The sequence below is a fragment of the Rubripirellula reticaptiva genome (assembly GCF_007860175.1).
GTDB classification, from domain to species: domain Bacteria; phylum Planctomycetota; class Planctomycetia; order Pirellulales; family Pirellulaceae; genus Rubripirellula; species Rubripirellula reticaptiva.
In genome coordinates this window covers 403,699-461,369 of sequence record NZ_SJPX01000004.1, presented here as the reverse complement: position 1 = coordinate 461,369, position 57,671 = coordinate 403,699, and the positions used below count along the sequence as shown (strand labels likewise).

The following is a 57,671-nucleotide window of genomic DNA, read 5'->3' as shown; positions in this document are numbered from 1 at the left end:
AATGTACTGTGCATCGGACTGTTGATAAGTCACCTGAGTAACCGGGTCCACAGGCAATCGCTTCTCGACAACCGGTGTAACCTGCGGCGATCCAAGCACTGACCAAAATGTCCAGACCAAAACGGCAGCCGACAAAGCAATCGAAAGCCCTTTACAGAACCGTAGTGACTTTGATTCAGTCTTTCGCTTCGTCTTTGTGTCTGTCTTTGTTCGTCGATTCGTTGTCATTAAAACGCCTTGAGTCTTTTTCAAACTCGATGTTGTCAATATTTATTCAGTAATGATCGTCGGCAGGTTGTTCGCGATCTCTTCAAAGATCGCAACCAACTCAGCACCCGACGCTGCGTGGTAGTGTTTGCCACCACCGATCTGGGCGACGTCTTCCATTTTGTCCTGATCTGCACCGTCGCCAAACGTGACCGTATGGATAGTCAAGTTGTACGATCCCATTAATTCTGATGCGACAGTTTCGGGGTCAATTCCCGAGTTGTGAATCCCATCGGTCATCACAACCATCGTCTTCGATGCATATGGCCGAGCATCGCTGGCAAGCAATGCTTGGATCCCCGACTGCATTCCCTTGCCAATCGCAGTACTGCCGCCGGTGTTCAAACCATTAACAACATTACGAACCGTTTGAAAATCCTTTTCCAACCAACAGTCAAGCGAAGCCGAGCTTGAATAACTGGCAACGGACACTTGCTCTTCTTGACTGGTCGTATCGAGAACGTCTAGGAACGCGTCAACTGCGATCACCAATTCTTGCCAAGGTGACATCGGTGCAGGGCCTAATCCGTAGTAATCTTCCCATGCCCATTGTTGGTAGGTCGTCGAGTCGACCCCGTTAGCGTAGTAATAGTTTCCGTAGTACTTCGTCAGCTTACCTGCACTGACACCTGCGTCTTTTGCTGCCGTCGACCAAGGTGATTTGTTGTAAGGCCAATCGAACTCGACGGTTTCCATCGACCCCGATCGATCCAATACAACCGAAATGTCACGGTCAACCTGCATGGCAACAGCGTCTTGCACTGTTTCAAAAACGCTCGCATTCAAAACGCCGGGAATGACCAACGGCACACTGCCTGACAGCCCGCCTCCGTCACGCCGCCCCATGACTCGAAGCGCGCTGGCGATCTTTTGGCCGCTTGCAACCTGCGATGTTGGAATTTTCACAAACACGTAGCGACCATTTACACCGTTAGGCTGAGTCGTTTCGCCAAACTCAATTTCATTCGCAGAGTCATTGGTACGAAGCTGGAGTGGCTCGCCATTTACCAAGTTCATTGCGGCAGTTGTTGCAGCTGCCGTTTTCGCTGCAGACACCGTTTGAGTCTCGCTAAACGCGCGACCGCCGGCGCGTGCCGCTGCATCCGTTGCCACCATCAACTCAGTACGAGTCAATTGCATCTGCGCCGTGTTAATGCAAAACGCCGCCAAGATCGCTAGCACCGGCAATAGTACGGCAAGCAGTCCCATTACCGCGCCCCGGCGAGCACGACCGCAAGACAGATTCGGGCGACAAAGATTGATTGGAGTGCGGCTGCCATTCATGATCAGGATTCCAGGCAAAAGAGAGCAAGACAAGGTGTTTGGATTCATTCAGTATTCGAAGCAGATCGAGAGTCCGAAGACAGTGATGGCTACTGTTCGTAAAAACCGTCATAGCGTTCGGTTCGCATTCGCACAGTCGACGAAAGGTCTGACGTTGGCAAAAAGAACGGTGCGAACAATGCAACTTCACCCATATCCACCGTTACCGTCACCGTCACCGATGTTGAATCAGTACCGATTGACGAAACGTTAACTTCATAGCCATTGTTCAAGAGCGATCCCATGATGCGACTCGCTTCGTTGACGGCTTCTTCCGATGTTGCGCCGGGAACAATCGCAACACGAGCCGCATAGTACGCCGCATCTTGGCTGAGGTTGCGAACCATGTTCATGCGTGCAAATTCCATACACGTCAAAATGATAAGCAACAAAATGTTGGCGATGATCGCAAACTCAACCGACGACACCCCTAGCCGAGATAGACCTCGCCGGCGATGGCTTCGCGCACGTCGTTTGGGGTGAAGGGGATGAGGCATGTTTCAATTAGTTGTTAAGGTTTTCGTACTCTTTGCGCATCGTGCAACTCGCTGACACAATCAGATCCGCGAATCGATCGGTGGGAATCAACAGGTTCCCCGCCGTTGGCACATTCACGGTGACGGTGACGTTTTCAAGCGTTGCGGCCGACTCGAAACCAGGCGAACTGAACGTGCAAACGCCGGCGTCGTACTGAACATTTCGTTCGTCCAAAAACTCTTGGACACGTGTGGTCACATCGGCATTTGTTCGCCCACGGCCAACGCCTTGACGAGCGCCCTCGTAAGCAGCAAGCACTGCCGACTCTTTCAAGAACATCACCGAACAAACGTCGATGGTACCGATCGTCAATGTGAGCAACACCGGCAACACGATTGCGAATTCGATCGTCGCAATGCCACTTCGGCGAGCGTCACAACGACGGCGACGACGTGTAGGAGTGAGTGAAAACAACATTGATCGAAAGGCTGTATGAGGAGGAAAGTTCCTGATGTAATGGAACCCTAGGTCATAAACCTTCCCCAAGCGAAAAATCTTTCCAAGATTCGCTTGCCCTACACTCATTGCCGTGCCTACACGGCTACGATTGCCTTGCTAATCGATACAACCGTCGCGATCCGACGACACCAGGCAGATGCGTGCTGCCCGGTTTTGTGATTGAGTAATGTTCCGTCAGCAATTTCCCAATGGTCAGTCACTAATGGCAAATGCTATCGATCAGACTTCGATTTCGAAAATCGCTTCGATTTCTACTGCCATGCCGGCCGGCAACGCGTTGGTGCCCATGGCGCTGCGGGCGGCAACACCGTTTTCTTCACCGAACACGTCGCGAAACAATTCGCTACATCCGTTGATGACTGCAGGTTGCTGGTCAAAACTATCGCTGCATCGGACAAGACCGAGCAACTTGACCAGTCGCTTGACTCGGTCGAGGCTGCCGAGATGTGTTTGCAAGGTCGCCAAGATCGCCATCCCGGTCATCCGTGCCGCGTCGTAACCAGCTTCGACGTCCATGTCCAATCCCAGCCGACCGGTGATCAACTTTTTGTCAGGTTTCAGCGGTCCGTGTCCGGACAGATAGGCCAAATTGCCAGCAATCACGAGTGGTTTGTACAGACCAATGGGCTTTGGTGACGGTGGCAATACGATGTTCAGTTCGCTCAGTCGGGCTTCGTTGCTCATAGCATCATTCTCGGGGCGAAATACTCGGGCGAGGAAAATAGTCAATTTGCAAAACGTAAAGCACCCGGCGGGGTTTGAAAACGATACGATCAAATGTGGCACCGATATTCGGTCGCACCCCCACCACCCTCTTTCGCGAGCCAGACATGTTGCGTTACCTCTTTTCCGCCATCGTCGCGTTTTCTGTCACGACGACTTGGACACCCGCCAACGCCGAATCCTTAAAACCGGGAACCGTTGACCTGCAGTCACTCGGCCCAATGACATTCACCGATGATGGTGTGCTGTTGGTTGGCGACCCAAAAGCAGCGACGGTTTATGCCATCGCGATCGAAGCTAAGGAAAGCGAAACCGGCAACCAAAAACCGGCCGATTCGACCCTTAGGATTCCTAACCTGCGGAAAGCGATCGGCGACCTTGTTCGATCAGCCGCTGACGACATCACGATTGGCGACTTGGCCGTCGACCCATCCTCGCAAACGATCATCGTGTCCGCAGAAGGCAAGGGACGTTTTCATCTGCTCAAAGTACTGGCCGACGGTTCGCTGCAGGTCATCAATCTTGACAAAATCAACCACGCCGCGAAGCAGCTTCCCAATCCACCCGCCGATAAGATGACCGGCCAAGGTCGTCGTCAAAAGAACTTGCGTCTTGAATCGATCACGGACATCGCATTTTTTGATGGCAAAGTCATCGTGTCAGGCGTTTCAGCCGATGCGTCACCGTCCAACGTGATGGAGTTTTCGTTCCCGTTCTCGGACAACAGTATCGTCACCAACGTCCAGATCTACCATGCCGCGCACGGCCGAGTGGAAGAGCCGACGATTCGTACGTTTGTGCCCATGACGATTGATGGCGAAGCAACATTGCTAGCCGGATTCACCTGCACGCCGCTGGTTCGATTTTCAGTCGATAGCCTCAGCGGCAAAGAGACGGTTCGCGGCACCACCGTCGCCGAACTTGGCAACTGGAACAGCCCCATCGACTTGATCACTTACGAAAAAGATGGCAAGTCCAGCTTGTTGATGACCAATACGGCTCGAGGCGTGATGAAGATCAGCACCGACGACATCCAAAATGCGCCCGGGCTGACCGAAAAAGTTTCTGGCGGCGGAACGGCTGGCCAATCGTTTGAAACGATCGTTGCCTACGAGGGCACAACCCAGCTCGACAAGCTGTCCGACCAACAAGCCGTCGTCATCATCGGCAAGGCAGACGAAGTGCTGCAATTGGTCGTGATGGATCTGCCTTAGTTCTTGACGAGGGCGATCATGGTTTTGTGCTGAGTTCTGGCATGCTGAGTTCTGGCATGCTGGGCGGATCCGCAGGCGAGGGTATCCAGAGGTCTTCGACTTCTTGACCGCCTGCGTCCGTCCGGACCAGCAAATAGATCCCACCGACCAACGCCCAAAACAACGTCATCGACACGACCACCGGCAACTGACGGCACAGCATCGTGGCCATGCCAATCGATTGAGGCGGGCTGCCCGCCATGTTCATCGACACGCTTACGATCGCTTCGGTCGCTGATCCAACGCCTTTGGCGATCAAGGCGCCCACAACCAATAACACGATCGACACGGCCACGTACATCAACCACCGCAGCGGCCTGCGATAGAAGTATTCATACCCGCGACTGAGCGAATCCAACGGATCAGGTTGCGGTTCGTTCGATACGGCGGCCCAGGCCATTGGGATCGCGGGGAATGCGCCCAACGCCAAAATGCCGGCCGGAATGGCAATGATCGCGGCCAGTCCACCCATGCCCAATTCAGCAACGCTGACCCCCGCAAAGAATCTTGCAACCAGTCCGATTCCCCACACGATCGCGCCGATCATCAACACGCAAATGCCGGGTACGATGGCGACGATCCACGCCGACGGTGTACGCGAAATGGCGTGCCTCACCACGACGGACAATCCCATCATGGGACGATCGGCAGCCAACAATGCTCCTTGGCGAACCAAGACCAAGGCAACGGGAATCCAAACCAACAGCGACCAGGCCAGCCTGAGCACAGCCACCCAAGTACTCGTGTACGATGGCCGCATGAGCAAAGCTGACGGCGAAATCGTCCACAGATGCTGAGCTACTAAAACGACGGGAGCAAATAAATAGCCGCTAATCGAACTGAGACTGCCAAGATGTCGGGGTTCGCTACCGAATAGGAACCACGCTCCCAACGCATCAATTGCCATCGCAACCGCAGTAACGCACAACAACGATGGTGCACCGGCGACTCGCAAAACCCGCCCCAACCTGATCCATGGAAAGATGTCGACCCAGTCACGAACTCGGGCCAGGACGCCAGTTTCCAGATCGTATCCTCGGTGAACTGATTCAGAGTGTCTTGATTCAGAGTGTTGTGATTCGGGGTCGGTCACGGCTTGCACTTGAGAGCAGGAGAGTGTCGGGGCAAAAAAAGTCAAACGCTGTTAGAATCAATCGACAAACGCCGCCAAATCCTAGCGGAACCCGACGTCTAGTGTGAATCGTAGAAACTCAACATGGCTGAATCCCAAAAGAGCGGCCCAAGTGAAGCCGACATTTTCCTGATCGATCAGATCCGCCAGGGCGATGCGGCCGCCTGGCAAACGCTAATCGAGCGGTTTGAGGGACGATTGTTGGCATTCACCGAAAGCCGCATTCGAAATCGAGCCAGCAGCGAGGACATTGTCCAAGAAGCCTTTGTCGGATTTTTGATCAGCCTGCCGAATTACGACGGCAACCGGCCGCTAGAAAGTTACCTGTTTTCGATCTGTGCCTATAAGCTGACGGACCACTTGCGTCGCGAGGGACGTCGTCCGTCGATCCAGATGCACCATCGTGCTAGCAACGGTGACGAACGAATGATGGAAACGCCGGGTTCCGAACGAGTCGCCAGCTCGATCGCTCGCAGTGTCGAACGGAAGTCGATCGAAGAGGCCGCCGTCCGAGACGCGATCGCCGAACAGATATCTCGCTGGAAGGACGGCGATGGCTGGACGAAACTGAAAGCGATCGAAATGCTGTTCGTCATCGGAACATCAAATAAAGAAGTCGCCGAGGCGACGGGTCTGACCGAGCAACAGGTCGCCAACTACAAGAGCGATTTCCAGATCCGCCTGCGCGCGATCGTCAAGCGAATGGAACTTGACGAAGGTGTGTTCCCTGAACTTGCCCAATGACAACTTTGAACGTCACTCAGCCCCCACTTCTACTTCTGCTGCCGGAATTGGTGGAGACGAGATCAGGTAGCCACTCCAAAACAGTGGCTGGTCCCCGGTAATGCCTTCGCGATCGTGCTCCGATTTCATCAACAACGGTTCGGCGGCCGGATCCAGCTCTCGGCTTCGCAACAACACCCTTGCTCGCGCCCACGATTCATTCATTCCCATGAATGGCAACTCTTGCAAAAACTCACGCAGCAAAATCGCCGACGATTCGCCGCCAACCGCCCAACGTGACAACAACACGCTGCGAACGCCGGATACATGCAATCCACAGAGCGTCGAAAAGATCTCATCACCGGTTCCCATCTGTCCGACATCAACGGACGTCCTTAGCCCGAACAAAACCACGCTGCGTGGAACTGACGTTGGAAAACGCAGCCATCCATGAATGGTTCCGTAGATCGAATCTTGATCATAAGACGCCAAGTTCATCGCAAGCGGAACTTTCAAGTTTGCCGGCCTCGCCGCAGCAACAACCAAATGCCCGACTCGGTCCGACAACAATCCAGTCGCCACATTCAAATCTTCGGGTAGCCGAATCGATTCGTTGGCCGACTCAACCACCGAGTCAAAAATCGACGCGTTCAATTCCAGATCACGCGGCGCAAAGAACTGATCGGCGGTGATTCCAATCACGCGACTGGTTGCTGGCTTTGCCGACGCCGTCAACGCCATGCCAGGCGTCGGTACGTAACGAATCGACAGATTGTCCGACAACAGCGACAAATCCTCGGGCGCATCGGGATCGGCAGCGGCCAAACTTGCCGGTAACAATTCGAACGGCAAGTACCACAACGGACCGTCGGGAACGATGATCAATTCATCAAACCGATCGGGGGAAAAGTAGGACTCGTCGGTGAAGATTCTGGCGGCGATCGCCGCCGCAATGGTTCGCCACTGGTCGCCTTCGGGCAATCGATTCCCTCTCGCCTTACCAACACCGATGCCATTGAGAAGCCGGCCGATATCGCCGGACAACCGATTCGCGCCCGCCACGTCCCAGGCTACGACTTTCCCATCGGTTGACAACGTCGCGTACAAGCGATTGCCGACAAAGGCGAACGTCAACAGTGCCGAACGCGCGGGCAGTTTCGCAACGGGCATCTTTTCTTCGAGCCGAGGAATTGCCATCTGTGGCAGCGACACCCGGTCCAACGCCAGCAACGTTGCTTTTGCTTCCAAAACTTCGATCTCGGCCAAGTTCGGCTCACCTTGGTTCGCTGCCCCGGCTCGAAGTTCAGCCATCAACGGACCGGCTGCCTTGCGGACCTCAGCGATCTCCGGTGCAAGCAACTGATCGTCGCCTCCCGCAATGGTACGGACCTGGGTGATCCGTCCACCAATCGGCAAACGATCGATAAACCGCGCCGCCAACATCGCGTCACATGCTTGCAGCACGGCTTCGGGATAGCCAGCCGAAACAGCCAAGTTGATTCTTGCAGCGTGCGCAGCCGAACGATCCACGATGACACCCGCAATTGCATCCACCGGATCGCGTCGCCAAACATCGAGAGTCGGTTCGTCACAGTATGTTTCCAGCCACTTGGATCCCGTACTTGCGCCCACGGAGGTACCGACGGCTTGGCCCAACAATCCCAATTGATAAATTCGCGGCATCGAAACGAGCGATTGCTTTCGATCGCGGCGATTCAAGACGAAGCTTTCGATACTGGCCAACGCTTGATCAAGGTCGGGCGAATTCCCCGATCCGAATGAGCCTCCACGGGCTGCAGAAATCCGTGCCAACACGTAGGCACCGTAGGCCTCCAAGCGAGGTTGAACGACATCTCGACGCGAGGAAAGTGCCTGAGCCTGCCCCAGCAACCCGGACGCTCCGTCAATATTGCCCGAAGTGACGGCCGCATCTGCGGCGGCAATCAAACAGTGCAGCGTACCCAATCGAGATTGGCGGCTCAGCGCGCCCGCTGCGACCGTTGCCATCTTGGCCACGCCGTCCGCCGTATTCGAATCGGCGCATCCGGCTGCTAACTGCATCGCTTCGCCAACCCATTCGGGCTGATCCAATGCGGCGGCCGAGTTGGCGATATTGGCGGCAATGCGGATCACGTCGGCCGGATTGGCCGACGCAGCCATCGTAGATGCCTGACACTGCAGCGAGATCGGAGTCAGCGGATGCACACCACCACCAACAGTCGCCGAACGATTCGCTTCTTCAACGACTTTCGTTTCGCTGTACCGCGCGTAGTAGCCAGCCGTTCGCATCGCCCCGATCAACGATCGGGCGACCGGGACATTCAATCCGGCCGGGAACTTCGTGGCGTCCACCAACCCGCTTGCCATCGGATCGTCCTCGGAAAGCGGGCCGAGAATGACGCGGCGACGGTAAGACGCGACCGCGATGCCACGCATGATTTCGATCACGTCCATCGGCCGCAGGTTTAGTTCCTCGACCACACCGCCCCGGACCAAGTCGGCTTCGGTTAGTTGCTTGCCCGATCGAAACAGGATCCGGTCACTCGTCGGAATCACATTGACTGATGCTGCTTCGGGCCACAACCAAGTTGGCCTCGATCGCTGGGCGCCAACGCGAACGGTCGATTCCCATTCGACCCGACTTATCCATCCTTCATAACGAATCGCGATTTGAAAAGCTTGATCGGCGTACTGTCGCGCAAGCGGCACGTTTCCCATATGCCAATAACACTCACCCAACATCGCCAGAGCGGGGATCGCGTCGATCATCCGTCCATTGACGTTGCGACGAGTATCTCGCAGAGCCGCGTCAAAGGCATCGACCGCGTTGGGCAAGTCGCCGCTGCGATAGACCTCCAGCGCCAGGTAATACGTTGGGGCCGGATATTGCCCGTAAGGCTGGGATCCTCCCAAAATGCCGATCCCGCTACCCGGGCCTTGGCCCGCCGCCGGTGTCAAAGAGGCCATTCCACAAATCGCAGTCAAAAATGCAGCGAACAGCCAATCAACCCATCGTTTCGGCGAATCAAAAGGTACCTGAGGGCCAAACGAAGACGCGACGAGCGAAGTTTTCCGACTCCGCCCCACCATCAGATTGTCGGTCGGTGGCACAATCACTCGAAAACCGCGATGATGCGGTAGGCAAAACGGGAATTGCATAGCGAAGCTGGCCGAGATTACGAGAAAACAGGTTTCCTTTCCATCGTAGAGACTCCCATGGAAAGCGGCGAACCGAATTCGAAGTTGCCTGCAAAGAAACACCATACCGCTTCAAAAACTCGCGTCAGAGGGCAGCCCGGGCGGCGATTCTAAGTCGCCAGGGACGCCAAAAACAATCACAGTTGACCCATTTCCCCTAAACCCGTAACTTTAGCTTACAGAACGATTTACGAGAGATCATGCGAGCCAACGCTCGCGGGGGCTGCAATCAATGCCCCCATCAGGGACGAACTTCTATTAAGCATCTGCGGTGTGGCAAATGCAGCCGCCGACAGCTTTCGGTTAAATACAATTTCATAAAACCATGTCATTTTTTGAACAGATTTGGGACGTCCTGGGTGTCGTCTTTGGTGGCCTCTTCAGCTCCGTTGAACGCGGAATCACGGCCGTTTTCGGATCCGCGAACGCGCGGACGGTTGCTCGCTTTCGCGAGAAAGCCGATCGAATTACGGCGATGGAGCCGAAATACGCTGCACTGAGCGACGAAGAATTGCGTCGCCAGACTGACGTGCTGCGCGGGCGGCTGCGCGAAGGCGAATCACTCGATGACATTCTCGAAGACGCATTCGCCGTTTGTCGCGAAGGCGGCAAGCGATTCATGGGCATGCGTCACTACGATGTTCAGCTAATCGGTGGCATGGTGTTGCACTCTGGCGGCATCGCCGAAATGGTCACCGGTGAAGGTAAGACGTTGGTGGCAACCCTGCCAACGTACCTGAACGCGCTCGAAGGCAAAGGCGTTCACGTCATCACGGTCAACGATTACTTGGCTCGCCGCGACATGGAATGGATGGCGCCGCTGTTCATGAACCTGGGTTTGACCATCAATGCCATTCAATCGGGCATGTCGACATCGCAAAAGCAAGCCGCATACCAATGCGACATCACCTACGGAACCAACAACGAGTTCGGCTTCGACTATCTGCGTGACAACATGCGTCCGGCCGCCAAGGGTGACCAGCGTTTCCCGAGCGATGTGCAGCAGTGCCAAGGCCCGCTGAACTACGCAATCATTGACGAAGTCGACAACATTCTGATCGACGAAGCTCGGACGCCACTGATCATCAGCGGACCTGCCGACTTGGACCTCGGTCGTTACCAAGAAGCCGACAAAGTCGCTAGAAAACTGGTCAAAGAAACTCACTTCACGGTCGACGAAAAGCAACATAACGTCACGCTGACCGACGAAGGCGTACGCGAAGCCGAACGTTTGGCTGGTGTTGAAAGTTTCTACACCGCCGGCAACATGGAATGGCCGCACCTGATCGACAACTCGCTGAAGGCTCATTACCTGTATCGATTGGACGTGAACTACGTCGTCAAAGATCGTCAGATTGTGATCGTTGACGAGTTCACCGGGCGCTTGATGGAAGGCCGCCAGTGGTCCGACGGGCTGCACCAAGCCGTCGAAGCCAAGGAAGGCGTGCCGATCAAGCAAGAAACGCAGACGTTCGCGACCGCTTCATTGCAAAACATCTTCAAGATGTACAAGAAGTTGTCGGGAATGACGGGCACGGCGATGACTGAGTCGACCGAGTTCATGAAGATCTACAACTTAGACGTCGTCGCGATTCCGACGCACCGTCACATGAAACGGATCGAACACCCCGACCTGATCTATCTGACCGAAAAAGACAAGTTCAAGGCGCTTGCTGATGAAGTCGAACGCGCTCATAAGTGGGACGTCATCAATACCAAAGATGACGAACACTGGGGAATCATCCAGAGCGAAACGGACGACGAAATCAATATCATCCTGAAGGGTGAAAAGCTTGCCGAGAAAATTCCAAAGTCGAAAGTCACATCAGTCGAACGAAAAGGCCGTCCGGTTCTGATCGGTACGGTCAGTATCGAAAAAAGCGAGCGGTTGTCCGAACTGTTAGAACGCCGTGGGATTGTTCACGACGTCCTGAATGCAAAACAGCACGGCCGAGAAGCTGACATCGTTGCCCAAGCGGGTCGATTGAACGCGGTCACGATCGCGACCAACATGGCCGGTCGCGGTACTGACATCATCCTTGGCGGTAACCCCGAAAACATGGCCTGGGCGCAACTGCAACACGAGTACCCGACTCGTTTGGAAGTACCCGACGAGGTCTGGAACACCTTGGTCGAAGAAATCGACCAACGCGAAAAAATGAGCGAAGAAGGCGAAGTCGTTCGCGAAATCGGCGGCCTGTACGTGCTGGGCACTGAACGTCACGAATCACGCCGAATTGACTTGCAGCTTCGCGGTCGTTGTGGTCGCCAAGGCGACCCCGGTTCCAGCCGATTCTTCTTGTCGCTTGAAGACGACTTGATGCGGATTTTTGCCGGTGATTTCGTCAAGAGCATGATGGAACGTCTGGGCATGAAGGAAGGCGAAGCGATCGAGTCGCAAATGGTGACGCGCCGAATAGCGGCCGCGCAGAAGAAGGTCGAAGAACGCAACTACGAAATTCGCAAGAGCTTGCTGGACTATGACGAAGTCATGGACGAGCAACGCAAACGTGTTTACCGCTATCGCCAAAACTTGTTGGACGGACACAGTTCACGCAAGATGATCCTGGACCTTGTTCGGGGCCAAATCACCAAGTACGTCGACTCGTTCTTGGAACCCAACTACGGCGTCGACTCATTCGCATCGTTTGCAGGTTCGAAACTGGATTGCCAGCTGGAACCGCGTGACTTTGTGAATATGGATTTCGAAATGGCCGACTCGTACGCCAAGGACATGGCCGAGCGAGCCTCCGAAGTGACAGTCGCCGAGATCGTGGAAGAAAACCTTCCCGAATCGATGGAAGACGAATGGAACTGGAAGGCGATGGCGACCTGGGCGAACACTCGTCTGGGCACCAACTACCAAGAGCACTCGCTGCAGAACATGGATCGCGACGAGATGATCGACGAATTGACCAAAATCGCTCACGAGCGAGTCAGCACGATCGATTTGTCGGAAGCCCAAATGATGCTGGATACGGACTTTGGTCTGCGAACACTTAGCGCGTGGATGCATCATAAGTTCGGCATTGAAACGACTCCGGACGAATTCCGCGACGTCGAAGACCGACGCAAAATTGCTGCATCGCTGTACGAACGCGCCGAAGCTGCCTATCTGCACAAAGAAGCCGAGTATCCGGTTTTAACAGGACTATCAAAGTTCACGGAAAAACAAGACGGCCAAGTCTCGCTCGATCGCGAAGGATTGGTGCAATGGGTTTCGCGGCGGTTTGGTGCTTCGCTGGACGTCGACAATGTGCGACTGATTCGCGACGAACTGAAAGAACAATTGATCGAGTTCAGTCGCAACACGCACGGCGCAGCAGACGAGCAACACGCACTCGCAAAAACCAAACTCGACGCGGTCTTCGGCAAAGCAGATCCGAAAACGACCGCAGCGGTGGCCGGTGGCGGCAACGATTCACTGGACCAACTGACCCAGTGGTTAAATGATGAACTAAACCACCACTCGGCCAAAGAAGACTTGTCGAGAATGAACCGCGAAGAGTTGGCTCTAACGCTCGACGGCGCGGTCGATGATCGTTTCCATCCAGAAATGCGTCGCATGGAACGTCAGGTCTTGCTCAACATTGTCGACGACACGTGGAAAAACCACTTGTTGACGATGGACCATCTGCGCAGCAGTGTCGGATTGAAGGGCTATGCCCAAATGGACCCCAAGGTCGAGTACAAGCGCGAAGGCATGCGGTTGTTTGAAACGATGTGGGAATCGATTGGCGAGCGAGTCACCGATTTGATCTTTCGGATGGAATCCTTGAACGAAGAGTTCATTCGCAGCACCTATGTCGAAGGCCAGGCTCACCACGATGATGCCGATTCGGCCATGGCTGTCGCATCGCAATCGACGCCGGCACAAGCCGCTGCGGAATCCAGCAACCAAAGCAACGAGGAAGTTCGTCCCGACCCGATCCGAAACGATGGACCACGCGTCGGCCGAAATGATCCGTGCCCTTGCGGTAGCGGGAAGAAGTACAAAGCCTGCCACATGCGAAAGTAGGCGACAAGTGAATCCTGGTATAGCGAAACTCGTCACGAGTTTCGACCAGTAATTGAATCGCCAAATGTCTTGACGACTTTCGCGACGGCATCCCCAAGGCTTGGCCCAGCGGGACACATCATTTACAGCGAAACGGAAAAAGGATTTTCCATGTGGCCCAATGCCCTTTATGCCATCGCCCTGATGTTGCTTTCACCGGTCGTTGCCTATCGCATGTTCCGGCACGGACGGTACCGACGCGGAGCCCCACAAAAACTTTTTGGGCTATCCGTTTCTGAAGCTCGGGTGCTAACGCAGGGTCGCCCTTGCATGTGGATTCACGCGGTCAGTGTTGGCGAAGTCAATCTGCTGCCCAGTATTGTCGCCGAACTCGAGCGATTCGATCCCGAAACGCGTGTCATCATCAGCACGTCGACAGACACAGGCTACGATTTGGCGGTCCAGCGATTTGGCACTGATCGAGTTTTCTTTTGCCCACTCGACTTTACATGGGCGGCCCGGCGAACGCTAAAACACCTGTCGCCCAAGCAACTGATTCTGGCCGAGTTAGAACTGTGGCCCAATCTAATTCGAATCGCCACCGAAAACGGCGTCACTGTGTCGGTGATCAATGCCCGGCTAAGTGAGCGCAGTGCATCGCGGTATCAACAGTTCGCAAAATTCTTGGCACCGACCTTCGCGCGCCTGTCCTGGGTCGGATGCCAGGACGAAACCACTCGGGACCGATTTGCGGCTTGCGGGACAGCCACCAAGCGATTGTCAGTCACTGGATCGCTAAAGTACGACAATGCACCGACAACACGCGATACCGACAGTGTCGCCAAGCTGGCAAACTGGGCCGGCGTCGATCCATGGCATCAAATTTGGATCGTCGGAAGCACTCAAAGTGGCGAAGAAGCGATGGCGATCAACATCTATCAATCGCTTCGCGTTAACCATCCTGAACTACGGCTTGTCATCGTTCCCCGACACAAAGAACGTTTCGACGAAGTCGCCACGTTGATTCAAGACGTCGGACTCGCCGCACATCGCCGCAGCTGTGGCCCATCGTCAGGTCTCGCGTCGTGGAACAACGATACGGTCATTCTTGTCGATACGATCGGCGAACTACGAGACTGGTGGGGCGTCGGTCAAATTGCCACCGTCGGAGGCAGCTTTGGTGACCGCGGCGGACAGAACATGCTTGAACCAGCCGGCTATGGATCGGCGGTCTCATTTGGCCCCAACACACGGAATTTTCGCCAGATTGCTGGTGATCTGATTGATGCAGAAGCCGCTGTCCGAGTACACGACCAAACCGAACTCGAAGCATTTGTCCGGCGATGCCTCGACGACATTCCCGCGGCTGATGCGTTGGGGCGAGCCGCCAAAGCGGTCGTGAAGAAACACCGCGGCGCGATTAAGCGAACTGTGAATTCGATCCTGGCTCGACAGGACGATGCAGCCAATCGTCGCGCCGCTTAGCAACGCCGCGAAAGCGACTGCCCCATCGGCAATGAATCATTGGCATTGTCGAATCATGCCCAGCCGATGAAGCGTCCGCGAAATGGTTCAGTCAGTCCCAAAAAAACGGGACAAACCCCAGCGAGGTTTGTCCCTATCGGTGCGACGGAGCGCTTCGTCGCGAACCGAGTGCTGACGAAGCTAAGCTACAAGAATTGCTAATGCCTTGAGCCAATCTTGCCTGACGACTACTCGGCAGTTGCGGGTCGCTGAGGACGACCGCCACCGCGGTTTCCAGTTCGGCCACCTGGCCCGCCGGGTCCGCCTGCACCGCCTCGGTTTCCACCGGGACCGCCGCGTCCGCCGCCCATCGCGCCCTCGGGCATATCAAACTTTTTGCCCTTCATCTTTTCAAACTCGGCCTTTTGGTCGGCTGTAAGAACGGCGAAGACTTTCTCGTCCATCTCTTCTTGAATCTTGGTGAACATTTCACGCATACCTGTTCCGCCACCAGCGTCACGGTTGCTCATCGCTTCCCGCATCTTGGTCTGCATTTCAGAGCGAAGGGTCTCACGAACTTCTTCAAGCTTGGACTTTTGTTCGGCTGAAATCCCCAATTCCTTGGCAACTTCTGTGTTACCAAGAGCTTGCGAGCCCTGAACTTGCAAGGAAATTTCCTTCAATCGATCAAGCTGTTCGGGGAACAAAACCTCTTCCAGCTTTTCTTTGGCTTCGGCTGATTTTGATTCCATTTCCTTCCGCATTTTTTCGAAGAACGCTGTTCTATCTTCTTCGCTCATCTCGCCAAAATTGACGCCTTCCGGGCGAGTCGGACGCATCTGCTCGGCCAACTTCGTGATCGCTTCTTCTTGTTCAGGCGAAACTTCAAGCTCGGTGCGAACGGCCTCAACGCGAAGCAGGCTAAGCGTCGGATCTCCGCCCATCGTGCCGCCACCGGGACCACCACGTCCGCCGCCAAAACCACCACCGCCGGGACCACCACGTCCGCCGCGCCCCCGGCCGCCATCATCTTGGGCGAAAGCGGATGCAACGGTCATACTCGCCGAAACGAGAATGACTGCAACGAGTCGAAAAGTGCTGGAAGACAATTTCATGGTGGCGGTTCCCGTGGCAACGCATGCCCAAGCCAGGGCATGCCGACGAAGTAGGAAGTGGAAAAGGGACTTGCAAAAGATGTACGTTCAGAAGAACTCTTCATCTTGCACGCATTGTTTTTAACCATCGACAGTGGTCAGGGTTTCGGCAACGTACGAAACGATTCCAGATTTCTCGATTTTTTTCTGTCGTGCACCTCGTTTCATCACGTTGTTGCCCATTTTACATGACTGGCAGGGCATGCCTGGATGCTGGTGCCGTCGGCAATTTCGTCTCGCGAGCCCTATCCTTCGCTCGGAACCTAATGTCGATTTGGTCACAGAAAAACCATGAAACGCCCCTCAACCGCGTTGATACCGCTCGCGGTCCTGGCCTTCCTATCCGCATTTGCAAGAGCTAATGGTGGCCATCAATTTGCTGATAAACAATTGCCGAAGTGGCGATTTTCGTGGAAATCCACATTCTAGCGGCCATCGCAAAAGCAGCCGGTTTGGCCGAATTGTTCAGTGGCGCAGGGCCCCCTTACTGTGTTCGCTCCAACCGACAAAGCGTTTGCCAAACTGTCCGATGGGACAAGTACCAGGCTGATGAAACTGAAAAAACAAGGCGAAGCCGTTTACTGTACTGACGTACCACGCGAACAAAGGAAAACTGCCTACGGTGGAATTTGGAGCGTTTCACTCGGTCGACACGATCCAGGGCGACCGAACCATCGGATCAGTTTAGGCGACGACGATTGCACCGAGCGTTTTTGTATCGATTGCGTTTAAAGGCTTGGTTTTGTTATGCATGATGTACGAATGACCTCTCCCAGGGTGCTAGCCAATGACCAAGACCAACCGATTCGCTCCGAGGTTTGCCGTGGTGACGTTCGCCCTAGCCGGATCGCTGATCGGATCCTCTGCGGCGATGGCTCAATTGACCATCACAAATCCAGACTCGGCCTCGATCGATGCACCGTCTGCGTCGACATCCACTCGCCAGACGCCCGTCTTTCCGGCCAGCTATCGAGCGCCATCTCGAATCCGCACCTTCACGGACGAGGCAGCCGCCCATCAAGACGAACAGTCGCTTGCCCAGATCCGGGTCAAAGTCCAATACCTGATGGTTGACTCGGCAACACGCGTCGCAATGTATCGCAAAATCGATCGCGACAAGATTCGCCACATCGGATCGGGAACTCGTATCTTGGTTCCTGAATCCCCCGTCAATCCGATCGGCACGGCAGACTCGGCCGACGCAAACTCCAGCAGTATTCAAATGCAGTGCCCATCGGCCGCGACCACATGCGTTTTGTCTGGCAAAGAAGTCGATGCGATGATCGACCGAGTGACCCAGGCCGAAGCGTCCGCCGTCAAACCCGTTCCGTCGATCATGTTACTAGACGGCAAAGACGCCGAGATGAACGACCTGTCCCAACGTCCATTTATCATCGACATGCACGGCCCGGACGATAACCGCAAACCCACCGTCGAAGTCTTTGACGAAGGCACCCGAGTTCATATTCAAGCCGCGATTGTGCACGGAGCAGCCGAACCAGAAATCACGGTATCCGCCCATGTCGTTTGCAGCCGAATCGTTGACCTGGTCGACGAATCCGTTTTCGGTTTAGGCGAGGATGCTGCCACGATCGCGATGCCGCAGCACATGAGCAAGACAACCCACTCCTCAGAAACACTTGCAACAGGCTCTGTGCTGATGATCGATCCGCACTTCCAAACTCCTGCTAAAATCCTCAGCGAAGTGCCGGTCCCGATGGTCAGCAAGATTCCGTACCTTGGGCAGAACTTCAAGAGCGTTCAAGAAGTAGAGGTGCAGCAATATTTGATCGTGCTTCTGCAACCGTCCGTAGTGACACCGTAACGTTCCTTCGCCAATCCAACGCAAATTTGCCGCGCGACGATGTCGGCATCTGCGTCAAGGAAGTTTCACTTGTCCGACTCCACACGCATCTACACCGCTCGTTGGATTCTGCCGATCGCCAGCGCACCAATCGAAGGTGGCTGGATTCGAATCAATGCAGAACGGATCGTCGACGTTTCATCCGACCGTCCGCCCATCGACGCCATTGACCTTGGCAACGTCGCCGTCCTGCCCGGGCTGGTCAACTCGCACACCCATCTCGAATTTTCGGATCTGTCACATCCCATTGGCCAACCCAATGTTCCATTGCCAACATGGATTGGAAAAGTGGTCACCCAACGCGGCACCACAACGAACGAAACAAAAAACGCCGCGATCGAGGCAGGACTTCGTGAATCCGCCGAAGCGGGTGTCTGTTTGATCGGCGAAATCACTTCGCCCCCCTGCAACTATCCCGTCACGCCCCAAACACCCGCGATCGTTTCGCTAGCCGAAGTCTTGGGCCTTTCCGATGCTCGCAGCAGCGAACGTTTTGCCGCCGGACTTCTCCACAACGAACAGAAAGAAAACGGTGGATGGAGTCCGCATGCACCGTACTCGACCACATGGGCAACCATCGAGCGTTGTGTCGCCGAATCGGCGCGTTCGCTTCGGCCGCTCGCGATGCACGTGGCCGAGTCGCCCTCCGAACGAGAACTTTTGTCCCAGGGGACCGGACCGTTTGCCGATGCCCTGCATGCGATGGGCGTTTGGCGAGACGATCTTTTTCCGTGGGGCGAGCCACCCTTCGACTCGTTGATCGATCAACTTGCACTCGCCCATCACGCGTTGCTGGTTCATGGCAACGACTTGCGATCCGCCGAACTGCAAAGGATCGCTACGTATAAAAACCTAACTCTGGTCTATTGCCCACGCACGCATGCGTACTTTGGCTACGCCCCGCATCCGGTCGCCGAGTGTTTGACAGCCGGAATTCGCGTGGCGCTGGGCACTGATTCACGGGCCAGCAATCCGGACCTGAATCTATGGAGCGAGGTTCAATTCCTCTTGAACCATCGCCCTGATATCGATCCGGCCGAAGTCTTGAAGATGGCAACTCTTAACGGAGCCACTGCTTTAGGCCGGCTTGAGTTTGGCCGCATCCAGCCAGGATGCAGTTCGGCGATGGGAACGATCACAACCAGCGCGACAACGATCGAAGGTGTCTTTGAAGACATGGCAGCCGAAACCTACCATCCCATCGCATGACTTCACCCAACGAGTAAAGTCGATCGTTAGCCAGTGTTCATACCGACCTGAACACCGTCCGAAGCAAAAATGCTGCGTCCGCCATCAACCGGTAAACACACGCCCGTGACGAAATCATTTTCGCACAGAAACTGCACCGCGTGTGCCACATGCTCGGGCGTCCCAATTCGGCCGACCAACGAGCAGGCGGCCAGTCGATCCTGTTGCGCCTTTGTCACCGATTCATCCAACAGCACCGGGCCGGGTTGAATACAGTTGACTCGGATGCGGCGATTCAATTCAGCAAACTCGACGGCTAATGATCGCGTCATTACCTCGACGCCTCCCTTGCTTGGGAAATACGCTGCGTGATCCAAGTACGGTCGTCCCGTTGCCCAGTCACCGATGTTGATGATCGAACCGCCACGGGTTTGCGGAGCCATCAACATGGCTGCCGCCCGCGCGCACAAGAATGACGCGATCGTGTTGATTTCGAAATAGCGTCGCATCTCGTCTGCGGTAACCTGGGCCAGCGGCGTCGGACGCCAAATCGCAGCGCTGTTGACCAGGATATCGATTCGCTTGAAGTGGTCGTGCGTTTGAGCCACCAATCGATCGGGAACTCGCTCGTCATCCAGCGCCCCCTCAGTCACGATAACATCCGCACCATGTTCGGATCGCATTTGCTCTGCGGCTTGGTGTGCTTGGTCAACTGATGTGTTGGCGTGCAATGCAATTCGACAACCGAGTGACGCCAAGTGCGTGGCAATCCCTCGACCGACTCTCGGCGCACCGCTTCCCGTGACCAACGCAACGGGCGAATCACAATCAAAAACGTCTTGTAAGTTCGGCATAAGTCAAAGGTACTTGGCAAGGGCATCGCCGCGAGTCGCACGGGCGTCGACTCGGGCTGTGACTTCGGGATCTTCGATCAACGGTGGTGCATGGTGAGGCTTGATTCTTGCATCAATCACAAGCGAACCGCGACACCCCCAGTGTTTTTGGTGGATCGACGCCTCGATACCGTCAACGTCGACGGCCGGATTGCTGCGCGTGAACGTGACCCATAACCAATTCGAAAAACTACGGGCCACAAAATCACTGTCATCGACCAGCGTCACCAGTGGAAACTGGTCCAGTGGCGAACCCGAGGTAAAGGCACAAACGAATCGAACGAGTGCTTGGCGATCATTGTCAGTTTTGCAAGCTGGCCCTTCAATCGCCAGCACACCGGGAATCACCACCCGCGGGTTGCGGAAACCATCGGGCAACGTCAATTCCAACGGCAACTCTGCGGGCAAACTGCGAATGGGTGCTCCCGTGGCCGCGACAACCACCTTGGATCCTTGATTTAGTCCGGTCCCGCTGTAATCAAGCGTATCGATCGTCGTGCGAGTTTGAAAATGCAAGTCGCGTCGCCAATCGACACGCGACAGCACGTGACTAAAAAACGCTGACTCGTCGTGAATGTCCATTGCGCATTCGGGATCATCGGTGATCCAGAGATACTTTGCCAGCGACAACTGACCGTTGCCAAGAATCGCATTGGCCTGGGTCAGCAACTCTTGCGGTTGCACACGTTCCAAGTACGGCATGTAACGTTCGCTGCCGATCGCTAACAGCAAAGGATGGACGCCTGCCGCATCGACCGCGTGAACAGCCTTCACGCCAGGGATCACCGATGGAATGATCGGGTCCGTCAACTCGTGGATCAACTGACCAAACGTCGTGTCTTCTTGAGGCGGTCGGCCGACCACCGTGAAAGGCCAAATCGCGTCATTACGGTGGTACACCTTTTCAACTTTCATCAATGGAAACGGATGCTGCAAACTGTAGTATCCCAAGTGATCACCAAATGGCCCCTCGGGTTTCGCAGCCGCGGGATCGATCGTTCCAACGATCGCAAAGTCTGCGTCCGCGTAAATCGGCGCATGTGATCCTTTCACCATCGCCGTTCGGCGTCCCGCCAGGGCACCGCCAAAGGTCAGCTCAGTTAACCCTTCGGGTAGTGGCATCACCGCCGCTAACGACATCGCAGGTGAACCGCCGACCGTAATGCAGACTCGAAGCGGTTCGCCACGGTCCAGCGCCGCCCGATGGTGGACACCGATACCGCGGTGAATCTGATAGTGCAATCCAATCTCTTGGTTGGGCACATAGTCATTACCCGTCAACTGAATGCGATACATACCAAGATTGACCCGCATCAATCGACTTTGGTTCGAAGCACCGGCCGCAGTTGGATCATCACTGAGAACTTGCGGCAGCGTCACAAACGCCCCTCCGTCATCGGGCCAACATTTGATCGGCGGTAAGTCCGAGACCTGACACTGGTTCGCCTGGACCGCGCCGCTGCGCACACCGCGAGGCAGCATTCGCAGCGCCGTCAGGGGAACGCCCGCATACCGCAGCGGATGCTTGGGAAGGGCAGAAGGATCCAGCTTGACTTCAATCAAACGCCGGACCGACTCCAACGTGTCGCGAAACAGATAACGTGCCTGTTCAAGCGACGCAAAAAGGTTTGATGCCGCCGGAAACTTGGAACCGCGAACGCGAGTGAACAGTAATCCCGGGCCGCCATTGAGATAAACGCGCCGTTGAATCTCGGCCATTTCAAGATATGGATCGACTTCGTCGTCGATCTGAATCAAACGACCGCCCCGGCGAAGGTCTTCGATGACATCTCGAGTGCTACGGTGTTTCACAGATTCGGTTACCAGAATTTAAAAGACATCAACGACATCAGCGATCCCGCGAATCCCAAGTCAAAATCGCGGAGGGTAGGATAACCGCGATCGCGGCGCTAAACTAACGCACGGGAATGTCCCGTCAACACACCGAATCCGTCAACCTATCAAAGCGTAATCGAATGCTCGAAAGCTTGCCCCTGCCGTCACCCAAACTGACTCTCGCTGCCAATCCGGTTACCGACGCTGCCGACGTGATCGTTGTCGGATTGGCCGAAGACGGCTCGCTGTCGCCGACATCCGAGAAGACTTCGCTTTCCGAATTCGACAAGGCCACCAACGGCTGGATCACTGGATTGATCAAAAATGGTCAAATTCGCGGCAAGCAAGGCGAGATGACACTGATTGCCTCGCCGCTGACGTCCGGCCCAACAATGTTCCTGGTCGTTGGACTGGGCAAAAAAGCTCCCTCGCGGGCTACCGCTTTTGACTTGGCATCGGCTGCGATTCGCAAATTGTCGGACCGCAATCGCAAACGTGTCGTCGTTGCCCTTGGTCAATCGCTCCCCGACGAAATGCACGATTCGATCGTTGCCGGATCGATCTACGGCTGCGAGGGGCAAGCGATCTATCAAGCGGAACCATCGGCGAATGTGCCGACCGAAATTGCGTTTGCGGGAATCCAACAGACCGCAATCACACGCGGCGAAATCATTGGTAAGTCCATCAACCACACTCGCCGTTTGGTGAACGAGCCACCGGCGATGATCTATCCGGAAAGCTTTGCCACGCGAGTCACTGAGATTGCCAAAGAATCCGGGCTGCAGATTGAAGTTTGGGACGAAGCCAAGTTGGAAGCCGAAGGCTGCCGTGGGATCTTGGCGGTAGGCGCCGGATCTTCTGCAAAACCGCGATTGGTGATTTTGAAACACAATGGCGGTGGCAACGAAGCACCGATCGCGATCGTGGGCAAGGGAGTCACGTTTGACAGTGGTGGCCTATCGATCAAACCAAGCGACGGCATGATCGACATGAAGTGCGATATGGCGGGCGCGGCTACCGTCGTCGGAACCATGCGGGCGATTGCCGAATTGGGCGTCAAGCAAAACGTCATCGGGTTATGTGGCTTGGCTGAAAACATGATCAGCGGATCATGCTACAAGTTGGGCGATGTGATCGAAACTCGCAGCGGCAAGACGATTGAAATCCTGAACACCGACGCGGAAGGCCGCGTTGTTTTGGCAGATACACTCGATGTTGCCATTCAGCATTCACCAAGATCGATGATCGACTTAGCAACGCTGACCGGTGCCTGCATGGTCGCACTTGGCAATGAAGTTGCCGGGCTGATGCCGAACGATGCCCCCCTGTGCGAAACCGTCGAAGTTGCTGCCGAACAGGAAGGCGAACTTGTTTGGCAATTACCGATGTTCGATTTGTATGACGAAAAAATCAAAAGCAAGATTGCCGACATCAAGAACGTGGGCGAAGGACGCTGGGGCGGTGCGATTACAGCGGCAAAGTTCCTAGAAAACTTCGTTGGCGATGTGCCTTGGGTCCACATCGATATCGCTGGCCCCGCATTCGCTGACAGCCCAAAACCGCATCGCGATGCGGGTGCCACGGGCGTGATGGTGCGAACGCTGATCCGCTGGATCGAGAACGCGAGCATCGAAAGCACCAGATAACGACGATGGTGTCGTTGTTTAACCGGTCGGGTCAGCCAGGATATCTCCTGGCTGACGACTGCGTTAAGCCATCACGCGATGTCCTAACGCTATGCCTTAACACCGGGCCAAAATTTCTTCCACTTGCTTTCGCTCGCCTTTCCAACGTCGCCCTCATCTTGGGGCTGCTTCGTCGTAGCACCTTGAAGCTTGCCTGCCAGTTCACGGATGCCTTGGGTGATCGCCGCTTTGGGCGCTTGAACGATCAATGGCACACCGTTGTTGCGAACTTCTACCATGGTGCGGTAATCGTTCGGCAACAGCGCAAAGATATCACGGCCGAGCGTCTCTTTCGCTTTCTTCAAACTGATTTGACCAGCGTCCAAGCCAGCTCGGTTGACCACGATTTCGACCTTATCCTTCAAACCGTCGATTTCATCGAAACCCATCATCAGACGAACGACGTTTCGCAAACACGGCAAGTCCAACTGAGTCACCAAGACGACTTTGGTCGCGTTTTCGATCGCCGCCATATCGACGCCGCTGTAAGTCTTTGACAAGTCGATGATCAAGTGAGTGAACGATGCTTTTAGTAGTCCAATCACTTTCCGAATGCTGTCATCGGTAATGGCCATGGTGTCATGCAGTTCGACCGGACGCGGCAACAAATACAATCCGCTGCTATGTTTGGTCAGCGAACGCTTCAACAACTGAATGTCCAAGCGAGAAATGTTCTGCACCACATCGGCGAGCGTGTAGTCGGGAATCGAATCCAAGAACACGTCCGCATCACCAAGCGCAAGGTCCAAATCCAACAGCGCGACGCTGTTGCGAGGATCTTCAGCAAGCACACACCCCAAGTTGACTGCCGTGCTGGTCGATCCGACACCACCGGTTGCACCGGCAATCGCGTACACTTCGCAGCTTCGTCCGCCACCTTCGCTCGAACCGAATTTCTGTTGACTGACACGGCCTAAAGCGGCGTCCAGATCTTCCTGGTTGATCGGCAAGGTCAAGAATTCTCTTGCCCCAGCCCGCATCGTTCTTAAGATCGTTTGCCCTTCCGTCTGCTCACTGGCAGCCAAGATGGCTGTTTCAGGTGCGGCAGCGGACAAGCGTTTGATCAAGTCGATTGCTTTTTCCGGATCTGAATCCAGCGAGATCACACCGACATCCGGCGCGGTCTGCTCAATCACGTCTGGGAAAAACTCGTACCTCGAACAATCAGCTTCGAGCCAGATCGTATCCATTCCGACAAGAATATTCTTGAGGGTTTCTCGCGACCGATCATTAGGATCCACCAGCGCGATTCGTAGAACGTTACTCATGAAGGTTGACCGATGTGAGAATATAAACGACTGAGAACTACTGAGATTCGCATGACACTATTAGTTAGGAGAGCTGATCGTTACGCCTTCGCCAACCTGAATTGGTTGGTTGCCAGGAACGATTGCACCAGGTGGAAGAACGACTCCACCATGAATTTCATTCGGGTTGATGACCGAACCGTAACCTTGGCTGGCCCCCGTGCTGTAGCCGTCGTTACCAGGTGAGCATCCACAGTCGTCACCCAGCAAGTTCGGGACTTCGATGTGACCCTTGAGGTACAACTCGCAGTCGTTAGGTGACATCGAGTTCAGACCAGGGCCGCCACGTGGTACTTCGTGGGGATCCATCGCACTGACAAACTCGGGCGTCACGGTGATTAGCAATTCTATATCGTTGCGTTCTTCGCGGACTCGGCGAAACATGGTTCCGATATAAGGCAGCTCGCCAAAGAAGGGTGTTGCACGAGTGACAGATTCAGTTCGGCTTTGCAGCAATCCAGCGATCGCAAACGTTTGCCCAGCTTGCAGTTCGACAGCGGTTTCAACATAGCGTGATCGGAACGCCGTCACGTTCACACCAGCAGCGACGATACCGTTGGATGCATCAGGCTCTGAAACTTCGGGGCGAACTTCCAAGCGAACTCGTCCTGGTCCAACCACGAAAGGCAGGAAGTCAACTGACGTTCCAAATTCTTCGTACTGAACCGAAATCGCACCGTTACCCGATGGGACCAGGTAAGGAACCTTACCGCCAACGTTGAATCGTGCGGGGCGACCGTGTGTTGCAACCACCGTGGGTTCAGCCAAGAACTTGATCAAGTCTTGACGACGCAAGGCAGTCACTAAGGCGTCGAAGTCACCGCCGCCTGCAAAGATCCGATTCGTTGCCGAGAGTCCACCTTCGGTCGTTGGAATGGCTCCATTCACGGTCGTTTCGCCCATGGCCAGCAAACCACCAGGCGCGTTGTAGAAGAACCCCGTGTCGGTGAAACTGCCCCAGTCGATCCCCATGTCACGCAGTTTGGTTCTTGATACTTCCATGATCTTGGTGTGCAACAGAACTTGTTGAACCCCGACCACACGAATGTTATTGACGACCGTTGCGTAGAACTGTTCGACGATCGCGACCGCACGATCCACTTCGTCAACGTTGGTTACCGTTCCCGAGATGATCGCACTGTTGTTGACCGGCAACACCTTTAGCGACGCCAGTGGTAACTGGTTAGCCAGGATGCCTTCGACCTCACGTGCGTCGGGGCTGACCGTGACGTCAACCGTATAAAGTTTGTCGTTGGTGTCCCACAGGTTCAACTGGGTGGTTCCCGGTGCCTTCGCAAAAATCTGAATTTGATTTTGCGAGACCGGCGTTGCACCTAGGATGCCTTCGTTATGCACCTGAAACTTCGGGATCCGCTCCTCGAGCGTCAAGATGCGACTGCTCTTGACCAACATCTCGAGTCGTTCAACCGACTGTGAGATGTTTCGATTGACGGTCGAAGTGTCCGATGTCAGTCGAACAGGATTTGACTGAGCCGCGGCGTTTCCGGAGCTAAGACCGCCTGCGAAAGCAAGCACAATGATGGCGGCAAGTGACTTTGCCGTCGATCGATTCGTTTCCATTGCAAAAGCATCCTTGCGAGACCTGATTCGGATCCGTCCGAATAGTGACACCGGACCGTCCCTTAGGGCAACGGCACTGCGTCAACAGTCTCTGTGGGTAACGATAGTAAAAGGGTAAAAGCAGTCGCTGGATGAATCAGGTCAAACCCAACTCGATCACTAAGTTCTATTGAGCTGTCGCACCTTTGCCGCTGAACGAACCAGGCGGTTGATACAACGGGCTGTTTTCACCCGTCAGGTAGCCGTAATCTTCTTCGCCGTCGGTAGTAGCGTCGACCGTTGCTTCCGGATCAGCGGCTTCGCCAATCGGTTCAACAGGTGTATCGTTTTCGCCACCAACTTCGCCAATGCGAACAGGCAACTTGCCGGGCACAATCCAGTACTCGACCATCCGGCCTTCCGTCATCTTGAACATCGAAAAACCGTTCTCGTCACGTTTTTTCACTGTTTCGGCAACGGTAGGCTGAGTAGCACGAGCAGCTTCTTGCTCGCGACGCAAACGTTCTTTTTCTAGCACGGCTTGCTCTTCAGCAGCGCGGTGGTCTTCGAGCCAGGTCAGGAACTCGCGTCCTGCTTGGTTCGAACCATCTTCGGTACTGTAATCAGCATCGCTACCAAGACTCAAACGAACACGTCCGAGTTCCTGAGCATACTGCCAAGCGTCAGTATCCTTTTCGTGAATCAACAATTGAATGGTGCGAAGGTTCTTGGCGCGGTCTTCGCCTGCACGACGCTCGGTATCGCCGTCGAGTGCGTAAACCCGGATTCCCATCAGCACGGTCTTACTCATGCTTTGAGGAATCAGTTCGCTTTTCGCAAAGTAAGCAAGCACGTCGACGCGGTCGCCCGGTTGGATCAGGTTCGCGATCGTGACATCGTTGGCTTTAAGTGCGACAACTCGGTATCCCTTGGGTACCGTGGTCCAGTTCTCATCCATCAACTTGACAGGCATGATCGCTTCGCCAACATAGAAACGCTGCTTGGCGTACTTCTTCTTAAGCACCTCCAAGTCACCGGTTGATCCCTGGGGAACCCGATCCGACGGCCACTGTTCCAGACGAACTCGCTCAGGAGTGATTTCTTCTCCAATGTCGATGGCGACAGTAGCGACGAAGATCTCCGTCGTACTACCAGTGTTCTGTCCGCTAGCTTGTGCCTTTAGCCATTGATTGGCCATCACCGTTGCAACGGTGCCGCACACTAGGGCAATCAGAAGGTAGAGCGATTTACGCATTGAATTATTTGGTCTATACGTGTCATGGACCGATTTTTAGCCGGCACTCACGTCGGGTGCACTCGAAAATGATTTCGGCTAACAGGGTTCTTCGGTGCCACGCCCCACACCGCTGCAACCCTTACGATCAGCGACTCACCACCGGCACGACCGGCCAGGACGACGCATCTGCGACAACCCGCCCAATCGCTACTCTTTACCATTGCCTGGCTGAAGCCAAACGCTCGGTCAAACCGCGGCCTGACCGTGCCTGCTGAACTGTTTCGCTTAGACCAGCATTCCAGCCAGAGCGAAGTAGGCGATCGAACCAATTGCCATTGGGATTCCGTATGGCAACAGGTACATCGTCGGCTTACGCTCGCGGGCAATCGACGCCAGTTCGCGTGGTTTTTCAGTCTTCCACTCGTGCATGATCTTGTGAGCCATCGCGAAGTGCTTTTCCCATTCGCCCGAGCGCCAAATCATGATCGCAGCCATGATTCCGCCAACGATTGCGGTCGCAGCAAAGGCGTAAAGCGTGACGATCGCACCCAACCAAGCTCCGACGCCAGCCAGCAGTTTCACGTCGCCGGCACCCATGCCACCACGGTTACGCAGCAACAACAGGCACATCATGCCCACGAAGGTTCCAAGCAAACTAAATAACAAGCCGTCTGTGCCGAAACCACCTTGGATCGTGCAGTGAATCCAGCCCATGATGATGAACGGGAAGGTCAACCAGTTCGGTACTTTCAAGATCTTTCCATCGATCACGGCGGCAACCACCAAAACGATGGTCACGAACCAGACGGTCCAGTTTTCGGCAATGCCGTTGAATAAGGTGGTCATATTTCTTCCCCGTGAAGGATTTTGCGTGCGTGCGTGCGAGGTCGCGAAAACTGTGCCGTTTCTAACGTGGCCCGATCATCCAACTGAACATCGCGAACAAAAGTGTCACGAAACAGCAAGACAATTGCCAAGCGTAGGCAGCAGCATCAGCAGGTAGCAGTGGATAGTTCATGTTCGGTTTTCTCCCGCATGTGATTTGGTTGCGGGCCATGACGCAGTCGCGTCGTTATTTACTAAAGCAGGTTTGGACTCGAAGCTCGTCTCGTCGATCTCGACAAGACCAACAAAACCGCTTGATCCAAACGCAAAGCATCTCGGCACGGTGGTGCGGACCGAAATAGGTCCGCACCAATCCGCGTCGAGATATTTATTGGCCGCCAGATCAACCGGCGGCAAGCAACTAGTTGGCAGCGATTGCGGTGCCGACAGCTTCGAACTTAGCGTTAGCGTTGGTACCGATGGTACCGACAGCTGCCAAGCAGACAACGACGATCAGAGCCAACATCACTGCATATTCAACTGCAGTTGGGCCATCTTCTTCTTTTAGGAAGTTAACAATGCTTTGCGTGAAATTCTTCATGTCAATTTTCTCTCAATTGAGAGCACGTTGGGTTTAGCAACATGCGACGACGACTTGTTGGGTTGATTCGACGTGAATCTTCCCAGTGTGGGGGCAGCCCCGTCTTTCGACTTTCGTCCGACATGCCTCAGTTACCCTTGGCAGCCCGGCTTTCCTGAGATGAAACGTGATTGCTCACATCCACCCACGGACCCGTAGCTTTGCGTGCCGTCTTCTCAAACGGTTTGCCTTTGTCATGGAAAGCAAGGCTGACCGAAGCTCCGCTGACCACCAATCGGTAATCATTTTTGCCTCGGCAGCAGATCGAACACCGATCCGCTCACTTCTACAAGAAACCTATGACACAAAACGCGCCTGTCAAAAAACTCTGGCGAGGTAATTCGTAACGCTTCGCTAGAGATCGACAGATGTAACGATTGTGCCGGTTGATGCCGTTGTTTTGGTGGCGGCAGCTAAGAATTTGCAGTTCAAGACTAACGTTTCGCCTCAACGACAGCCGCAAAGTCAAACTCAGCCGTGACGTTACCTGGTTCAATGAGCACATCCAGCTATCAAAAGATCGACTGGCTCAGACGTAAGTGTTTTAGAAACTTCATCCGATGCGTTTGCACCGCCTACACCGCATCGACGCCAACAACCGACATCACCGATTGTCCGGGTTGACCGACATAGAACCGACATGTCGATCCCGATGCACTACCAAACACACACGGCGAATGATCGTTCGCCGCAGGCAAACCTGATTCCGCCACTGGTGATATGAACGCGCCGCCGGTGACACACCCCCTCCCCGATGGGCTACGCAAGAGGGTCAGCTGCCAATGGCCGAGACAACGGCACGAGCAGTAACAACTGTCGTAGCCGATCAAACCGTTATTTCCCGCTCGATTCTCAGCCTGTCCGACTACACGTCCAGGTTTCGGACGTCTAGCGCGTGCGTTTCGATGAATTCGCGGCGAGGTTCCACTTTGTCGCCCATCAGCAAACGGAACATTTCGTCGGCCGCACCGGCGTCAGTCAAGTTGACCTTCAACAAAGTTCGATTGGCAGGGTCGAGTGTCGTTTCACGAAGTTCTTCCGCGTTCATTTCACCCAGCCCTTTAAAGCGAGTGACTTGCAGTCCTTTTTCACCAGCCGCCCGAACTTCGGATAGCAACCCACGCAAATCTTCGAGTGGGCGACGAATGTCTTCGCCACGCACCAATTCAAACCGAGCCGTGGTCAATCCCGTGCGTTCAATCGGAATCAAATCGTCAATGCTAAAACCGAGTGTTTGCAAGTCCTTCAATCCACTGTTGATCGTACGGACTTCATGCAACTCTCGCATGTGAGCCAAGTTATCTGGTGGAACCTTAATTTTTGGTTCGGCCGAAGCGTCAACAGTGTCGTCGGTGATTTCGAGATCGTTTTCGTCGTCTTCTTCGATGTCCAACGTTAAACCACGTTCGTTCAAGAACTCTTCGACAGCGTCTTGAGTCATGAACCAGTTTTCTTCGTTGCCGTGCGTCACTAACAGCGACGGCAATTTTTCGGCGACTGGGTCGTACCGCATCGCATGGATTCGCAAACTGAATCCATGTTGTTCAAGTGCGACGACAGCATCTTCCATGGCAGCAAGCGCCGTACACAGGGCACGCATTTGATCGCCTTCGACGCGGCGACCGTCTTCGGCTTCGAAAACCGTGTCATTGAGACCACGCTCGAGCAACTGGGTCTTCATCTCGCCATCGGTTTGGATGTAGTACCGTTTCTTTCCGTGTTGAACCCGGAACAACGGCGGCTGGGCAACGTAGACGTGTCCCCGCGCCACCAGCTCGTACATTTGCCGATAAAAGAAACACAACAGCAGCGTCCGAATGTGGCTGCCGTCGACGTCGGCGTCGGTCATGATGACGATCTTGTCATACCGACGTTTGGTCAGGTCTTGGTCGGCACCGATGCCAGTACCAATGGCCTGGATCATCGATTGAACTTCGGTGTTTTCCAACACCTTGGCTTCGCGTGACTTGTAGGCGTTGATGATCTTACCGCGAAGCGGCAGAATCGCCTGGAACTCGCGCATCCGTCCACCTTCGGCCGAACCACCGGCCGAATCACCTTCCACCAGGTACAGTTCGCACTCGTCGCGATTCTTGCTGATACAGTCACGCAGCTTGCCGGGCAGACCACCACCGGACAGGGCATCTTTGCGTTTCCGCAACAGATCTTTTGCTTTGCGGGCAGCTTCGCGAGCTTCCGCAGCCAACATGCCCTTGCGAACGATCGTGACCGCAACTCGCGGGTTTTCTTCCATGTACTTTGATAACTGTTCACCGACTGCACCGCTGATGATGCCGTCGACAAAACTGTTACCGAGCTTGGTTTTAGTTTGGCCTTCGAATTGCGGCTCGGGAACTCGCACGCTGATCACGGCCGTGATGCCTTCGCGGAAGTCATCACCCGCCGGCGCGACGCCCTTGAACAGATTTTCTTTCTTACCGTAGTTGTTAAGCGTCCGCGTTAACCCACTGCGGAACCCCGATTCGTGGGTACCGCCTTCGGTGGTGTGAATGTTGTTGACGTACGACTGGACGTTCTCGGTGTACTCCGTCGTGTACTGCAGCGCGATGTCGTACTGAACACCATCCTTCTCGCCAACGATTCGAATCACGTCCGCGTGAACAGGATCGCTAGCGCGGTTGAGGTGTTCAACAAATTCGACGATGCCGCGTTCGTACTTGAAGTCGCCGCCTTCGCCGTTGCGTTCATCCAAGAATTTGATGTGAACGCCACTGTTTAGAAACGCCAACTCTTGCAGACGCTTGTACAACGTGTCGTAGTTGTATTTGGTCGTACTAAAGATCTGACCATCGGCTTTGAAGGTCACCCTGGTGCCAGTCTTTTTCGTCGCGCGTCCCTTGGAAACGACGGTGGTTGGTACACCTCGTTCGTATTCCTGAGTCCACGTGAATCCTTCACGACTGACTTCGACGTTCGCCCACTGGCTTAGGAAGTTCACGACCGTGACACCGACACCGTGCAGACCACCAGAAGTCTGATAGGCTCCCTTTTTGAACTTTCCACCGAACTTCAAAACGGTCATCACGCCTTCAAGCGTCGTGACTTCACGGTCAAGTTCTTCGGAAAGTTGATCGTGGCGATCGATTGGAATCCCGCGACCATCATCCTCGACGGTGACACTGCCGTCGGTGTGAACCACGACCGACACCGATTTAGCGAAACCGGCCATCGCTTCGTCAATCGAATTGTCGACGACTTCGTATACCAGGTGGTGAAGCCCGCGAGTGCTGGCGTCACCGATGTACATACTGGGTCGTTCGCGGACGTGTTCAAGGTCCGACAGGTGTTGAAGGTCCTTGCCTTCGTATTCTTTGTTGGCCGCCGGAATGGACGACGCCTGCATGACCGATGCCGAGCCTGCTTCGGACGCAGTCGGATCAGTCGTAGCAGGGTCCTGTGTAGCCGGGTCAGTCGTAACTTGTTCGGTTGTGGCCGGGGTGAGTTCCGATGCGTTTTCGTCGGGGGTATCTGCGAGAGGAGCGTCGCTCATGAAAGCCTGCAAAAAGACGAAGAAAAAGGACGTGAGCACACCGGTGTGCGAACCCCAACAGTGTAGCGTTTTCCGATCTCTAACGCAGTAGGTCTGCCACACCTCCGGCGGCCTCACACGGCAATTCGACTCGGCCCGATCTCACGCGTGGGATACACGTCTGGGAAGGCATTTTTTGCTGTTTTCACGCCTAAATCATGAAATCCCCGGCCTTGTTGGTAACAAATCGGCTCGGCGAGCAACGAATACCCACGTGATCGAAAAGCAAAGCGAACCCTCCGACGCCTACTTTCGCGGACAACGCGATCGGATACTTGTCATTGCCAAATCCGATGTTCCCGAGGCCGCCGAGGACCTGATGCTCAATTTCTGGGAAGAGTTCGTAGCAACAGCCGTCAAGACTTTCGGCAATCTCCCCACAGGCCAAACTCTTGACGAGCTTCGCTACCCGCACACCAATCAGCGATGGAGTCGCTAACGCTTCGGTAAGTAACGCTGGTAGGCGGCCACAGCCAACACATCACATCGTTCGTTTTCGACGTGGCCGGCGTGTCCTTTGACATGCTCGTAATTGATTTGGTGAGTTTGCATCAATTGGTCAAGCTGCTTCCATAACTCGACATTCTTGACTTCGGCCAACTTTTTGCCCTCTTTCCGTTTCCACCCCCGCGACTTCCAGCCGGCCATCCACGACTTCATGCCCTGCAGGACATAGGTACTGTCCGCGTACAGCGTGACTTCGCACGGCTCCTTCAATACCTGCAACCCGCGAATCACCGCGGTCAACTCCATCTTGTTGTTGGTCGACTCGGGTTCGCCGCCAGCCTGTTCAAGCTCTTTCTGAGTCTTGTCGCATCTCAGAATGAACGCCCAGCCACCTGGACCAGGGTTTCCGCTGCAAGCACCGTCGGTATAGAGGCTAACTTTCTTCATGGCGGAAAGTTAACGCAGATGCCAAGACGTTACAATTCAGGACGGGAACACCCTCGCATTTTCTTTCCGGGTCATCCGATGCACAAACAGATTTTCACTGCCACAGCACTGCTGATCACGAATGTTCTGTGGACAACTTCCTATTCAACCGCGCAATCGACGGGCGGCATTGCGGGACCGCTGGGCACCTTGAACTTTAACTTTGGACAAAGCAGCAGCCGGTCAATCTCTTCGACGACTCCGTCGATCACCACGATGGACGGTTACCCAGGGTCGATCACATCGGGAACCGTTCGACCATTCGTCGTTGGACTGACACCCGTGGTTGGCAACTTTCCCGTGATCGTTGACCACTCTGCGATGGCCACGCAAAACGAACTGAACAAGTTGTTCAATTCGCAGGCCGTTTTAAGAAACAAGCGTCTGTCCAGCTACCTGCAGCGCGCCCATCGAGCGGAATCCGATGGTAACACTCGTATGGCAAAAGCGAACTACCGCCGAGCCCTTTCGATGGCAAGCGAACCGCTTCGTTCAGCCATTTTGTATCGTTTGAAAAACTAACCCCGCGGCATACCTTGCCCCTAACCAGCACTCATTCGCAAACCACAACTAGGACTTCCCACCGCATGCATCGCCTGTTCTGCTTACTTACGTTGATTGCCACCCTTGCCGCCGGTGATTTCATCACCACGAAATCTGCGGCGGGAAACGAACCAGTTGCGATTCGAAAATGGCCAGCCGGCAACTTGTCGGTCGAAACGTTCCCGGGGCCCAAATTCAATATCTGGCCTGACGGAACTTTTAAGACAACCACGACCGACAACATGCCAGTTGGCGACACAATCGATGTCCAGCAAGTAAAACTCGGCGACAACTCAGCTTTCGCCGTTCAGCTAAATGCATCGGGTGCCCAAATAACGATCATCCCGGCATCGTCGATGGACCAACCGTGGCACGGTGATTTCCCAGAATCACTCGCCGCCAATCTTCTAGTTCTAGGCGGCGACAGCGCTAAGTCGTTGATGTCGCCACAAACCAAACGTCTGGTCACGCACCTGGATCCGCCACAAATCCTGCTGAGTGACGTCGACCCCCAAAGCGAAACGTTTTCGGCCATTTCCGAATGGTTGCTTAGCGAAAGCCAATCGCGTCGCATCTCGCACAACACCCTCGCGATCTCAGCGAAACGAGACGATGCACCGGCGCGACAAGTCATTGCAATGACCGACCAGGCCTGGCCGATGCCAGCCGACTTGAACGAGTTATTCACGGCGATGGAGAAGTCTTGCAAAGCATCGCAAGAGGTGTTCGCAGAACTGTCGGCTGAACAGATGAACTTCGAACCGTCAAACGGAACCCACACACCGCGTTGGAACGCGGAACACATGATGGGTCGCCAACTGAAATTCTTTTCGGAAATCTATCATGCCGTCGACCCGGCGATTCCGGTGATGGATTTGAACCCCAAGCAAATGCCACCCGATTACCGAGCCGCTCACCCAGACTGGGACGGTGCCGAAGAAGCACGGCAGATGGAACGCGTCAGTCAATTCTGTCGACGATTTGCGTACCTGCTCGACGGCATTTCACCGGATCAAAAGGCCCCCGCCAGCCGCTGGCCCTCGCTCGCAGCTCTGCTGAAACAGATGGATCGGCACTACGACGAACACACCGCCAACACGGTTCAAAAATTCAGTCTTCCCGACTGGCCGGCGAAGTGAACATGCAATCTCTGCACTGACCTATTCGCCAAATTAAACTGGCATTCAAACGAGACGGACAGACAAACGAAACGTAATCGGAAACCCGCAATCGGAACCCCCATGAAAAACAACATGCTCTCGAAAACCTGTCTCGCCCTACTTGTTTCTTTCTGTTGGTCGGGGATGTCATTGGCTGACAAACCGGACGTCAAGTCAGCAAGCGACTTGCCGGTAAAAACGGAGTCGAAAACGGAACCAAAGGCTGAAACAAAAACGGCACCCGTCTCAGAAGAAAAGAAAGCCGAGCCGAAGACCGTCGATGTCAACGGCGTTTTCGAGGCAGTCGTCCAGGCTGAAATTGCGGCCGACACCGAGCATGTCACATCCTGGGAAATCAAGAAGTTGGTCGAACACGGATCCTTGGTCACCCAAGGACAGAACGTGGTCGTCTTTGAAACCGAGGACGTCGACGAACAAGTCAAAAAGTCCGAAACCGATTTGCGATTGGCAAAAATCGCCCTTGACGATGCCGAGTTCGAATTTCAACAGTTCGTCGAAACTCAAAAACTCGATCGCGCGGCGGCTGAACTGGCTCGCAAGAACGCTCGCCAAGGCTACGACAACTTTGTCCAAGTCGACCGTGACCGAGACGTACTGTCGGCCGAATTCAATTTGAAGTCATCGCGAGCATCCCTTGAAAATGCGCAAGAGGAACTCGAACAACTTCAACAAATGTACTTGGAAGACGACCTGACTGAAGAATCCGAAGAGATCGTATTGAAGCGTGCCAAGCAAGCCGTCGAGTTTGCCCAGTTCCGACTCGACGGAACAAAGATCAGTTCCGAGCGCAGCATGCAGCAAGGCGTTCCCAATTCGACAGCAAAGCAAGAAGAGTCGATCGCGAAAGCCGAACTGGCTTACAAGAAATCGATGCATGATCTGAATTCGGCTCGGCAACGTCGCGAGATTGAAATGCAAACGAAACGCGACGATTTCACGAAGCAGGCAGAAAAAACCGCCGAGCTAAAACACGAACGCAAACAGTCGGCCATTGCGTCGCCTATCGATGGGATTGTGCTGTACGGCGAACTCAATCGCGGGCAATTGGGCGATAAGCCCAGCACGCTCAAAACCGGATCAAAGGTGACGCCGAATCAGGTCATCGCGACAATCGCCAACCCCAAGAAACTACAGATCCACGCGACGGTAGACCAAGGAAAACTAGACGTGGTGACGGAAGGCTCGAGGTGCGAAGTGACTTGCGACGCATTCCCTGATTTCAAAGCGAACGGAACGGTCAAATCCGTCGCGACCGTCGGCTACGCATCGGGCAAGTTCGACTGTGTCGTGACTTTCAAAACGCCTAAAAACTCGCCAGCCATCATGCCAACGATGACATGCAAACTGACTTTCGCCGACATCGCAAAAGAAGCCGCAAAGGAAACGAACGATGAGTAGTTTCCGACGTCACACCTGCGTTGCCTTTACCGCAGCAGTACTAGTGATCGCCCATTCGGCTGCGCCGGCAATGGCTGACGACATACCTGGCAAAATCGCCGAAGCGTCCGGCATTCTGAATGACGCACTGGACTTCAGCCAACCGCCGGTTCTGCCGACCATCGAAGCACCTCGCAAAACCGACATCCGGGCATCGATCGATCGCGGCGTGGCGTTCTTACTAGCGGACCAAAACGCCAACGGATCGTGGGGATCGGCGACTCGCACGAAAGGCCTGAATATTTTCGCACCCGTTCCGGGTGCTCATCATGCGTTTCGAACAGCGACGACATCGCTTTGCATTTCGGCACTAATCGAACTGGAAAGTGGCGGCCTTTGCCAAGACGTTGCTGCCGTCGCTGAATCGATCGACAAAAGCGAAGCTTGGTTGACCGAACACTTGCCGAACCTCCGCCGCGCCACCAGTGACGCGATCTACAACGTTTGGGGACACGGCTACTCGATCCAAGCACTGGTGCGCATGCACGGGCGTCACCAAGCTGACGCAGCGAAACAGGAACAGATTGTTACGCTGATCAAATCCCAGTTCGACATGCTGACTCGGTTCGAATCAGTCGACGGTGGCTGGGGCTATTACGATTTCCGATACGGCGGCAATCAACCAACATCGTCATCCATCAGTTTCGTCAACGGTGCGTTGTTGGTGGCGATGGCGGAAGCTCGCGACATCGGCGTCGAACCGCCCAAGCGAGTCGTCGACCGCGCGATTGCTGCGCTGCGACGACAACAGAAACCAGACTTCAGTTATCTGTACGGCGAATACCTACAGTACCAACCGATGCGAGGTATCAATCGCCCCGGTGGCAGTTTGGGCCGGACTCAGTGTTGCAATACGGCGCTGCGGTACTGGGGCGATTTGTCGATCACAGACAACGTCGCCAAGAATTGGCTATACCGTTTGTACGTCCGCAATGGCTGGCTGGACATCGGTCGCAAACGACCCATCCCTCACGAATCATGGATGCAAGTTGCCGGGTATTTTTATTACTTTGGCCACTACTACGCTGCACTGAGCATGGATCAATTGCCCGCCGCCGACCGTGCCCCGTATCAGTCGATGTTGGCGAAACTGATGCTGGATCGCCAAGAAGCCGACGGATCATGGTGGGATTATCCACTGTACGATTACCACCAACCCTATGGCACCGGGTTTGCGTTGATGACGCTGAAACGATGCTTGCCCGATTGAGCATGTTGGTGTTAGCCTTGGCAGGGTTGTCGCCACGTCGTCCTCTCACGTCACCGTTTCCAACGACCCAAGCCTTGCACGATGCACCTGCTCGCCTCCGCGATCGAAGAAACTCCGATCGAGCCTCAATCAGCCGGCATCATGCTGCTGTTCGCGGCCGTGATGATGGCGACCTACGTCGGCGTCGCAGCCGAACGATTCCATAAAACCGTCGCGGCGTTGTGCGGCGCGATCGTGCTGGTGGCACTGAGCCTGATGTTGGGGCTGTTCGAATTCCCAAAGGTCTATGACTTTTTGAAGGAAGATTTGAACATCTTTGGCGTCATCATCGGGACGGGCATTTTGGTCGATGTGGTCGGCAAGAGTGGCCTGTTCCACTTCATCAGCATGTGGATCGTGCGATTGACCGGGGGACGAGCGGCGACGTTATTCCTGACGTTATGCATCGTCACATTTCTGTTCGTCGCCGTGTTGACGATCGTGCCGGCCATGCTGATCCTCAGTTCGCTAGTCCTGGTGATTTGCCGATCGCTCGGCTACAAGCCCGCACCGCTGATGTTAAGCGTGGCCATCTGCGCAAACAGCGGTGCGATCGCGACCTTTGCAAGCGGACTGCCCAACATCATGATCGGCACCGCCGCGGGCATCCCCTACACGCAGTTTTTGCAGATGTCGCTTCCCTACGCGGCGATCAGTTTGGTGATTGCGATCATCGTGCTTCGGATCATGTTCCGAAACGACCTGCCATGGAAACAATCAGCGAGCGAAAAAGAAGATTTACGCCAACAAATCGAAAGCTTTGATCCCTGGGCGATGGTTGAAGATCGCAAAGTGCTTTACCGGAGTGGCTCAATCCTACTGGCGACGGTCGTCGGATTTGTGTTCGCTCAGCAATTGGGGGTTGGCATGGATTTCATCGCCATGGTCGGTGCGACCGCGGCGTTGTTGTTCGCAGGCAAGGGTGTCGAGGATGCAATTGGAAAAGTGAACTGGACCGTGATCATGTTTTTCATGGGGCTGTTTGTAATCATTGGATGTGTCAAACAAACTGGCGCATTGGCATTTGTGGCTGAACAAGTTGTTGCACTTTCGGGCAATCGGATGGAGATGCTGATTCCGCTGCTGGGTGGATTTTCAGCGATTGCAAGTTCGATCGTCGACAATATCCCTGTCGCAGCGACGTTGATCCCAATCGTCCAGGACATCTCGGCCAGCCCAGAGGTTCCGGCCGAACCGCTATGGTGGACGCTGATCATCTGCTGCAACCTTGGCGGAAACGGCACACCGATCGGCTCCATTTCGTGCGTGATTGCGATCTACGCTCTCAAACGCGAAGCAAACCAACACATCGGCTGGGGCACATTCCTGAAGCTCGGCGGAACGATCATGCTGGTGCAAGTCATCGGCGCGATCATCTACGTCATGCTGGCCTATGAAAACGACCTGATTCCAAGTTTATAGTTTGCGGTTGGTCATTCGGACGCGATGCGCATCATCGCGCCGGATGAAGCGACACAACATCAACGCGGTGCATAGCTCTACTTTGCATTGCTTACCTTTTAGATCGAACAAACCATCATGGTGAACGAGTCCGAATCGAACGAACTGGACCGCGACGTTGACGCGTCGATGCGAATGTTTGAAAAATCGAAAGTGGGCACAGCGCCGGCGATCACTCCGATCAAACCGTCTCGCGTCCTGGTCGTGCTGGACGGATCACCTCAAGACGAAACTTCGCTTGATGCGGCGGCGAACCTTCGTGAACGTTTTAATACCGAAACCCTGGTATTGGATGCTCGCGATAAAACAGCCGATGATCAATCCGACTTGGCGATTGAAGCGGCGGCGAAAGTGATCGGATCGCGTCCGATCAAACGTCCGGACGGCGATTCCTATGAAGCGATCTTGACAGCCATTGCCACTCATACGGTCGACTTGACGATCCTGCCATGCCCGTTTGGCCGGTCGTTTGAAAAGGTCGGATCGCAAAGTGCTGGCACCGTCATCGATGTCATGCTGACTCAGTGCCCATGCCCGATGCTGATCATCCGCCGTGATGACCAGAAACTTGGCGAGTGCGTCGACAACGTCCGCTTGGTTCTTAGCGGTGAATGCGATGTTGAACAACGGGCCGCCGGCTGGGCATTCGGATTGGCGGGCGAAGCCGCGACCGTTACGTTGAACCTGGTCATTGAAAAAGAGCAGTACGAGAACATGCGTGCGATCATCGAAGCGATGCAACCTGGATCGTCGCTGAGCACCGAGCAGTTCGCCGATGCGATGACCAAAACTCACCAATCGCTTCACGGTTCGATGGCAAAGACCGCCGCAGCAACCGGCGCGACATATAGCCTGCATCCGCAAGCGGGCGAAATCGCTCCGCCAAACGCATTGAGCGAACACACAAAGATGCTTCTAGTGATGGCCGACGAAGTTGACGATCGGTTTTCGCAAGGATTCGTTCAAGATCGAATTCGCCGCAGTCCTCATCCGGTCCTGGTGGTACCCGGCCATGTGCCAAGCTGATCCTCGCATCAATTTCCGATCGGCAAGTGAGTCGTTGAACAAGGCATGTCGCCGATGACATCCCTTGCGATCGAGCCGATCTACGGATCACTGCTGTTGGCGATGGCTGCGGTTGCCACGACCGTTGCAGTCATCGTGATGGTGACGCCGCCAACGAGCGACCCGCGACGGAGACGCTGGCTGATCGGGCTGCGTTTGCTAGCCGCCGTTGCGCTGCTGCTCGCCCTGATTCGCCCAACGATGGTTCGCACCGACAACCGACCACTCGATGCCGCATTGGTAGTCGCGATCGATACGTCTCGCAGCATGACGTTGCCCGATGGCGACGGCAGCGATCGCTGGTCCACTCAAATGAAGTCGTGGCAATCCCTCGCGTCGGGGCTTAGCGGTCACGACACTTCGCTGGACCTGCGACTGCTTGCCTATGACGCTAGTGCTCGACCACTTGCGTCGACATCACCCGACGCTTTGTCGGGTGTGTTGCCCGAAGGCGAATCGACGGATCTGCAAGCCGCCGCCGCAGCCACCATTTCCGTCGCCGCCGGGCAACCGATCGCAGGCGTTGTGATGATGGGCGACGGAGCCCAAACTGGACCGATCACTGGCGGTGGTGCCGGCCGAGTGATCGAGACTCTCAATTCACTTGGAATCCCATTTTGGACGGTTCCCATTGGCCCGGCGCGGACACAATCCCAATCGCGAGACGTAGCGATCGACGCCCTACCCGAAGACTACCAGTTGTTCACCGGCAACCAAGTCGACATCACCTTTCAAGTCAATTCGAAAGGGATGTCAGGCAAGGACATTCCCGTCCGCCTGACCTGGATCGACGAGGCCGGCCAGCGTACCGAAGCCGCCACGCGGCGCGTTGCGATCAACAAATCAGTCGACGTAGCCGCTGTGACCATTCCCGTCACGTCGCCAATCCCGGGCACGTACCAATTACAGGCAAGTGCCGACGTACAAGACGGCGAATTGGTCGTCACCAACAACTCGCAATTGGCGTTTGTTGACGTGCGTGAAGGAGGCGGCCGGATTTTGTATCTGTTCAGCAATCTGGATCAAGAACAGTCATTGATCCGTCGCGCGCTGCGGCGATTTCCGGATCTTGATTTAACGTTTCGATGGATACCGACGGACACCAATCAATCATGGCCAGTCGACCTGCAAAATTGGTTCACACCCGGCCAATTTGACATCTACCTGATCGGCGACTTGGACGCGAAAGCCCTCGGTAACCGTCAACTCGAACAACTCGCCAAGACCATTGGCCAAGGTGCAGGCTTGGTAACACTCGGCGGATACCAAACCTACGGCGCGGGCGGATACGCATCATCACCGTTGGCGGATGTGATCCCGATCAAAATGGACGCCAGCCGCCGGCGCGGCATCGACAGCCCGCTCGATTCGTACGAACAAGTCGATGCACCGGTGACCATCCAACTGGCCCGCAACCACCCAATCACCGACCTGGGGAATCGCGGTTCTGAAAACGACAGCATGGCCGATGCATGGCGAGACCTACCGGCACTGCTGGGCGCCAACAAACTGCTCGGCCCAAAAATCGCGCCGGGTGTTGAAGTGCTGCTTGAAACGCCTCAGTCAGACCCGTTGTTGGTGGTCGGTCAGTACGGACGCGGACGGGCCGCCGCACTTGCGATGGATTCGACCTGGCGATGGTGGCGCAGTGGCAGCAACGACCAGCATCGGCGATTCTGGCGACAACTGATGCTATGGCTGCTGTCACGTGAAGAATCGGCTGACGACAAAATTCTGGTCGAACTCGATTCCCGTCGATTCAGCTCCGGTGCACTGCCTAACTTTCGTGCGATCGCGAACCAAACGGACGTCACGATGGTCGCCGAGATCATCAGCACATCCAACGGTGCCGTTGACGAAGCAGCGCAGCCCCAGTCCATCAACGTGTCGGCGGAAACCAGCAGCCAAGCATCCGGCGGATCGGACGAATCCTCGATTCGCGGTGCTATCCCCAAGCTCGATCCTGGCATCTATCGACTGCGAGTTCGGGCGTCCGATCCGGCGTCGCCGATTAAATCGACCGAGGTGGCGTTTCAAGTCATCGACGAAAGTCGCGAACTGTCCAATCCCTTGGCCGACCCGGTGTACCTGACTCAGCTTGCCCAATTAACTGGCGATCATGGCGGAGCTGCTTTCGGCCCCGACCAAATTGGCGAGTTAGTCGACACCATCTTGAAACGCCGAAAGGCGGCTGAAACGCCCGTAACGCAGCGATTGACGCTGGGTGACGGCCCGATGACCGGATGGCCGTTGTTCTTAGTTTTTGCCGCTGCCTTGTCGATCGAATGGTGGCTGAGACGACACTGGGGTCTGGCCTGACCCACCGCTACGGGCGAATCGATCGCCCGGGTATACTTTCGGCGTCGTAAACCTGAACTCACGCCGCCCAACCCTGAACCCTTCTATTATTTCCATGTCTGGCACATCTCCCTATCCCGCGTTGACCGAATCACGTGATGCCGCAGCGATTCGAAAATTGATCCTCGGCGGCGAATTCGTTCTGATCAGTATTGAAGAGGAAGAATCCGAAGACGACGACAGCGAAGAAGGTTCGTACGGAGCTTTGACGGCTGAAATCGAGGACTTCGAAGCCCTGGTGGTCTTCACTTCCGAAAAGATCGCTGGCGAATTCGTCAACTCACAAGAAGACCTGTTCGGCGAAGGCGAAGAAGTCGAAGGCATCGTTGTTGAAGGCGATGCGCTGCTGGAATACCTGCCCGAAGGCTTCGGAATGCTGATCGATCCCGAATTCGATGATGCCTGTGTCATCGATCCAGCACTTACCGCCGAAGTCCTCGGCGAATCGTCGAGCGACGACGAATAGCCCGCAACCTTGCTGGCAATGCCGACGATTCAAGCCGACAAAATTTCCTTGACTCTCATCTGATCGGGCGTACACTTCCCCCTGGATTTGGGACTCCGGCCTCGGGCAACTGCCCCAAGCCGGTCCAAACTTGGGAACCGAGAAGGGAGTGTGGCGATGGCGGCGCATACAATGACGGATCGAGAATCAAACTCGGTGATGGGCGACCCTAAAAAAGTTCTGGCCGACAGGTTCGGAATGGACAATTTTCGCGACGGCCAGCTAGCCGTCATCGAGCGACTTCTAAGCGGCAAGAACGTCGCGGCGGTCTTTCCAACCGGCGGCGGCAAAAGCCTGTGCTATCAACTGCCAAGCCTGATGCTGCCCGGCACCACCGTGGTGGTGTCACCGCTAATCGCGCTGATGAAAGACCAGTGCGATGCATTGGCAGCCCGTGGCATCCCAGCCGCCCGTCTTGATTCGACTCAGTCGCCAGACGAATTCCGTCAAGCGATGCAGGGGATCCGCGACGGTTCGATCAAGATGCTTTACGTTGCACCAGAGCGATTTTTCAACGAGCGTTTTCTGGCCTCAATCGGAACACTTGACGTTTCCTTGTTCGCGATCGACGAAGCACACTGCATCAGCCAATGGGGACACAGCTTTCGCCCCGACTATCTGAAGCTAGCCGAGTTGGCCAAAGATCTATCCGCTAAACGGGTTCTGGCGCTGACCGCAACCGCCACACCCGAAGTTCTATCGGATATTCGCGCGGCGTTCGACATTGCACCCGATGACGCGATTCGAACCAAGTTTTATCGCCCAAACTTGGGCTTACGCAGCTCCATCGTCGACTCGGCATCGCATTACCCGACACTTCGAAAACGGATCGCCAATCGCGAGCGAGGATCGACGCTGGTCTATGTCACGCTACAGCGTACGGCCGAGGAAATTGCCGAGCAATTAACGGCTGATGGCCAGCCCGCGACGGCTTACCACGCCGGGATGGACACGGACGAGCGAACGCAGATCCAGCAGGACTTCATCAATTCCGAAGACGGCATTGTGGTCGCGACGATTGCATTTGGCATGGGCATCGACAAGCCAAACATTCGCTACGTCTACCACTTCAACCCTCCCAAATCGTTGGAATCTTATGCCCAGGAAATCGGCCGCGCCGGTCGCGACGGTGACGATTCGACCTGCGAAATCTTGCTGCTTCCCGAAGACCGCACCGTGCTGGAAAACTTCACGTACGGTGACACACCTTCGCGTCACAGCGTCGGCCGGCTGATCGACTTACTGGCTGGCCAGGCAGACCACTTTCACGTATCGCACTACAAGCTTTCCTTTGAAATAGATATCCGAATCTCGGTCGTCCGCACGCTGCTCACCTACCTGGAACTTGACGGACATTTCAAAGCGACCTCACCGCGGTACGATACCTACAAGATCAAGCCGCTTGTCACCTCGAAACAGATCCTCAGTCACTTCAAGGGTGAACCTCGCGAATTTGCCGCGGGCGTGCTGTCATCGCTGACCAAGGGACGAACTTGGTTCCTGCTCAATACTGTTCTGGCGGCCAAAAAGCTGAACGCTGATCGCTCGCGGGTCGTCAAAGCAATCGAGTACATGAGCGAGAACGGATGGCTAGAGATTCAAGTATCCGATCTGGTCCATGGGTACCGCTGGATCGAGCGAATCGATGATCCCAAAACACTGGCCGATGATCTTTACGATCGGCTAGCCAAACGAGAGACCGGCGAAGTGGGCCGGCTCGAGGGCGTCTTCGAACTGGCAAAGGCGGCAACCTGCATGGCCGACCAACTCTCTAGCCACTTCGGCGAGTCACTCGGCGCCCCGTGCGGCAGCTGCTCGTGCTGCCTTGGCGAAGGCCCACACACGATTCCAGAGCTTAAAGTCCGTCCGCTCGGATCCTCGGTTAAACGGATTCTGGACGAATTAGTCCGGGAGTACCCGGATCGCTTCATCACGGCGCGAGATCGGGCAAGGTTCTTGTGCGGCCTTTCGTCACCCGGGTTCGTACGATCTAAACTGACCCGGCACGCCAACTACGGCGTCTGCGACCAAATCCCCTTCGCTAACGTTCTGAGCCAAGTCGGAGGAATTGACGACTAGAGCAATCTCTTCGCACCGCCACTTGACGCACTCGAAATCAACCTGCTATTTTCTTCGTCTCGTGGGAAACGCAATCCAAGCCTTGCTTGGCAAGTGTTACCCGCGCCGGTCGCCCCCCAAGGCGGCCCAATCCGGGGGATTAGCTCAGTTGGGAGAGCGCTTGCATGGCATGCAAGAGGTCATCGGTTCAAGTCCGTTATCCTCCACTCAAAAGCCGCTTGTGATTTCACAAGCGGCTTTTTTCGTATCCCTATCTCCTTTAGCACCAGCGATTTACGGCATTTCGTGGCATTCCGCCAAGTGTGAGTTCACTGGCAGTGTCGGATTCTGTGTCGGATTTCGTGTCGGATTATGTCGGATTTCGACTTTCTAACGGACACCAGCTACGCAGGCAGTTTCTCCACTCAAAACTCTCCGAGGAGCCTGCACAGATGACTAAACGAACCAACCGAGGACGCCTTCCCAGTCCTGACAAACGAGGCTACGTCCGACCGGAAGTCGGCGACAAACGATTCAGCGTCGGCAACATCAGGGATGTGGGCACGTCTGAGATGGAACGAAGACTGGCCGACCTTCGCAACCTGTTTGAACGTCAGTGCCAGTATCACGAGATTGACCACTGGGCCGGATCTGTTCTATCTCACGCCAAGAAGCTGGCAGCAGGTGAACGCTTGGTCCTACGTGTTTCGGACTTTGCTCGCAACAATGAAGGACAAGCCAGCGAAGAAGCTCAGCGACTTCACGAGCTACGAGAACTTGGGCTGGATATCGTCGCTGATGATCCATCTGTGATTGCTCGTGGTGAGAAAGAACTCAAGCAACTCGTCGATTCGACCGTCCGTGGAGCGCTCGCCGAAGCAATGGCAACTGCGGATGCTCGCTTTGAATCGTTTCCCTCTGACCTGATCGGACAACTTCGGACAACAGTTCCGAGTGATCCGAGCAGAGTTGAAACGAGAACTTTCTTTGATGCCATCGACGGCTATCGGAAGTTCAGGAAGAAAACAGGAAAGCGGAAAGACAATGGCTTGCCTTCGCCCTCCGTTCAGAACTACTTGGACATCGCAAAACGCTTCAAGACGAACATGGCTAACTTCCCCATTTGGGAACTGACCGACAAGAACAAGATTGACGAAATCTTTGCAGGTTGGCGCACACGACCGGTCAGCAGCCACACTGGCAAGCCGATCTCCGCAGATCACGCCAAGCATACGATGGATTGCCTGTGGGCAATTCTGGTCTGGATTGATGAAGAAGCTGATTGGCGGTGGGAATTGCCAAAGGGTGCCATCCGAATCAAACGCACTGCCGATTCATTGCATTCCGATCGGAAGAAAAACCAGACTCGTCGAGTGTCTGGCAACACTTACACACCAGACCAGCTTGCCACGATCGCAGGACATCTCAATCAGTTTGGCAAGATGCTTTTGGGTTTGTCAGTCAATTGTGCGATGCAGGCGGCGGAAGTTGGGCGACTGGAAGTAGACGATATCTTCGATCGGCATCCAGTTACAAATAGGGAAGGAACTTGGGTCATCTTCGATCGCCCAAAGACCGGTGAATACGGCGAGTGGCTGCTTTGGCCCGAAGTCGCAATTCTCGCACAATGGGCGGAAGTACGTTCTCGAACGATCGGATGCGACCGCTTGATCGTCAGCGAGAGCGGTCATCCTTGGTATCGGGAAGACTGGAAGAATCCACAGCAATACTTTTCACAGTGGTGGCAAGCGAAACCATCCAAATCCAGCAGGAGAATTGGCGTTGTCACAAAAATCGGTCGAGATCATGCTGACTTTCCTCGCCACAGCTTTAAGACGATTCGCAAGATCTTACCGAATCTCGTTCGCCCAAAATTTGGAGGCGAGATTGCGGATTTGATCAACGCACGTAAAGTTGACGGCAGCGGTAGAGTGTCTGGCAAAGATACAGATCGCTACGCCGACCGCCCCTATGAGAAAGTTGCGGAAGCCCTGATAGAATTTCAGGACCATTTCCGACCATTCTTGGATGCACTCAAATCTGAAGACACTGGAAGCGAGGAACTGAAAAACAATTGAGTCCGGTTGCAGAATAATTGAAGCCAAGATCAGCGATCGTGGAATGGTTTCGCAAGGACTACGGCGATCTTCAAGTAGACGTTGAGCCGATCGCCGAACTCGGACTGCTATAACCCTTTGGGGTCACACAAGACGACAGAACTTGATGCAGAGCAGTGTCGGCTGAGGCAACGAAATCAACATGCTTCAAACGTGCGGCATTCAGTGACTGTTGAATAGTCGCATGCATCAGGGAGAGCCAACGTACAACGAGTTTGTAACTCTTGACGTATCGGCTGCCTGAAATGGACGTAATCCTGCATCCAATTGAATCTCTTCATCGAACAGGTGCGGCGGAACCGAAATCCGCCGATCTTCCTCACCAACGAATCCGTTTAGTGAGAGAAACCACTCACCTCTTTGACGTTCCAGCCACGTGAACATTTCATCAAAGTCAATGTTACCCGAGTAGTATCGGTCCTTGCCGACTGCGTACGGAGGATCGCAGTACAATACGTCGCCTGACCGTGAATTTACGTTCATAAAGTCTCGTACTTCGAAATTCACATCGTTCTGACGCAACAATTGATGCCAATCCATCAGCATTGCTTGAACTTGCTCAGGCGGTGCTCCGATGCGTCCGTGATTGAAGCCAACCATGAACCGCCCCGCTGAATTGAAACGGACGAGGCCAAAACGGCAAGATTCCTAGCCCCAAAGGTCCAGCGGACCAGATCATACTGCGAATTGACCTTGGGGATCGAGAGGTTGACGGTGCTTTGGCACCGTGGCATGTTCCTCTTCCAATCGACTGCAAAACGACGGTTGGCGAAGTGATGCGAGAAAAGGCGAAGATGGACCCGCAGAAAATTTCTCCCGGCACTCGGCGTCGAGAAGTCATCGAAAACTGCATTCGGCTGGTCGCCACAGTCGGGCTAATAGCCAATTGTCCTGAAGACAATCTGCTCGAATACGACGTACTCGCCAAGGACAAGCAACGCTTCAAATCCGCCAGCCCCAAACGAAAAGAGGAGTTAATAGCCAAGGCTCGTCGTCGTGGGAAAATTGGCTGGAATGTCGGGACCAACGAACTGTTCATCGGCGAACAGCCGCTTGGTGAATCTGGCTCAGCGGCAGCACCGAGGGGATCTCACAATCACGCCCACATCAGGACTGGGCACCTTCACGCAGTTCGCTTCGGCAAAGGAAGGAAGCAGGTGAAGATCAAATGGTTCAGGCCAACCGTCGTCAGACCAGACTTGCCGTTTAATTCCGGCGACGATTGTTAATCTGGAGAACGACGTAGGATCGCTTTAACAAGATCAGCGAATGCCCCCGTTGCATTTGTTGACGGCGTGTACGAAGGACTCAGCCTGAGTCGTTCCTGCGACACTGATGCAGCCTGAATTTCGGTGATGTTATCAACAGGTTCATGGCAATTGACGAGATTGTCAGCCTGTTGATCAACAACGAGCGAACTGTCATTTTTCTGGCTGCAACAGGCTCATCGTCATTTCTCGGACTTATGTGGCTTTTCTCGGCCCTGAGTGTGTCTCTTAATAGTCAGCGTCTAAGGGGTGTGTAAACGCAATTTTGTCCTCGACCTGATGCTAAGTCTATCACGGTCAATGCGACGACAGGAAAGCACATAGCTTCCCTGTTTCTCCGTCGTTGATAACCGAGATGAAAGCAGGATTGTCTGTGGTGAAGTCCTATGTCGTCGATTTGGTCACGCTGCCAGCCTGTATGGAGGCACGTAAGCGGCGATCTCATCAGGGTTGAGCCTCAGCATCCTCTCTGGATCATGTTCGACTGGTCGAATTGTCTGTTCAACTGGTGCCTGAATAAGTGATGTGAAGAAGTTAGTTAAATTAGTCCGTATAAAGGATGCTCCTTCTTCTTTCTTTTTAACGGCTTCGCAAACAACAGGCTTTTGCAGCATTTCCATCAGCTTTTCACCTGCCTGCCACTTTGCAGATCTGCCTTTGTGGTATCTTTCTTGACCTATTTCCGTCTTTCTGATAACTTCTTTTTTAACAACGACATTTACTTCAAAGCTACTTCTTCCCAACTCGTGACTCGCCTGTGCTCAACTTTTGAGCCTCCCTGAGTCCGCCGCCTGCTTCTGATGAAGCTGCGGATGCCGACATTGCTTGTCGGCTTTTCCAAATTCATTCACAGGCATCTTTATGCGCTGTGATCTCTGATTAAACGAAAAGGAGGCGACAATGCCAAACCAAGGATGGAGGCTTTCGGGTGACGGGCCAAATCTTGCCATCGCTGAAGTCAAGCAAGACAACGACATTGATATCACCACATATTTGGACGCAAGGGAGCAAGCTCTCACGATACTCCGAGACCATGTTCAACCGTATCTGGAACAGATTGAGCGACTAGAATCTGATGAGTTTGCTACATCTGGAAAACTGCCCCGCTTCAAAGTTTGGCAGCGAAATTTCAATCGCCAGTTGGTAATTGCGAAGACGAAGAAGCGAGCCATCGAACTTGTTCGAGAATCGAGATATGGCTTCGATCAGTCGTGGGCACTGTGCAGCGGAACATGGTGGTATCAGTACGCCGAAGACGAAGGCGTCATCGTCGAAGAAACAGATGACAAGGAAAAGGGAACGGGAGTCTACCTACGTCCTTTATCACGTGAAGAGTCTGTAGCCATCGCCGAAGCTCACCTTGAGCCGTTTAGGGGGATGCCCATTGAAAAACTCGCCAGCCAAATAGGACAAACTCATGAGATGACAGCAGAAAGCCAACACGGGACTCCGTACCGAGTCAAAACCGTAATCGACGAGTCCTACCGCAGAAATCAAGTAATGGTTGAAGTCAATGTCGATGACCGATTGCAATGGTGGAGTGGCTTGGGCCAAGCATGTTTGCATCGAGAACTTCCTGCTCAAGAGTCGTGCAACTGGTTGAAGGAGGGCTTCTGATGGCGTTTCTGACGTTTGTGATAAATGACAATCGATGGTACGACGAAGACGGTTTGGACAGACAGATCGCCGGTCGTAAGAACCACTGCTTAATTGAGGAGCAAGAAGGTAGGCAGGTGCGACACCGCATCACTCGTGAGTCGTTTCAGTACGGTACAATTCGTGTGTATGAAGTCGAAGAAGTTGATTGAGTGAGAATCGGAGATGCAGACCGTGACCGCCGTCGTAGGTTGTGTCGTCCTGTCATCAATGCCCTCAGTTGCTACCAAGCATTCATTGACCGAAGCGACTTGAAGTACGACGACTAAGTTGATTTAACCAAGGATGGGTGGAGTGCCCATCGATCAAACAGGCCACTCTACTTCGATGTAGCGCTTGACCAAAGCAGCGTGTGACAACGGCGATCTCAAATTGTCGAGATCGCCGTTTGTCGTGTAATCCAGAAGCACAACTGCTTTTTCTGAAGACATTTGTCGAAGTTGCTCCACCTCGTCCTGTACGCAGTTTTCCAGCATCCACTTGAAGATCGGCAGGTAGATCACCTGTCGTGCTTCTCGGTAAGGAAGAAGTTCGTCGCCATGCAATCCCTTCCTGTGACCTCGGACATTTCCAAGACGACGAACGGTTCTTTTCAATCCCTTCATGTTTGTCACATGAAGTTTTGATTCATCGACATCTTCTGTCTCGAAGACTTTGAGTGCCTGCCAGATCCCTTCGACACAAGTGGCAACAACACCATCCGAAAAGGGAACTGGAATATTTCCATGCGGCCAAAATGGAGAAAAGTGAACCCACGGTTCATCAGCCTTTGAAGTGACATCGATGATCTCGATGTCTTCTCCGTGTTTCTTGCGAAGGTTCTCTGGCTTCGATCTTTTGTTGGCAATGATGATTGTCATGATGCCTTGCCCCTAATTGAAGCTACAGTACGCCACAGCTTCCGAAAAATTTCTCGATGGTTTGTCGGGTAATTACATGCGAACGGATGATCTTGTTTTTGCGTAGTGAGCGTTACGTTCTGCAATTTCCTCAGCCAACAAAGGGACATTCTGTTTACCCTCGACCATAATTAAGATGTAGTCTTTGTGAAATACAATGCGTTGGATCGGAATTTTTGTTTCATAGTTTGAAGGATAGAAGCCGTCTGAGATTCCGAGCGTGAAGACCAAACACTGATCTTTCGGGCTGTAGGCAAACTCCGATACTTGAATGTCGTGATGAAACGAGTTGCGGTACTCACCGTCAGCAATTCTTAATTTCATCTCGTTGCCTCATTGGTCTGTTGATCACGCTGAACGTCGTCGAAGCGAAATATTTGCCACTCCCCTTCCCATGAACCGTGACAAATCTCAGTTGAGTCGGGAAGATAAAACACATCCCGAAAAACAACTTCTCGAACTTTGCCAAACGTGAAATCCGCTTGGTTCGCTTCCATAAAAGTCCTTGGCCCCCTCGGACTTTTCTTTCCTCCAGAACACCGTGGCCCACCAGAGTTGAACCGACAGTATTCTGGATTGCTGTTTTCCGTAATGGCTACAGCATCCCCGAAAGGGATTCTAAGGAAGACAAGTTGTTCCCCTCGTTCACTGTATGTGCCGAAGTGACCACGATCTTTGCTCAGCAAACCGTCGTGATTGCCACGCCAAAAGAACACTCGGCGGTTCACGGACTCCACAAGATCACTGACATCCCATCCATCTTGGAAATCAACATTGCCAGCGGTCAGTGGGCGCTGATCTGTTAAGACAACTTGGTCATCTCCGATTCTGAACGGGAGCATCTCTTCTCGTCGCTTCCTGAGCCACTCCTGCTTGCTGCCAAGCTCAAGAAGCCTTCCAGCCGACTCTAGCGTCATAGATCGCCGGATTCGCTCCAGAGACGGCAGATAGGTCAGGTGGAACAAGTACGGTGTCCTAACGATCAGCTTTTCGAAATCAACGGCCATTGGCGATGGTTATTCTGAGTTCAATCGGTCTGTGGTCACTAGTCGATTCATCATCCGGGAAGTCTCCTTCCCGAACAATCACTCGACAAACTGGTTTCCAGTCCTTGGCCGGTCCTGCCACAAATGCAAAATCCAACATTGAGTCTGGGTAATTGTCTTTGCCGTCACCGTCTGGATCAGACCAATTTGTATCGATGAACTTCTCTGGCTTCACCCACAACCAGATATTGTCTCGAAGCATTTCGGGGAAGGCACTGTTGCCTTGCTGTGTTCGGAAATCAAAATCCATGTTGAAATCACCGACGTTGACTATGGCTGCATTCTGATCTCTCGCCCATTCACGCATTCCGATTGCTTGTTGCTTTCTCAACTCGGCATTTCTGCGAGCCAAGTGATTTGTCATAACGATGAACTCGGTGCCACTTGCTCGATCCTTTAGGCGAACAAACAACGGAGAACGATGGTGGCCGTTGTTCAGTTTGTATTCGCCGTGATCGTGAAGTTCTTTCTGTTGCAGTTGCTCAAACCGATTACTGTTGAAGATGATCTGTAATCGGTCGCCACCGCCGAGAGACGAGTTAACCGAGACGAAGCCAGTCGGGAGAGCATTCGTGTACTTGCCAAAATTGTCGGCATGAACTTCCGACAGACAGTAGATGTCGTAACCGGAAAGATCTGTGAGTTGTGCAGCGATCACATCGGGATCATTTCGACCAGACTCCAGATTCCAAGCGAGCACGGAGATAGCTGTGCTGGAATCGGCTAGTTGTGAAGCGGTTGGCGCTGGCTCCCCCGGAGCTTCGACCGTCGCCGATTTCGAGCAACCGGAAACGAACGCCAAAATCAGAATCCATCCCGTCAGTTTTTTCATGAACCAATTCCATTAAAATCTTGTCGCAACACAAAACAACTTCTTGTTCTTCTCGGTGTCAAAATGCTCGATCTCAATTCACTGCGTCAGCGATGTTCCGAGGGTGAAACCTTCGAGTATCTGTATTTCTGGGGCCATCAACCGTCGAAGACTGGCAAAATCACCAAATCCTGTTTCAGCCAGTGGTACGAATCATCGTTCACAATCGACAGTGTATTCTACCCAACAGCAGAGCATTGGATGATGGCGGCTAAGGCTCGTTTGTTTGAAGACGACGAAACTCTTGCCGAAATCCTTGTCGCACCGGATGCGAAAACGGTTAAAGCACTCGGTCGCAAAGTGCAGAATTTCAACGACGGTGTGTGGACGGCAGATGCTCGGCGGCTTGTCACCGAAGGCAATGTTGCGAAGTTCGATCAGAACTCAGAATTGAAAACGTTCTTGATCAGTACAGGTGAGTCTGTCCTCGTGGAAGCGAGTCCATACGATCGGGTGTGGGGCATCGGCCTCAAAGCTGACGACGAGCGAGCGAAGCATCCCGATACTTGGCAGGGACAGAACCTGCTTGGGTTTGCCCTGATGGATGTGCGAGACGCCGTACGCTGAGCACCTCCACACATCACAATGTAAGATGATCGATGAGTTTCTGGTCGAGAATACCTGACGGGGTTTGGGATGGGTCGTGATCAAAAGAAGCAAGCTAAGCAAAAGAAGCGAGAACGCAAAAATGCAACGGCGAAACAATATGCTGACCCGCCATTCAAGATCAAAACGAAGCGTGATGACGACAAAGTTGAAGTCAAAGTCGAAGAGGGCAAGGCCGTCTTTTCTGTTCGCAGTCCGTTTGGAATCAGTCAGGCAACCATCGAACGTAGCGGCGACAACTGGCCGACCACCGTGATGTTGCGGTTGCATCTGAAGGGACTAGAGAAATTCAAAGTCACCCATGGCACGATCACGCTGGAGGCTTCGGTATCGAGTCAGGATGTCAAGGTGCGGCTTTGGAAGGACGGCATAGAAGATTCGCCACTGGACCTAAAGCATCCGTACTGGATGGAGATTCGAATGGTCGGCAAGGATGGGAAACCGGTGAAAACGATTCCGCTGAAGGACGGCTACTTTGAGATGCAGTTGCCGAAAGCCTTGCTTGAAGACAACCCAAAGTCGTTCACGTTAAACTGGATCGACTTTTATCGTTGAACAAGGAGTCCTAATGAATCTCGCCGTCGATGTGATTTCTGATGTGATCTGCCCGTGGTGCTATATCGGCAAACGACGGCTTGAGAAGGCGATTGCTGCTCTTGATGGTCAGCACGACGTGCGGGTTCACTGGCATCCATTCCAACTCAACCCGACGATGCCGAAAGAAGGCATCATTCGCAAAGAATATCGCACCAGAAAATTTGGTAGTTGGGAGCGCTCAATGGAACTGGATGCCAAAGCCATTGCAGTCGGTGAGACCGAAGGAATTCTGTTCGCTCTCGACAAGACTGAACGAACGCCAAACACGGTCGATGCCCACCGGATCATCTGGCTTGCCGATCAGCATGGCTGTCAGGATGCGGTCGTCGAGGGACTGTTCCGGGCTTACTTCACTGAAGGGCAAGACATTGGCAATTATCAGGCTCTCATTGACGTGGCTGCTGAAGCCGGATTGGATCGGCAAGCTGCCGAAGAGATGCTGAATAGCGAAGACGGAATGGATGTGATCGCTCAAGCTGGCAAGCGATCTCGGCAGCATCAAGTTGATGGCGTTCCATTCTTCATCATCAATAATGCGATCACATTGTCTGGTGCTCAAGCCCCAGAGACGTTTCTCGATGCGTTCAAACAGGCCAGTACATGAAACGCATCAAATCGATTTCGAAATGCCTACTAGCGATCTTCATGATCGTGGCTGGCACGATGCACTTCGTGAATCCCGAATTCTTCCTGAAGATCGTGCCGCCATATCTTCCACTTCATAGAGAACTGGTGCTGGTCAGCGGCATTTGTGAAATTCTGCTGGGTATCCTGCTGCTGATCCCAAAATGTTCGCCTTTGGCGGCGTGGGGAATCATCGCTCTGTTGATTGCCGTGTTTCCTGCCAACGTGTATCTCTACCAGCATCAGGACATTCTTCCGGCTTCGCCGTTCATTCACCTGCTCCGACTTCCATTGCAGGGTGTCTTCATTCTGTGGACATATTGGCATACGAATCTCGTTATTCGCCAAGAGTGAAAAGCAGTTCGGCATTCGTCTCAACTCCGTAAGCGTCTAAGAACACGGATCTGCAAAGCTCAGTCACTTCTTCCGTGGTTCCTTCAACCAGAAACGACAGATGATGCGTTTCAAATTCCGTCCCTTTCTCGGTTATGGAGTCAACTGTGGGCTCGACTTCTCGCTTGGAAAAGTAAGCGAGGACTGGTGCGACCTGCTCCTTCTTCGTCAAGTAGAAATCGATGGAGCAGCCCTCATCGCCATCCGAAATACTAAGTGCCGTGTATTCGTCTTCTGCTAACGAAACGACTAGGTAGGCGTGAGGCGACCGGGAGTTCATTACTCGCTCGACATAGTGCTCGATCTTGTCGAATCCATGAACCTCTCGAAACTGTGTCTGGGGAGGGATCATGTACAGCAGCCCGGCAACGACCGCCCCAGCGCCGAATAGCAAAGCAGTGGACGGCCAATAGGAGGTTGTGACTTCAAGGCGATACCGCTTTCCAAACTCCATGTAACTTTGGGACAACGTGACTTCCCCGTCGTCAACTTGTTGCTCTGGATTGTTTTTGAGGTGTCGAGCCAAAGCGATGGTGGAAGTCAGGTTCAAGACTGCCAGCAGAACAACCGGGGTCAGGCCAACGATGACCAGAGACCAGAGTGCGATCTTCAGGGGATTCATTAGCGTGAACTATTTAGGGAAACATACTTGGAGCCAAAGGCTTCCTAGCCTAGCTGATCCGCAGCGATCTGATATTCCTTGCTGAAATCAACTCCCACGTTTTGCCCCGGTGCAAACTGCTGAAAAGCTGCATACATGATCGAGACAAGTTGTAGCCCGGTGAACTCACCGTCAAGCGATTTCACTTTGTAAGTTTTGGTGGGATCATTGATGCTCAACCCCTTTGTGCCAAGCAAGCCGATTTCTATTCCAAGGTCTTGAATCTGCTTGGGTTGCATCGTCCGAAACTTTTCCAGCGCCATCCCGATGTACTCAACAACATCCAGACGGACATCGGAGTTCTCCCGCATTCGGTTTTCGGCAATTTTTGTTCGACGCTCTTTTGCGATATCGACGATGTGCTCTGGGCCACCGATTTGAATTGCCATGCGATAGAGGCCATCAGCCGTGGAGTTGTCACCAAGAGCCTCCTGAGCTTCACCTAGCCCAACCATGGCGGCAATGTCCTTGGGAGCTTCGGCGAGGCATCGGCTTAGAATCTCGCTGGCATCTTGATGCCGATCCTGCTTCATCAGACAGGCACCAAGATTTCTCAAAGCCCATTGGTTCTTTGGATCAAGTTGAGTTGCTTTTCGTAGCCATTCTTCAGCGATAAGCAGATTGCCGGAATTGATTTCAGCAACTCCAAGAGCCGTCAATCCATGGACGTGATCCGGTGCAATCTCAACAAGTTGCTCAAGTGTTGCTGATGCTTTGTCGAACTGACGTAGTTCGCTGTAGACGACACCCAAATGATAAAGGTTGTCAGCATCGCTAGGATCGTTCTGAACCAGCGTCCACAACATCGGTAAAGCAGTCGTCAGCTTTCCATCGTTCAACAATTCAAGAACTTTGTCCTTGGGATCTTTCCAGTTTGCTTCTTTAGTCCAGTGGACCTCGATCTCTTGAGCGGCGTCATTGACGATCACACGAGCCCGACCACCAAATCCTGCGAACTGCTTGGCGAAGAATTCGCTTACATTCGACGAGAACTCATCTTGCTTTGCATCATCGCCAAGCAGCGACACATCAAAGTCTTCGAATGCCAATTTGAATGTGAACTCTTTGGACATGCTTTACCTCGCCACCGTTTGAAACCAGCGGTCGATACCAACTTCTTTTGCCCAAGAATCAATTAGCTCACGATCCTTGTTCGGATCATCAGCAATGGATGCGTTTAATGCCAAGAGTCCTTCACCAATCTGTTTGTAGCCAGCCGCAGTAAACGGAGTGCTGATCGCCGATTCGTTCCAAAGATTAGCCCAGAACTGAGTAAACGCTGAACTCATTGAGGCGTTGGCATCGATGATTTCTTTCGGTGCTATCAG

The 57,671-nt window shown here is 54.1% G+C and carries 50 protein-coding genes, 1 tRNA gene, 1 pseudogene and 1 riboswitch (2 of these 53 only partly in view); of the genes and pseudogenes, 26 read left to right on the top strand and 26 right to left on the bottom strand.

The window, feature by feature from the left end; all coding sequences use genetic code 11:
* The 5 genes from Poly59_RS18770 to Poly59_RS18750 form a co-directional block, all read right to left on the bottom strand.
* On the bottom strand, positions 1-228 hold the beginning of the coding sequence (locus Poly59_RS18770; RefSeq protein ID WP_146535651.1) for a hypothetical protein. 240 nt of this gene lie to the left of the window's left edge; 228 of the gene's 468 nt are visible here — the first part of the coding sequence; it begins with the start codon at positions 226-228; its stop codon lies off the left edge, out of view.
* A 42-nt stretch (positions 229-270) separates the two neighbouring features.
* A complete protein-coding gene (locus Poly59_RS18765; protein ID WP_246151758.1) occupies positions 271-1,551 on the bottom strand; it encodes a vWA domain-containing protein in 1,281 nt (426 codons plus the stop codon).
* An 89-nt stretch (positions 1,552-1,640) separates the two neighbouring features.
* Positions 1,641-2,087, bottom strand: a complete 447-nt coding sequence (locus tag Poly59_RS18760) for a TadE/TadG family type IV pilus assembly protein (RefSeq protein ID WP_146535650.1) — start codon at positions 2,085-2,087, stop codon at positions 1,641-1,643.
* A 7-nt stretch (positions 2,088-2,094) separates the two neighbouring features.
* On the bottom strand, positions 2,095-2,544 hold the full coding sequence (locus Poly59_RS18755) for a TadE family protein (RefSeq protein WP_186776378.1): 450 nt from the start codon (positions 2,542-2,544) through the stop codon (positions 2,095-2,097).
* A 261-nt stretch (positions 2,545-2,805) separates the two neighbouring features.
* Positions 2,806-3,270, bottom strand: coding sequence for a RidA family protein (locus Poly59_RS18750; protein WP_146535648.1), 465 nt, complete (start codon positions 3,268-3,270; stop codon positions 2,806-2,808).
* Between the two features lie 146 nt (positions 3,271-3,416).
* Here Poly59_RS18750 and Poly59_RS18745 point away from each other — a divergent pair, with 146 nt between their 5' ends.
* Positions 3,417-4,523 carry a hypothetical protein gene (locus tag Poly59_RS18745; RefSeq protein WP_146535647.1) on the top strand — a complete coding sequence of 369 codons (1,107 nt, stop codon included), beginning with the start codon at positions 3,417-3,419 and terminating at the stop codon, positions 4,521-4,523.
* A 16-nt stretch (positions 4,524-4,539) separates the two neighbouring features.
* On the opposite strand, the gene Poly59_RS18740 is transcribed toward Poly59_RS18745, so the two are convergent.
* On the bottom strand, positions 4,540-5,655 hold the full coding sequence (locus tag Poly59_RS18740; RefSeq protein ID WP_146535646.1) for a hypothetical protein: 1,116 nt from the start codon (positions 5,653-5,655) through the stop codon (positions 4,540-4,542).
* A gap of 123 nt (positions 5,656-5,778) precedes the next feature.
* Here Poly59_RS18740 and Poly59_RS18735 point away from each other — a divergent pair, with 123 nt between their 5' ends.
* The gene (locus tag Poly59_RS18735) at positions 5,779-6,438 is read left to right on the top strand and encodes an RNA polymerase sigma factor (RefSeq protein WP_146535645.1); all 660 of its coding nucleotides are present in this window, start codon (positions 5,779-5,781) and stop codon (positions 6,436-6,438) included.
* Positions 6,439-6,450: 12 nt separating this feature from the next.
* Here the strand turns inward: Poly59_RS18735 and Poly59_RS18730 are convergent, their stop codons facing one another.
* A complete protein-coding gene (locus tag Poly59_RS18730; RefSeq protein ID WP_186776377.1) occupies positions 6,451-9,384 on the bottom strand; it encodes a CHAT domain-containing protein in 2,934 nt (977 codons plus the stop codon).
* Positions 9,385-9,940: 556 nt separating this feature from the next.
* On the opposite strand from Poly59_RS18730, the gene Poly59_RS18725 reads away from it, so the two are divergent.
* Together Poly59_RS18725 and Poly59_RS18720 are read left to right on the top strand one after the other, a co-directional pair.
* Entirely contained in the window at positions 9,941-13,633 is a 3,693-nt protein-coding gene (locus tag Poly59_RS18725) for a preprotein translocase subunit SecA (RefSeq protein ID WP_146535643.1), read from the top strand.
* A gap of 150 nt (positions 13,634-13,783) precedes the next feature.
* On the top strand, positions 13,784-15,097 hold the full coding sequence (locus Poly59_RS18720; RefSeq protein ID WP_146535642.1) for a 3-deoxy-D-manno-octulosonic acid transferase: 1,314 nt from the start codon (positions 13,784-13,786) through the stop codon (positions 15,095-15,097).
* A 227-nt stretch (positions 15,098-15,324) separates the two neighbouring features.
* Here Poly59_RS18720 and Poly59_RS18715 read toward each other — a convergent pair whose 3' ends face one another.
* Entirely contained in the window at positions 15,325-16,191 is an 867-nt protein-coding gene (locus Poly59_RS18715; protein WP_146535641.1) for a hypothetical protein, read from the bottom strand.
* 507 nt (positions 16,192-16,698) lie between these two features.
* Between Poly59_RS18715 and Poly59_RS30725 the strand changes: the two genes are divergently transcribed.
* The 3 genes from Poly59_RS30725 to Poly59_RS18700 all read left to right on the top strand — a co-directional run bounded on the left by Poly59_RS30725 (position 16,699) and on the right by Poly59_RS18700 (position 19,303).
* Positions 16,699-16,962: a fasciclin domain-containing protein gene (locus tag Poly59_RS30725; protein ID WP_146535640.1), complete on the top strand. Its 264-nt coding sequence runs from the start codon at positions 16,699-16,701 to the stop codon at positions 16,960-16,962.
* A 55-nt stretch (positions 16,963-17,017) separates the two neighbouring features.
* Positions 17,018-18,055, top strand: a complete 1,038-nt coding sequence (locus Poly59_RS18705) for a hypothetical protein (RefSeq protein ID WP_146535639.1) — start codon at positions 17,018-17,020, stop codon at positions 18,053-18,055.
* Positions 18,056-18,124: 69 nt separating this feature from the next.
* Positions 18,125-19,303 (top strand): amidohydrolase family protein, encoded by a 1,179-nt coding sequence (locus tag Poly59_RS18700; RefSeq protein WP_246151757.1) that lies wholly within the window; start codon positions 18,125-18,127, stop codon positions 19,301-19,303.
* A gap of 26 nt (positions 19,304-19,329) precedes the next feature.
* Here the strand turns inward: Poly59_RS18700 and Poly59_RS18695 are convergent, their stop codons facing one another.
* Together Poly59_RS18695 and Poly59_RS18690 are read right to left on the bottom strand one after the other, a co-directional pair.
* Positions 19,330-20,136 (bottom strand): SDR family NAD(P)-dependent oxidoreductase, encoded by an 807-nt coding sequence (locus Poly59_RS18695; protein WP_146535638.1) that lies wholly within the window; start codon positions 20,134-20,136, stop codon positions 19,330-19,332.
* Between the two features lie 3 nt (positions 20,137-20,139).
* Positions 20,140-21,987 (bottom strand): UbiD family decarboxylase, encoded by a 1,848-nt coding sequence (locus tag Poly59_RS18690; RefSeq protein ID WP_246151756.1) that lies wholly within the window; start codon positions 21,985-21,987, stop codon positions 20,140-20,142.
* 164 nt (positions 21,988-22,151) lie between these two features.
* Between Poly59_RS18690 and Poly59_RS18685 the strand changes: the two genes are divergently transcribed.
* Positions 22,152-23,657, top strand: a complete 1,506-nt coding sequence (locus Poly59_RS18685) for a leucyl aminopeptidase (RefSeq protein WP_146535637.1) — start codon at positions 22,152-22,154, stop codon at positions 23,655-23,657.
* Between the two features lie 89 nt (positions 23,658-23,746).
* On the opposite strand, the gene Poly59_RS18680 is transcribed toward Poly59_RS18685, so the two are convergent.
* The 6 genes from Poly59_RS18680 to Poly59_RS18655 form a co-directional block, all read right to left on the bottom strand.
* On the bottom strand, positions 23,747-24,964 hold the full coding sequence (locus tag Poly59_RS18680; protein ID WP_146535636.1) for a MinD/ParA family protein: 1,218 nt from the start codon (positions 24,962-24,964) through the stop codon (positions 23,747-23,749).
* A gap of 60 nt (positions 24,965-25,024) precedes the next feature.
* Entirely contained in the window at positions 25,025-26,584 is a 1,560-nt protein-coding gene (locus Poly59_RS18675) for a type II and III secretion system protein family protein (protein ID WP_146535635.1), read from the bottom strand.
* 166 nt (positions 26,585-26,750) lie between these two features.
* Positions 26,751-27,818: a Flp pilus assembly protein CpaB gene (gene cpaB, locus Poly59_RS18670; protein ID WP_146535634.1), complete on the bottom strand. Its 1,068-nt coding sequence runs from the start codon at positions 27,816-27,818 to the stop codon at positions 26,751-26,753.
* Between the two features lie 267 nt (positions 27,819-28,085).
* Positions 28,086-28,646 (bottom strand): A24 family peptidase, encoded by a 561-nt coding sequence (locus Poly59_RS18665; protein WP_146535633.1) that lies wholly within the window; start codon positions 28,644-28,646, stop codon positions 28,086-28,088.
* Positions 28,647-29,046: 400 nt separating this feature from the next.
* Positions 29,047-29,226, bottom strand: a complete 180-nt coding sequence (locus Poly59_RS18660) for a Flp family type IVb pilin (protein WP_146535632.1) — start codon at positions 29,224-29,226, stop codon at positions 29,047-29,049.
* A 136-nt stretch (positions 29,227-29,362) separates the two neighbouring features.
* Positions 29,363-29,465, bottom strand: a riboswitch (cyclic di-GMP riboswitch).
* A 665-nt stretch (positions 29,466-30,130) separates the two neighbouring features.
* Entirely contained in the window at positions 30,131-32,776 is a 2,646-nt protein-coding gene (locus Poly59_RS18655) for a DNA gyrase subunit B (RefSeq protein WP_146535631.1), read from the bottom strand.
* A 253-nt stretch (positions 32,777-33,029) separates the two neighbouring features.
* Here Poly59_RS18655 and Poly59_RS18650 point away from each other — a divergent pair, with 253 nt between their 5' ends.
* A complete protein-coding gene (locus Poly59_RS18650) occupies positions 33,030-33,254 on the top strand; it encodes a hypothetical protein (protein WP_146535630.1) in 225 nt (74 codons plus the stop codon).
* On the opposite strand, the gene rnhA is transcribed toward Poly59_RS18650, so the two are convergent.
* Positions 33,251-33,709: a ribonuclease HI gene (gene rnhA / locus Poly59_RS18645; protein ID WP_146535629.1), complete on the bottom strand. Its 459-nt coding sequence runs from the start codon at positions 33,707-33,709 to the stop codon at positions 33,251-33,253. The two genes, Poly59_RS18650 and rnhA, sit on opposite strands and share 4 nt — an antisense overlap.
* Positions 33,710-33,787: 78 nt before the next feature.
* Here rnhA and Poly59_RS18640 point away from each other — a divergent pair, with 78 nt between their 5' ends.
* From Poly59_RS18640 to Poly59_RS18590, 11 genes are all read left to right on the top strand, one after another.
* Positions 33,788-34,270 (top strand): hypothetical protein, encoded by a 483-nt coding sequence (locus Poly59_RS18640; protein ID WP_146535628.1) that lies wholly within the window; start codon positions 33,788-33,790, stop codon positions 34,268-34,270.
* Positions 34,271-34,335: 65 nt separating this feature from the next.
* On the top strand, positions 34,336-35,430 hold the full coding sequence (locus tag Poly59_RS18635; protein ID WP_146535627.1) for a DinB family protein: 1,095 nt from the start codon (positions 34,336-34,338) through the stop codon (positions 35,428-35,430).
* Between the two features lie 114 nt (positions 35,431-35,544).
* Entirely contained in the window at positions 35,545-36,870 is a 1,326-nt protein-coding gene (locus tag Poly59_RS18630; RefSeq protein WP_186776375.1) for an HlyD family efflux transporter periplasmic adaptor subunit, read from the top strand.
* A complete protein-coding gene (locus Poly59_RS18625) occupies positions 36,863-38,119 on the top strand; it encodes a hypothetical protein (RefSeq protein WP_246151755.1) in 1,257 nt (418 codons plus the stop codon). Before Poly59_RS18630 ends, Poly59_RS18625 begins: the two co-directional genes overlap by 8 nt.
* Positions 38,120-38,200: 81 nt before the next feature.
* Entirely contained in the window at positions 38,201-39,580 is a 1,380-nt protein-coding gene (locus tag Poly59_RS18620) for an ArsB/NhaD family transporter (protein ID WP_146535625.1), read from the top strand.
* 117 nt (positions 39,581-39,697) lie between these two features.
* Positions 39,698-40,645 (top strand): universal stress protein, encoded by a 948-nt coding sequence (locus Poly59_RS18615; protein ID WP_146535624.1) that lies wholly within the window; start codon positions 39,698-39,700, stop codon positions 40,643-40,645.
* Positions 40,646-40,699: 54 nt separating this feature from the next.
* Positions 40,700-43,003: a glutamine amidotransferase gene (locus Poly59_RS18610; RefSeq protein ID WP_186776374.1), complete on the top strand. Its 2,304-nt coding sequence runs from the start codon at positions 40,700-40,702 to the stop codon at positions 43,001-43,003.
* Between the two features lie 94 nt (positions 43,004-43,097).
* On the top strand, positions 43,098-43,508 hold the full coding sequence (locus Poly59_RS18605) for an SseB family protein (protein WP_146535622.1): 411 nt from the start codon (positions 43,098-43,100) through the stop codon (positions 43,506-43,508).
* Between the two features lie 156 nt (positions 43,509-43,664).
* Complete coding sequence (locus Poly59_RS18600; protein ID WP_222436136.1) at positions 43,665-45,626, top strand: RecQ family ATP-dependent DNA helicase; 1,962 nt, start codon at positions 43,665-43,667, stop codon at positions 45,624-45,626.
* A 133-nt stretch (positions 45,627-45,759) separates the two neighbouring features.
* Positions 45,760-45,832: transfer RNA gene (locus Poly59_RS18595), tRNA-Ala, on the top strand.
* A 225-nt stretch (positions 45,833-46,057) separates the two neighbouring features.
* Entirely contained in the window at positions 46,058-47,683 is a 1,626-nt protein-coding gene (locus tag Poly59_RS18590; RefSeq protein ID WP_146535621.1) for a hypothetical protein, read from the top strand.
* 228 nt (positions 47,684-47,911) lie between these two features.
* Here the strand turns inward: Poly59_RS18590 and Poly59_RS18585 are convergent.
* Together Poly59_RS18585 and Poly59_RS18580 are read right to left on the bottom strand one after the other, a co-directional pair.
* A pseudogene (locus Poly59_RS18585) lies at positions 47,912-48,355 on the bottom strand (DNA adenine methylase); the annotation flags it as partial.
* Positions 48,356-49,391: 1,036 nt separating this feature from the next.
* Positions 49,392-49,733, bottom strand: a complete 342-nt coding sequence (locus Poly59_RS18580) for a hypothetical protein (RefSeq protein ID WP_146535619.1) — start codon at positions 49,731-49,733, stop codon at positions 49,392-49,394.
* 157 nt (positions 49,734-49,890) lie between these two features.
* On the opposite strand from Poly59_RS18580, the gene Poly59_RS18575 reads away from it, so the two are divergent.
* On the top strand, positions 49,891-50,607 hold the full coding sequence (locus Poly59_RS18575) for a hypothetical protein (RefSeq protein ID WP_146535618.1): 717 nt from the start codon (positions 49,891-49,893) through the stop codon (positions 50,605-50,607).
* Positions 50,607-50,798, top strand: a complete 192-nt coding sequence (locus Poly59_RS29665) for a hypothetical protein (protein ID WP_186776373.1) — start codon at positions 50,607-50,609, stop codon at positions 50,796-50,798. The genes Poly59_RS18575 and Poly59_RS29665 overlap by 1 nt, the downstream gene beginning before the upstream one ends.
* 153 nt (positions 50,799-50,951) lie before the next feature.
* Here Poly59_RS29665 and Poly59_RS18570 read toward each other — a convergent pair whose 3' ends face one another.
* The 4 genes from Poly59_RS18570 to Poly59_RS18560 all read right to left on the bottom strand — a co-directional run bounded on the left by Poly59_RS18570 (position 50,952) and on the right by Poly59_RS18560 (position 53,423).
* The gene (locus Poly59_RS18570; RefSeq protein WP_146535617.1) at positions 50,952-51,506 is read right to left on the bottom strand and encodes a DUF6939 family protein; all 555 of its coding nucleotides are present in this window, start codon (positions 51,504-51,506) and stop codon (positions 50,952-50,954) included.
* A gap of 72 nt (positions 51,507-51,578) precedes the next feature.
* The gene (locus Poly59_RS18565; RefSeq protein WP_146535616.1) at positions 51,579-51,869 is read right to left on the bottom strand and encodes a hypothetical protein; all 291 of its coding nucleotides are present in this window, start codon (positions 51,867-51,869) and stop codon (positions 51,579-51,581) included.
* A complete protein-coding gene (locus Poly59_RS30720) occupies positions 51,866-52,462 on the bottom strand; it encodes a DUF7002 family protein (RefSeq protein ID WP_390621505.1) in 597 nt (198 codons plus the stop codon). Before Poly59_RS30720 ends, Poly59_RS18565 begins: the two co-directional genes overlap by 4 nt.
* Positions 52,463-52,541: 79 nt before the next feature.
* A complete protein-coding gene (locus Poly59_RS18560) occupies positions 52,542-53,423 on the bottom strand; it encodes an endonuclease/exonuclease/phosphatase family protein (protein ID WP_146535615.1) in 882 nt (293 codons plus the stop codon).
* A 63-nt stretch (positions 53,424-53,486) separates the two neighbouring features.
* Between Poly59_RS18560 and Poly59_RS18555 the strand changes: the two genes are divergently transcribed.
* From Poly59_RS18555 to Poly59_RS18540, 4 genes are all read left to right on the top strand, one after another.
* Positions 53,487-54,029, top strand: coding sequence for an NADAR family protein (locus Poly59_RS18555; RefSeq protein WP_146535614.1), 543 nt, complete (start codon positions 53,487-53,489; stop codon positions 54,027-54,029).
* A 69-nt stretch (positions 54,030-54,098) separates the two neighbouring features.
* The gene (locus Poly59_RS18550; RefSeq protein WP_146535613.1) at positions 54,099-54,623 is read left to right on the top strand and encodes a hypothetical protein; all 525 of its coding nucleotides are present in this window, start codon (positions 54,099-54,101) and stop codon (positions 54,621-54,623) included.
* 13 nt (positions 54,624-54,636) lie between these two features.
* Positions 54,637-55,269: a DsbA family oxidoreductase gene (locus Poly59_RS18545; protein WP_146535612.1), complete on the top strand. Its 633-nt coding sequence runs from the start codon at positions 54,637-54,639 to the stop codon at positions 55,267-55,269.
* On the top strand, positions 55,266-55,643 hold the full coding sequence (locus tag Poly59_RS18540) for a DoxX family protein (protein WP_146535611.1): 378 nt from the start codon (positions 55,266-55,268) through the stop codon (positions 55,641-55,643). Before Poly59_RS18545 ends, Poly59_RS18540 begins: the two co-directional genes overlap by 4 nt.
* Here Poly59_RS18540 and Poly59_RS18535 read toward each other — a convergent pair.
* The 3 genes in view from Poly59_RS18535 to Poly59_RS18525 are tightly spaced (at most 44 nt apart) and all read right to left on the bottom strand, a layout consistent with a single transcriptional unit that may run on beyond the window.
* Entirely contained in the window at positions 55,627-56,304 is a 678-nt protein-coding gene (locus Poly59_RS18535; RefSeq protein ID WP_146535610.1) for a hypothetical protein, read from the bottom strand. The two genes, Poly59_RS18540 and Poly59_RS18535, sit on opposite strands and share 17 nt — an antisense overlap.
* 44 nt (positions 56,305-56,348) lie before the next feature.
* Entirely contained in the window at positions 56,349-57,416 is a 1,068-nt protein-coding gene (locus Poly59_RS18530) for a tetratricopeptide repeat protein (protein WP_146535609.1), read from the bottom strand.
* Positions 57,417-57,419: 3 nt separating this feature from the next.
* Positions 57,420-57,671, bottom strand: the end of a protein-coding gene (locus tag Poly59_RS18525) for a hypothetical protein (protein ID WP_146535608.1). It continues 513 nt past the right edge of the window; 252 of the gene's 765 nt are visible here — the last part of the coding sequence; its start codon lies beyond the right edge, outside the window; its stop codon occupies positions 57,420-57,422.

Excerpts from the sequence above, each read along its gene's own strand:
- Poly59_RS18600 (WP_222436136.1), top strand. The coding sequence starts at position 43,665 with ATGGCGGCGCATACAATGACGGATCGAGAATCAAACTCGGTGATGGGC.
- Poly59_RS18535 (WP_146535610.1), bottom strand. The coding sequence starts at position 56,304 with ATGAATCCCCTGAAGATCGCACTCTGGTCTCTGGTCATCGTTGGCCTG.
- Poly59_RS18625 (WP_246151755.1), top strand. The coding sequence starts at position 36,863 with ATGAGTAGTTTCCGACGTCACACCTGCGTTGCCTTTACCGCAGCAGTA.
- cpaB (WP_146535634.1), bottom strand. The coding sequence starts at position 27,818 with ATGCGTAAATCGCTCTACCTTCTGATTGCCCTAGTGTGCGGCACCGTT.
- Poly59_RS18715 (WP_146535641.1), bottom strand. The coding sequence starts at position 16,191 with ATGAAATTGTCTTCCAGCACTTTTCGACTCGTTGCAGTCATTCTCGTT.
- Poly59_RS18725 (WP_146535643.1), top strand. The coding sequence starts at position 9,941 with ATGTCATTTTTTGAACAGATTTGGGACGTCCTGGGTGTCGTCTTTGGT.
- Poly59_RS18665 (WP_146535633.1), bottom strand. The coding sequence starts at position 28,646 with ATGACCACCTTATTCAACGGCATTGCCGAAAACTGGACCGTCTGGTTC.
- Poly59_RS18760 (WP_146535650.1), bottom strand. The coding sequence starts at position 2,087 with ATGCCTCATCCCCTTCACCCCAAACGACGTGCGCGAAGCCATCGCCGG.
- Poly59_RS18590 (WP_146535621.1), top strand. The coding sequence starts at position 46,058 with ATGACTAAACGAACCAACCGAGGACGCCTTCCCAGTCCTGACAAACGA.
- Poly59_RS18615 (WP_146535624.1), top strand. The coding sequence starts at position 39,698 with ATGGTGAACGAGTCCGAATCGAACGAACTGGACCGCGACGTTGACGCG.
- Poly59_RS18640 (WP_146535628.1), top strand. The coding sequence starts at position 33,788 with ATGCACAAACAGATTTTCACTGCCACAGCACTGCTGATCACGAATGTT.
- Poly59_RS18565 (WP_146535616.1), bottom strand. The coding sequence starts at position 51,869 with ATGAAATTAAGAATTGCTGACGGTGAGTACCGCAACTCGTTTCATCAC.
- Poly59_RS18750 (WP_146535648.1), bottom strand. The coding sequence starts at position 3,270 with ATGAGCAACGAAGCCCGACTGAGCGAACTGAACATCGTATTGCCACCG.
- Poly59_RS18755 (WP_186776378.1), bottom strand. The coding sequence starts at position 2,544 with ATGTTGTTTTCACTCACTCCTACACGTCGTCGCCGTCGTTGTGACGCT.
- Poly59_RS18550 (WP_146535613.1), top strand. The coding sequence starts at position 54,099 with ATGGGTCGTGATCAAAAGAAGCAAGCTAAGCAAAAGAAGCGAGAACGC.
- Poly59_RS18570 (WP_146535617.1), bottom strand. The coding sequence starts at position 51,506 with ATGACAATCATCATTGCCAACAAAAGATCGAAGCCAGAGAACCTTCGC.
- Poly59_RS18685 (WP_146535637.1), top strand. The coding sequence starts at position 22,152 with ATGCTCGAAAGCTTGCCCCTGCCGTCACCCAAACTGACTCTCGCTGCC.
- Poly59_RS18705 (WP_146535639.1), top strand. The coding sequence starts at position 17,018 with ATGACCAAGACCAACCGATTCGCTCCGAGGTTTGCCGTGGTGACGTTC.
- Poly59_RS18765 (WP_246151758.1), bottom strand. The coding sequence starts at position 1,551 with ATGAATGGCAGCCGCACTCCAATCAATCTTTGTCGCCCGAATCTGTCT.
- Poly59_RS18720 (WP_146535642.1), top strand. The coding sequence starts at position 13,784 with ATGTGGCCCAATGCCCTTTATGCCATCGCCCTGATGTTGCTTTCACCG.
- Poly59_RS18605 (WP_146535622.1), top strand. The coding sequence starts at position 43,098 with ATGTCTGGCACATCTCCCTATCCCGCGTTGACCGAATCACGTGATGCC.
- Poly59_RS18735 (WP_146535645.1), top strand. The coding sequence starts at position 5,779 with ATGGCTGAATCCCAAAAGAGCGGCCCAAGTGAAGCCGACATTTTCCTG.
- Poly59_RS18560 (WP_146535615.1), bottom strand. The coding sequence starts at position 53,423 with ATGAAAAAACTGACGGGATGGATTCTGATTTTGGCGTTCGTTTCCGGT.
- Poly59_RS18675 (WP_146535635.1), bottom strand. The coding sequence starts at position 26,584 with ATGGAAACGAATCGATCGACGGCAAAGTCACTTGCCGCCATCATTGTG.
- Poly59_RS18630 (WP_186776375.1), top strand. The coding sequence starts at position 35,545 with ATGCTCTCGAAAACCTGTCTCGCCCTACTTGTTTCTTTCTGTTGGTCG.
- Poly59_RS18610 (WP_186776374.1), top strand. The coding sequence starts at position 40,700 with ATGACATCCCTTGCGATCGAGCCGATCTACGGATCACTGCTGTTGGCG.
- Poly59_RS18545 (WP_146535612.1), top strand. The coding sequence starts at position 54,637 with ATGAATCTCGCCGTCGATGTGATTTCTGATGTGATCTGCCCGTGGTGC.
- Poly59_RS18730 (WP_186776377.1), bottom strand. The coding sequence starts at position 9,384 with ATGGCCTCTTTGACACCGGCGGCGGGCCAAGGCCCGGGTAGCGGGATC.
- Poly59_RS18530 (WP_146535609.1), bottom strand. The coding sequence starts at position 57,416 with ATGTCCAAAGAGTTCACATTCAAATTGGCATTCGAAGACTTTGATGTG.
- Poly59_RS18680 (WP_146535636.1), bottom strand. The coding sequence starts at position 24,964 with ATGAGTAACGTTCTACGAATCGCGCTGGTGGATCCTAATGATCGGTCG.
- rnhA (WP_146535629.1), bottom strand. The coding sequence starts at position 33,709 with ATGAAGAAAGTTAGCCTCTATACCGACGGTGCTTGCAGCGGAAACCCT.
- Poly59_RS18540 (WP_146535611.1), top strand. The coding sequence starts at position 55,266 with ATGAAACGCATCAAATCGATTTCGAAATGCCTACTAGCGATCTTCATG.
- Poly59_RS18695 (WP_146535638.1), bottom strand. The coding sequence starts at position 20,136 with ATGCCGAACTTACAAGACGTTTTTGATTGTGATTCGCCCGTTGCGTTG.
- Poly59_RS18660 (WP_146535632.1), bottom strand. The coding sequence starts at position 29,226 with ATGAAGAATTTCACGCAAAGCATTGTTAACTTCCTAAAAGAAGAAGAT.
- Poly59_RS18555 (WP_146535614.1), top strand. The coding sequence starts at position 53,487 with ATGCTCGATCTCAATTCACTGCGTCAGCGATGTTCCGAGGGTGAAACC.
- Poly59_RS18635 (WP_146535627.1), top strand. The coding sequence starts at position 34,336 with ATGCATCGCCTGTTCTGCTTACTTACGTTGATTGCCACCCTTGCCGCC.
- Poly59_RS18745 (WP_146535647.1), top strand. The coding sequence starts at position 3,417 with ATGTTGCGTTACCTCTTTTCCGCCATCGTCGCGTTTTCTGTCACGACG.
- Poly59_RS18620 (WP_146535625.1), top strand. The coding sequence starts at position 38,201 with ATGCACCTGCTCGCCTCCGCGATCGAAGAAACTCCGATCGAGCCTCAA.
- Poly59_RS29665 (WP_186776373.1), top strand. The coding sequence starts at position 50,607 with ATGGCGTTTCTGACGTTTGTGATAAATGACAATCGATGGTACGACGAA.
- Poly59_RS30720 (WP_390621505.1), bottom strand. The coding sequence starts at position 52,462 with ATGACGCTAGAGTCGGCTGGAAGGCTTCTTGAGCTTGGCAGCAAGCAG.
- Poly59_RS18655 (WP_146535631.1), bottom strand. The coding sequence starts at position 32,776 with ATGAGCGACGCTCCTCTCGCAGATACCCCCGACGAAAACGCATCGGAA.
- Poly59_RS18575 (WP_146535618.1), top strand. The coding sequence starts at position 49,891 with ATGCCAAACCAAGGATGGAGGCTTTCGGGTGACGGGCCAAATCTTGCC.